This is a genomic window from Streptomyces sp. NPDC015130, assembly GCF_043080005.1.
GTDB lineage: Bacteria > Actinomycetota > Actinomycetes > Streptomycetales > Streptomycetaceae > Streptomyces.
Genome location: NZ_JBIBVC010000004.1, coordinates 226,208 through 282,020 on the forward strand (window position 1 = coordinate 226,208; position 55,813 = coordinate 282,020).

Consider the following 55,813-nt stretch of genomic DNA (forward strand, 5'->3'; position numbering starts at 1 on the left):
GACCTCGACATCCGCGCCCAGACCCGGGCCGTGCTCGACAACATCGCCCGCCTGCTGGCCGCGGCCGGCGGAGGCCCGGACGACCTCGTCTCCGTCACCACGTACCTGGTCAACATGAACGACTTCCGCGGCTACAACGAGGTCTACGCCGAGTACTTCGACGAGAACGGCCCGGCCCGCACCACCGTCGCCGTCCACCAGCTGCCCCACCCGCACCTCCTGATCGAGATCAGCGCCGTCGCCCACATCCCGCAGAACACCGCAGCCCCCCACCTCCGGAACGAGGAACCGCGCCCGTGACCATGACACCGTTCAACCTCCACGCCTGGATCGAGGAACACCGCCACCTGCTCAAGCCGCCGATCGGCAACGTCCAGATCTGGCAGGACGCCGACCTGATGGTGACGGTCGTGGGCGGCCCCAACCGCCGCACCGACTTCCACGACGACCCGATCGAGGAGTTCTTCTACCAGCTCAAGGGCGACATGGTGCTCCGCGTCATGGACGAGGAGGGCAGCCCGCCGCGCGACATCCACATCCGCGAGGGCGACGTCTTCCTCCTCCCGCCCCACGTGCGGCACTCGCCGCAGCGCCCCGAGGAGGGCAGCATCGGCCTGGTCGTCGAGTTCGCCCGCCCGCAGGGCCTGCGCGACGCCTTCGAGTGGTACTGCATGGAGTGCCACCGCCTGGTGCACCGCAGCGAGGTGCAGCTCACCTCGATCGTCGACGACCTCCCGCCGGTGTTCGACTCCTTCTACGGGGACGAGTCCGCGCGCACCTGCGGGAACTGCGGCGCGACCCACCCGGGCAGGCACTGGCCGGACGAGCTGCGCCCCCGCACCCGCCGCGACGAGGCGGACGGCGCATGACCGTCGTCGACATCCACGCCCACGTCTTCCCGGAGATCGGCCGCGCCGAGTCCCGGCGGCTCACCGGCTCCGACGACGGACCCTGGCTGCGCACCACCGACGGCCCGGACGCCGGGATGATGATGGCGGGGCCCACCGAGTACCGGCCGGTGCACCGCACCCTGTGGGACCCGGCGGAGCGCGTCGCCGACCTGGACCGCCTCGGCGTCGACATCCAGGTCCTCTCCAGCACCCCGCTCCTCTTCGGCTACGGGCTGGAGCCCGAGCGCGCCGCCGACTGGTGCCGCACGGTCAACTCCCGACTCCTCGCATACGGCTCGTACGCCCCGCACCGGCTGGCCCCCCTGTGCCAGGTGCCGCTCCAGGACACCGAAGCGGCCTGCGCCCTGCTCAGCGAAGCGATGCGGCAGGGCTTCCACGGCGTCCACATCGGCAACCACCTCGGCGACCGCGACCTCGACCACGGCGCGCTCCTGGAGTTCCTCACGCACTGCGCCGAGGCGAACGCCGCCGTCCTCGTCCACCCCTGGGACCTCCCCGCCGGCCCGCGGTACTCCCGCTACATGCTGGCCTGGCTGGCCGGCATGGCCGCCGAGACGCATCTGACCATCCTGTCGCTGATCCTGTCCGGCGCCTTCGAACGCCTCCCGGCCTCGCTGCGCCTGCTCTTCGCCCACGGCGGCGGCAGCTTCCCGTACCTCCTGGGCCGCGCCGACAACGCCTGGCACCGCCGTGACCTCGTCCGCGCCGACAGCCCCCACCCGCCCTCGCACTACACCCGGCGGTTCTCCGTCGACTCCGCCGTCTTCGACCCCGGCGCCCTGCGCCTCCTCGTGGACGTCATGGGCGCCGAGCGGGTGCTGCTCGGCTCCGACCACCCCTTCCCGCTCGGCGAGGAGGACATCGGCCGGCTCGTACGGGAGAGCGCACTCACCCCGGAGGAGACGGAGGCGGTCCTCGGCGGCAACGCCGTCCGCTTCTTCGGCCTCACCCCACTCCTCAAGGAGGCCGTCCGATGAAGGCAGCCGTGATCGGATCGGGCAACATCGGCACCGATCTCCTCATCAAGATCGTCCGCGGGACGGGGAACGTCACCGCCGCCGCGATGATCGGCATCGACCCCGACTCGGAAGGGCTCGCCCGGGCCCGCAGGCTCGGCGTGCGGACGAGCGCGGACGGCGTGGCGGGACTCCTGGCCCTCGACGAGTTCGCCGACATCGACCTCGTCTTCGACGCCACCTCGGCCGCCGCCCACCACCGCAACGCGGCCGCCCTCGCGCCGCACGGCAAGCGCATCGTCGACCTCACCCCGGCGGCCCTCGGCCCGTACGTCGTGCCGCCCGTCAACCTCGACGAGCACCTCGACGCCACCAACCTCAACATGGTCACCTGCGGCGGCCAGGCGACCGTCCCGGTCGTCGCCGCCGTCTCGGCCGTGACACCCGTGCACTACGCCGAGATCGTCGCCTCGATCGCCTCACGGTCCGCCGGACCCGGCACACGGGCCAACATCGACGAGTTCACCGAGACCACCGCCCGCGCCCTGGAGCAGGTCGGCGGCGCGGCCCGCGGCAAGGCCGTCATCGTCCTCAACCCGGCCGAACCGGCCCTGCTGATGCGCGACACCGTGCACTGCGTCGTCGACGACTGCGACCCGGGCCAGGTGACCGCCTCCGTCCACGCGATGGCCGCCTCCGTCGCCGCCTACGTGCCCGGCTACCGGCTCAAGCAGGAACCGCAGTTCCGCGCGCTGTCCGACGGCGACCCGCTCACCCGCCTCGCCGGCGGCGGCCGGCTGCTCGTCTCCGTCTACCTGGAGGTCGAGGGCGCCGCCCACTACCTCCCGGCCTACGCCGGAAACCTCGACATCATGACCGCCGCCGCGCTGCGCACCGCCGAGCGCCTGGCCGAACGGACCCCGGCCCGATGACCTCCGTCTACGTCCAGGACGTCACCCTCCGCGACGGCATGCACGCCGTCTCGCACCGCTACACCCTCGACCAGGTACGGGCCGTCGCGGCAGCCCTGGAGGCCGCCGGCGTCGACGCCGTGGAGGTCGCCCACGGCGACGGCCTCGCCGGCTCCTCCGTCACCTACGGACCCGGCGCGCACACCGACTGGGAATGGCTGGAGGCGGCGGCCCAGGTCCTCGACCGGGCCCGGCTCACCACCCTGCTGCTCCCCGGCGTCGGCACCGCCGAGGACCTGCGCCGCGCCCACGCCCTCGGGGTCACCTCCGTGCGCGTGGCCACCCACTGCACGGAGGCGGACGTCTCCGCCCAGCACATCGGCCTGGCCCGGGAGCTGGGCATGGACGTGGCGGGCTTCCTCATGATGTCCCACATGGCGCCGCCCGCCGAACTTGCCGCCCAGGCCCGCCTCATGGAGTCGTACGGCGCCCACTGCGTCTACGTCACGGACTCCGGCGGCCGGCTCACCATGGACGGCGTACGGGAACGGGTCCGCGCGTACCGCGACGTCCTCGACCCCGCCACCGAGATCGGCATCCACGCCCACCACAACCTCGGCCTGGGCGTCGCCAACAGCGTCACGGCGGTGGAGGCCGGCGCCCACCGCGTGGACGCCTCGCTCGCGGGCCAGGGCGCCGGAGCCGGGAACGCGCCGCTGGAACCCACGGTCGCGGTCTTCGACCTGCTGGGCTGGGAGCACGGCTGCGACCTGTTCCCGCTGATGGACGCGGCCGAGGAACTCGTACGACCGACACAGGACCGGCCCGTACGGGTCGACCGGGAGACGCTCACCCTGGGCTACGCCGGGGTGTACTCCAGCTTCCTGCGGCACGCGGAGATCACCGCCCTGCGGCACGGCCTCGACACCCGCGACCTGCTGGTCGCGGCCGGCCGGCGGCGGCTCGTCGGCGGACAGGAGGACCTCCTGGCCGACATCGCGCTGGACCTCGTCCGCGAGCGGGACACCCCCGCCGCCCCGCCCTTCCCCACCGCCCCTCTCGCACCGACGGAGTGACCCTGTGCAGATCGGAACACCGACCGGAACCACGACCGGAGCACCGAACAGAACACCGTCCGAAACCGGAACCACGACCGGAGCACCGAACAGAACACCGTCCGAAACCGGAACCACGACCGGAGCACCGACCGGACCTGGAACACCGACCGACAAGCCCACCGCGGCGCCGGGCCAGCACGCCGCCGCTCTCGACGGACGAGCCGCCGCACTCGACGCCGACGACCCGCTCGCCCACGTCCGCGACCGCTTCCTCCTCCCCGAGGGGATCGTCTACCTCGACGGCAACTCCCTCGGAGCCCTGCCCGCCGCCGTACACCCGGCCGTCGAGGACGCCGTGCACCGGCAGTGGGGCACCGACCTCATCCGCTCCTGGAACGCCAACGGCTGGTGGGAGGCCCCGGTACGGACCGGCGACGCCATCGGCCGGCTGATCGGCGCGGCACCCGGCCAGGTGGTGGCGGGGGACTCCACCAGCGTCCAGCTGTTCAACACCCTGCTCGCCGCCGCCCGGCTGCGCCCCGGCCGACGGCTGCTGCTGACCGACCCCGACCACTTCCCCACCGACCAGTACATCGCCGACTCGGTGGGGCGGCTGCTCGGCCTGGACGTCCGCCGGGTGCCCGCACGCGAGGCCGCCGCGGTGCTCGCCGCCGAAGGGGCGGACGTCGCGGTCGCCGCGTACGCCCCCGTGGACTACCGCACCGGCGAGCTCCACGACATGGCCGGGCTCACCGCCGCCGCACATGATGCAGGTGCCCTGGCGCACTGGGACCTGTGCCACGCCGCGGGCGCGCTCCCGGTCGAACTCGACTCCTCCCAAGCGGACTTCGCGGTCGGCTGCGGCTACAAGTACCTCTCCGGCGGCCCCGGCGCCCCGGCCTTCGCCTACGTCGCCGCCCGCCACCAGCGGGCCTTCGACCACCCCGTCACCGGCTGGCACGGCCACGCGGAACCGTTCGCCATGTCCGGTACGTACGCCCCCGCCGACGGCATCACCCGGGCCCGCATCGGCACCCCCGCCCTGCTGTCGCTGGTCGCCCTGGAGGCCGCGCTGACGGCGTACGACGGCGTCGACATGGAGTCCGTACGGGCCAAGAGCCTCTCCCTCACCGGCTTCTTCCAGGAGTGCGCCGACTCCCTCCTCGACGGCCTCGGCTTCACCATGGCCACCCCGCGCGAGCCCGCGCGCCGCGCCAGCCAGGTCGCCCTACGGCACCCGGAGGCGTACCCGCTGGTCGCCGCGCTCACCGCGCGCGGTGTCATCGGCGACATGCGCGCCCCGGACCTGCTGCGCTTCGGATTCAACGCCCTCCACCTCACGCACGCGGACGTCCTCCACGCCGTGCGCGAGCTCCGGGACATCGCGACCACCGGCGCCCACCGCGCCGCCGCCTACCAGCAGCGCCCGACGGTCACCTGACCGCTCCGCAGGACCCCCGGCCCGCGCGATCCCCGAGGTCACGGCACCCGCCTGACCACCGCGCCGCCCGCGACCCCCCTCATGCCGACCCGCCGCGCCGTGCTCCCGCGCGACCGGCACGCACGCGCACGTCCGTTCTCCGCCGCCGAGACCCAAGGACAGTCCATGCGATCCCTCCGCACCAGAGCGACCCTGGCCACGGCAGTCGCCGCAGCCACCGCCGCGACCCTCCTCGTGCCGGGCAGTTCCGGCGCCACCCCCGCGGCCACCGCCGCCGGTACCGCGACATCCACCGGCGCGGCCGCCGCCCGCGCCGCCGATCCGCACATCCCCGAGGTCTGCGCCGACCGACGCCCCGGGCCGGCGGACCCCGGCGCGTACGGCATGCAGCTGGACGGCTCCTTCCGCCACCCCGTCCTCACACCGGTCGACGAGGGCCACGAGCACTCCTTCCCGGGCCGCAACAAGGAGTACGACACCCGCTCGTACATCAAGAACATGAAGGTCGAAGCCGCCTACGAGGGGCCGGACTTCACCCCGGACCCCTTCCACACCTGGCAGAACGTCGTCGACTTCGACGGCCGCCGCTACATGTTCCAGTACGACCGCTCCGAAGGCCGCGTCTACGACATCACCGACGTGCGGAAGGTGAAGGTCGTCGAGCGGATGAGCCGTGAGGACGTGGACGGCGACGAGACGAGGTCCAACAGCACCTGGGCGGCCCACGACTACTGGGGTGCCTCCACCGTCCAGTGGAACAAGAAGCTCGACGCCTACGTCATGGTGCAGAGCTTCGAGAGCAGGCGGCAGATCCAGGAGCTCACCGACGACCCGGCGCGGGACAAGTACAGCAACCCCGAGGGCGTCAGGAAGCTGCGGGAGAAGCCCGGACTCAAGGGCTTCAAGGTCTTCCGCCTGGACGGCCCCCGCAAGAAGGACTGGAAGCTCCTCGCGACCGTCTCCACCGACGCCACGCAGAAGGACCCCCTCCGGAGCGACCCCGGCACGGCGCAGCAGGGATCCGGATCGCTCGACACGCCGTACTGGACCGGCGAGCGGTACATGTTCATCGCGACCGCGCCCGACGACACGTACTCCCGCACGGAGTACCCCACCAACCTGCACTCGGCCGGCTACCAGTCCTGGGACATGGCCGACCCGGCCCACCCGAAGCTCCTCGACACCTGGCACCTGCCGGGCCAGCGGACCGGTGAGGACGCGGCCTACCGGAAGAACCCGCGCTGCGGCAACCGCACCAGCTGGATGGGCGCGCGCATGCCGCTGTTCATCCCCAGGCCCGTCGAGCAGGGCGGCCGCTACGCCTTCGCGGCCATGGGCGGCTACGGCCTGACCGTCCTCGACATCTCGGACCCGGCCGACATGAGGACCGTGAGCCACCTGGACCTGCCGCCGTCCGTCTCGGGGACCGAGGGCGACAACATCGACGTCTCGCAGTACGAGAGGACCGGGATCGTCTACTACTCCGGCTACCCCCTCACCGAGGACTGTTACGAGCCCTACAAGGACGTCTACCAGATCGACGCGAAGGACCCGAAGAACCCCCGCGTCGTCGGTGTCCTGCCCCGTCCGACCCCGCCGCCGGCGGCCGGCATCACCGACTACTGCCAGCGTCGCGGCAGCTTCGGCCCCAAGCGCACCGGCTCGTACACCAACCCGGGCCGGCACACCCCCGGCGTCCTCGGCTACGGCTTCTACAACGCGGGCGTCCAGTTCTTCGACGTCTCCGACCCGGCCGCGCCGAAGATCGACGCCTATTTCGTCCCGAAGGCGTACGGCACGGGGACCCCGGACTACGCGTACGGCAACCAGACCCACGGCGTGTACGTGGAGTGGGACCGCAACATCGCCTGGGTGCTGACCAACCACGGCATCTACGCGCTGTCCTCGCCGAAGGTGCTGGGCAGGCCGGACCTGAACCGGCCCGAGAAGCCCTTCCGCAACAGCCAGTTCTGACGCACGGCGCCTCGGCTTCCACCCCGCTCCCCACCCCGCGATCCCCGCCCGCACCCGCACCCGTAGCCGTATCCGTACCGAAGGACACCTGCCATGGCCGCTCCGAAAAGACCCGCCCAGCCCCCCGCGTCCACCTCCGCCTCGCCCGCCTCGCCCGCCTCCGCCTCCTCAGCCTCCTCCGCCTCCTCCGCCTCCTCCGCCTCCTCCGCCTCCTCCGCCTCCTCCGCCTCCTCCGCCTCCTCCGCCTCCTCCGCCTCCTCCGCCTCCTCCGTCTCACCCGGTGAGAACGGGACGCCCGCGAAGGGCAGCGGCCTCGTCCGCTCCCTGACACACCGGCAGACGACGATGATCGGCCTGGGCTCCGCGCTCGGTACCGGCCTGTTCCTCGGCTCGGGGTCGGCGATATCCGCCGCGGGACCGGCGGTGATCCTCTCGTACGCGATCGGCGCCGTCCTGGTCGCGATCATCGCGGTCCTGCTGGGGGAGATGTCCGCCGCGCACCCGGTCCAGGGCTCGTTCGGCGCCGTCGCGCACACCTACCTCGGCCCGTGGGCCGGCTTCGTCACCCGCTGGATGTACTGGTTCAGCGCGGTCGTGGTCATCGGTACGGAGGTCGTCGCCTCCGCGCTGTACATCCGCTGGTGGTGGCCCGGCGTGCCGATGACGGCCGCCGTCCTCGCGGTCGCTGCGGTGGTGCTCGCGGTCAACGCGATCAACGTGAAGTCCTTCGGCACCACCGAGTTCTGGCTGTCCATGATCAAGGTGACGGCACTCTGCGCGTTCATCCTGTGTGCGGCCTTCCTCGTCTTCTTCGGCCTGCCGGACACCGAGGCCACCGGCCTCGCGCACCTCACCGACGACGGCGGGTTCGTGCCGGAGGGCGCCAAGTCCGTCTGGATCGCCATGTCCGTGGTGATGTTCGCGTACGCCGGATTCGAGGTCGTGGCCATCGCCTCGGCCGAGGCCACCGATCCGCAGCGATCCATCCGCACCGCGATGCGCCAGCTCGCCTGGCGGCTGAGCGTCTTCTACGTCCTGGCGATCACCCTGGTCGTGGCCCTGATCCCGTGGCGGCGCCTGGCCGCCGGCGACGGCAGCGTCGAGGCGAGCCCCTTCGTGCGGGTCTTCTCCGACGTCGGCGTGCCCGCCGCCGCGACCCTCACCAACCTCGTCGTGCTCGTCGCGGCCGTCTCCGCCGCGAACGCCCATCTGTACGGGGCCTCCCGCCTCCTGCACTCCCTCGGCGACGACGGCCTGGCCCCGGCACCGCTCGCCCGCCTCACCTCGCGCGGCGTCCCGGCCAACGCCCTGGCCGCCTCCACGCTCGGGATCGCGGCCGCCGCACTGCTCGCCTTCTACGACGTCGGCGGCATCTTCGGCATCCTGATGTCGATCGCCCTCTTCGCCGTCCTGCTCGTCTGGCTGCTGATCCTCGCCTCGTACGTCGCCTTCCGGCGCCACCGGGACGCGCATCCCGAGGACTTCACGGGGTTCACCGTCCCGGGAGGCAGCAAGCTCGCCCTCGTGGCCGGGGCCGGGGTGCTGGCCGTCGCCGCCACCGCCGTCGAGGTCCCGGACATGCGCCAGGCGGCCGGCATCGGCCTCGCCTTCACGGTCGCCCTGCTCGGCTGCTACGCCCTGACGGCAGCCCGCCGGGCCTGACGGCCCTGACGCCCGAGGGTCCTCGTGAACGACGGCCCTCGTGAACGACGGCCCTCGTGAACGACGGCCCTCGTGAACGACGGGCGTCATGCACCGTGGACGTCATGCACGGTGGACCTCATGAGCGGCGGGCCGGAGTTCCGGCCCGCCGCTCACGTCGTCCGGACGGCCCAACCACCGACCGGGGTGGGCCGACTTCCGTCGCGTCGACGGGGCGGCGGCCTCCCGCCGGTCTATCTCTGGACGGAACGGAGACGACCGACGCAGCGGGAGCAGGCCATGGGACTCATCACCATCGAGATGTTCGCGACCCTCGACCTCGTCGGGCAGGCGCCCGGCGGCCCCGACGAGGATCCGGTGGGTTTCCCCTTCGGCGGCTGGCAGGCGCCGCTGCTGGACGAGGTCGCCGGAACGCAGATCGATGCCGCGTACGAGGGCACGGACGCCCTCCTCCTGGGCCGCCGGACGTACGACATCTTCGCGGGCTACTGGCCTCATCAGGATGCCGAGGGCGAGGACGGCGCGTTCGCCGCGCTGTTCAACAGCATCCCCAAGTACGTGGCCTCCCGCGGCACGCCCGACCTGTCGTGGGCCGGCTCGACGCAGCTGGGCCCGGACCTGGCGGACGCGGTGCGGGAGATCCGTGAGCGGCACGAGCACGTGAAGGTCGTCGGAAGCCTGAACCTCGTGCAGACACTCCTGCGAGAGAGGCTCTTCGACCGTCTCGACCTCTGGCTGCACCCGATCGTGCTCGGCGTCGGGAAGAGGGTGTTCGAGGACGGCGCGGTCCCCACCAGCCTCACCCTCCTCGACCCCCCGGCGGCGGGCCCGAAGGGGGCTGTGTTCCTGCGGTACGGCGTCGCCGAAGGCACGCCGGCGACGGGGGACATGAGCCTGCCCGACCGCGGTCTCGGGAGCGAGGACTGAAGCCGGAGCGGGCGGTTCCGGAAGTCCGGTCAGAAACCCCTTGCCTAATGGTCAAGAAACGTTGACCATTAGTCCCATGCCTACCGACGATCTTCCGGAGACGTTCCACGTCACCACCGACGAGCAGCTTCGCGCCGTCTCCAATCTCACGCGCCACCGGATCATGGCCGTGCTCCGCTTCGAGCCCGCGACGATCACACAGATCGCCGACCGCGTGGGCCTCGCGAAGGGGAGTTCCAGCTACCACGTACGACTGCTCGAACGGGCCGGCCTGGTGAAGGTGGTGCGGACGAGAAAGGTGAGGGGAGTCACCGAGCGGTACTACGCGATGGCCGCGCGGTCGATCGTGCTGCCGGACCCGGGGGAGGGCGGGCCGGACGTGCTGATGCGGCACGCGGTGGCCGACCTGGAGGCGGCGCCGGCCGACAGCGAGCGGCACGTCGGAATGGTCCATCTGCGGCTCACCGACGATCAGTTCGCGGAGCTGGGGGCACGCCTGGAGGCGCTCGCGCACGAGTACCGCGAGCTGTCCGATCCGTCGCTGCCGGACGCGTCGTACGTCTTCGCGCTGTTCCACCCGGCCCCGCGCAACCAGGCAGAGGGGGACGCCAAGTGACGTCAGTCGTGGCGAAGTTGCCGACCGGTTTCGGGCGGCTGTGGACCGCGCAGACGGTGTCCTCACTCGGTGACGGCGTGACCCACGCCGCGCTGCCGCTGCTCGCGCTGACCCTGACGCGGGACCCGATGGCGCTCGCCGTCGTCACGGCCGCCGGAACGCTGCCGTGGCTGCTCTTCGGGGTGCTCGGCGGTGCGCTGGTGGACCGCTGGGACCGCCGTCGCACGATGTGGGTCACGGACGCGGCACGTGCCGCGCTGCTCGCGATACCGGTGGCGGCGGTCGCGCTCGACGCGCTGAGCATTCCGCTGCTCGCGGCCGTCGCCTTCCTGCTCGGCCTCGGCGGACTCTTCTTCGACACGGCGGCCACGGCCTATCTGCCGGATCTGCTGGGCCGCGACCCCGCGCTCCTCGAGCGCGCCAACTCCCGCCTGCGCGGCACCCAGACCGCCGCGTCCGGCTTCGCGGGGCCACCTGCGGGCAGCGCCCTGCTCGCGCTCGGGCGGGCACTGCCGCTGCTCGCCGACGCGGTGTCGTTCGCGGTCTCCGCACTGCTCGTACGCTCGCTGCCCGCCGTACCCCGGCCCGTACCCGAGGCCCGTGAGTCGCTGCTGCGGCAGGCCCGGGCAGGCGCCTCGTACGTGTTCCGGGACCAGCTGCTGCTCGGGCTCGCGCTGCGCCCGGCGGTCGGGAACGTCGCCTTCGTCGCCGTGGAGACCGTACTCGCCCTCTTCGCGCACGAACGTCTCGGCATCGACACCTTCGGCTTCGGCCTGCTCCTCACGGCCGAGGCCACCGGCGGTCTCCTCGGCGCGGCCTTCGCCTCCTTCCTCGGCCGGCGCCTCGGCACCGGCACCGCCCTGACCTGCACCGCAGCAGTCGAAGGACTCGCCGTCCTGGGCCTCGCCGCCGCCCCCAACCCCTACGTCGCCGGCCTCGCGCTCGCCGTCTGCGGTGCGGGCATCGGCGCCACGATGGTGCTCGCCCCCTCCCTCCGGCAGACGATCGTCCCCGCCCACCTGATGGGCCGGGTCGCCTCCACCTCCCGCATGCTCGCGATGTGCGCGGCCCCGTTCGGCGCCTTCGTCGGCGGCTGGCTGGCCACCGCCTACGACGTACGCACCCCGCTCTACACCGCAGCCGGCCTGCTCCTCGCGATGACCGCGGTCACATCGACCATGACGAGCAACCGCCGGGTGGAGGCGGCGCTACGGGCAGCCGCCCAGGCCGCCGAGCCGGAGCGCCCGGCATCCGAGGATCGCGTCGAGGGGAAGGTCGAGGGGAAAGTCGAGGGGAAGGTCGAGGGGAAAGCCGAGGAGAAGGCCGTGTAAGGCCGTCGATCCCCGCCCCGCGAAAAGCCGTCCTGCCGATCACGTCCGGGTCTTGCGGATCTCGAACCCGTACCACTTGTCGATGTCGGTGGAGAAGTAGAGCACCGGGTCCTGCCCGCCCTCCGCCACTCCCAGCGACCCGACCTGCGTATCCGTGAAGGACCCGCCGGCCGCGATGTACAGAGTGATGTCGTCCACCTTGTCGCCGTCGTGTGCGGGCTCCCACGTCCCACTTCCGGACAGTCTTCCGTCGCCGGATGGGGGATCGCTGAAGGCGAAGTGGACGGCACTGCGAGGGATGCCGGACATCTCGAACCGGCCGTCCGCGCGCAGCACCACCCGGGCACCCCCGTCACCTGTCCACGTACCGGCAATCCGGGTGCGCTCGATCTTTTCGGGCCGCTCGGTGAGCGCGGCGAAGCAGCCTCCCATGCCGAGCAGGAACACCGCCGTCACGGAGACGACTGCCCTACGCCGGAAACTCCAGGCCCTCATACTGCGTCCCCTCCCGCTTGCGTCTCTCCGGACCGCAGCCTGTGGCCGAACATCGATGGCCGGATCCAGACGCAACGTACCCGCAGCCTCGTTCGCGCCCACAACCACCCCTCGTAGAAATGACCTACGGCCCGGTGTGCATGGCGCATGATGAGCGGCATGGATCACATAACCAAGGCCACCGGCCACTGGGTACCGTCAGTTGCCCTGCGTGTCGGCACAGGCGACGCAGAGACGGCCGCGTTGCTGCTGGACTCCTCCGGCCAGGTCCGCGGTGATGCGGATCTGGTCTTCCACGGTCAGCCCGCGCATCCGTCGGGCGCGGTCCGTCTCGGCCCGTCCGGCCTGGTTCTGGATCTGAACACGGTCGAGCCGGCAGTGGAACGGATCGTGGTGGCCGGCTGGACCCGGCGCAGTGCCTTCGAGGCCATCCCGACGCTCAGGGCCGTGGCGCCGGACGGGGCGGACGTCGTCACGTACTCGGTGGCGGAGGACGCGGGTGTCTCCGCGGTCGCCCTCGGCGTCTTCTTCAGGGAGGACGAAGGCTGGAAGTTCGACGGTCTCGGGCAGGGCTACGGCTCCGGGCTCGCGGGGCTGATCGCGTCGTACGGCATCGAGCCGGCCGACGCGGACGGCGCGGCGATCCTGGCAGGGCCGGTACCACTGACGGGGGTGGTGAAGATGCCCGGACAGGCGCCGCCCGCGGAAGGTGAGTACGTACCGGGGCTCTACCCGCCGCCGGAGCGGCCGTACGAGCTGGTGGAGGGCTGGGGGTTCGGCCCGGTCTTCGAGCCGTTCACCGTCGAGGGGCAGGGCAACCAGGTGGTCACGGTCGACCCCGGACTGCCGCCCGGGCCGGTCCTCGTCGAGGTCACGCACGAGGGTGAAGGGCACTTCGCCCTCTATCCGCTCGACGAGCAGAACAAGGACGAGGAGTACGTCTACGCCGTATCGCTGCCCGACCTGCGGGGCAGCCGGGCCTTTCACGTGCCAGAGGGCCGCCCGCTGCGGTTCCGGGTCGTCGCCAGGAACCGGTGGACCCTGCGGCTGAAGCCGATGGCCGCTGCCCGCCGGCCGGAGGGGGTCGTCCGCGGATACGGACCCGAGGTCCTCGTCCATCCCGGCAAGGGCGTCGACCTGAGGGTGGACTTCGCCGGCGGTCCGGGCCACGGCGGTGGCATGGTCATCGTCAGGGCGCACGAGGTCGCCGGCCACTACCGGATGCGGCTCGACCCGTCTCTGCTGCTCCACGAGTCCGGGGCGCTCCGGCGGACCGTCCCGATCATGGACGGCCCGGTGGTCGTGGACCTCTACGCGCTGGGACCCTGGACGCTCACCACGAGGGAGCTGGACTCCTAGGGCGTGTTGCGAAAGTAGCGCCGGCCGCCGTCGGGCAGGCGGGACTTTCGCAACACGCCCTGGAACGCCGCGTCGTCGCGGAAGTCACCATGTGCGGTGCACTGTCGCCTTGCCCCCGGTCACCAGGCTGGCCGGGGGCACGTCATCGGCCACGACGGCGCCGGCGGCGACCACGGCGTCGCGGCCGATGCTGACGCCGGGCAGGATCGTGGCGCCGGCCCCGATCCACACGTTCTCCGCCACGTCGATGGGAGCGCCGGTGAGGTACAGCCGACGCTCCTCGGGATCGACCGGGTGGCCGCTGGTGATGAACGTGACCTTCGGCCCGATCATCACGCACTCGCCGAGCCGGATCCCGGCGTAGTCCAGGAAGGTGCAGTTCTGGTTGATGAAGACGCGCTCGCCGAGGTCGAGGTTGAGGCCGTGGTCCGTGTAGAAGGGCGGATAGACGGTGACCCTCGGCGGCAGCGGCTTGCCGAGGATCTGCTCGAACAGTGCCGCCTTGCCCGCTTCGTCGTCGAAAGGCAGGACGTTCAGGCGGGAAGTGAGCTCGGTGACGCGCAGGACCCGCTCGGCCATGGCCTGGAACTCGGCGCTGTGGATGCGCATGAGACGGTCGCCGGACATGGCACGGTCCTTTCTGCGTACGGGTGACGGGGCAACCCACCGGACGGTCGAGGTCACGTCGTCCTGACGGAAACGAACGCGAGAGCACCCGAGATCGTTCTGCGAAGAACAACCCGGACACCCTCGCGACGGCACTCTAGGGGAAGGGGCACGACAGCGAGGTGCCACCGCCCGCCTGCTACGAAGCGAGCTTCTGGAACAGCGTGCCGATCTCGTTCTGATCCGCGATCAGCGGCAGCGTGTCGAAGGTCAGCTCCCACTCGCGGTCCGCGCCGAAGCGCTCCACGATCCCGAAGGGGACGGTGCGCGTCTGCTCGCCGTCGCGTACGGACGCCGTCCCGTGCCACTCGACATAGGTGGTCGTCTCGCCGACGGCGGACTGCCCGGCCTTGAGCTGGAGATCGGCGGTCGAGAACAGCCGCTCCAGGTACGCCCGCTTGCCCGCCTCGGTGACGAGCGGGCGGTCGAGGCCTGGGCCGCTGAGTCGGGCGCCCGTGAACCGGGCCAGGAGAGTGGCCGTGTCCTGGGCGTTCCAGGCGGCGAGGCGGCCGGGGATCTCGCCGACGCGGAAGCGAGCGGGGTTCCCGCGCGCGGGGGACCGGTCGCTGTCGGCGACGCCGGCGAACAGAGGCGCGGGCGCGTCCTGGGGGAGGGTGTCCTGGAAGAGGACGGCGCGGTCGTAGTAGCGACGGGCCTGGATCGTCCGGCCGTCGTCGCCGAGGACGTTCCGGGCGATCTGCGGGTACGCCACCCTGTGGCCCTTGAGGGTGACCTCGTTCCACTGGCCGAACATGACGGTGCTCCCGTCGGCGACCACGTCGGTGCCGCGGTAGGCGAGGCTGGGCACGAGACGCAGGGAGTTGGTGATGGAGGCGCCGATGGCGGTGTGGCCGCGCTGCGGGAGGGAGCCGGCTTCCCAGAGGGTGGCGTCGGGGTCGAAGATGTCGAGATAGGCGCGGACCCGGGGGTGCCCGACCTCGCCGGGAGCGGGCGGGGCGCCGGTGGGCAGCTCACCGAAGGCGATCTGCCGCTCCATGAAGGCGCAGGCGTTCGGAGTGATCCGCCCTTCGAGCCGGTCGACCTTCGCCCGCGCCGCCGGGCAGCTCCCCTGCGCCGCGGCGACCGCTCCGCCGGGCTGCGCCTCCGCCGCGGGCACGGTGACCATCGCTCCCGTGACGACCGCCGCCACCGCGATGCCCACCGTCGCTGCCGCGCGTCGATCCGTACGCATGCCGTACCCCCTGTGTCTCATGGCGCCTCTGACCTCGGGCGACGGCGTGCCGCCCGGTGTGATCACCCTGCCGGGGCGCGGGGCCGGAGGTCGATTACTCCTGAGGTAATGGAGCGTGCCCATCCATGCTTCTAGGATGGTGAGTTGTCACTTCAAAATCAGGAAGTGCGGGCTAGGCTCGACGAGTTGGTCGGAGGCTTCGACGACCACGACCACGACCACGACCATGCCCCCCGACCACCCCTGCGTGAGGAGCACCCATGACCACGTACGTACTCGTTCACGGCGCCTGGCACGGACCCTGGGCCTGGGACCGGTTAGTGCCCCTGCTGCGCGCCGCCGGGGCCCGTACCCTCACCCCCGACCTCCGCGGCGCGTCCGGCGACCACGGGCTCCGCCACGACGCCCGGACGGTCGCCGCAGCCCTCGACACCGTCCCGGAAGAGGAGCAGCTCGTCCTCGTCGGCCACAGTTACGCCGGCCTCGTCGTCCGAGAAGCGGCTGACCTGCGGCCCGGCGCTGTCGACCACCTCGTCCTCGTCGATGGCTGGGCCGGACCCGACGGCGCGAGCCTCTTCGGGCTGGCGCCCGACTCCTTCGCCGTCGCCATGCGTGCGGCGGCGGCCGCCTCGGCGGACGGGCAGGGAATCCCGGCCCCGCCGCCGGCCGTCTTCGGCGTCGTGGACGCCGAAGACGCGGCCTGGCTCGCCGAACGACTCGTCCCGCAGGCCTTGCGCACGTTCGCCGAGGCCACACGGCTGAGCGGCGCCGTCGACCGGATCCCCGGCACGGCCGTCCACTGTCAGCCCGCGGCCTACCCGTTCGACCGCTTCGGCGCCGCCCTCGGTTATCGGACGCTCGCGCTCGACGGCCCGCACGACGTGATGGTGACCGACCCGGAGCCGCTCGCGCGGCTGCTCCTGGAAGCACCGGGACGGCCGGCGGCGCTTCAAGAACAGGAAGGGCGAAGTCTAGGGTGAGGGGGTGGAGCAGCGAACGTACAACCAGTACTGCGCGACCGCGCGCACCCTCGACCTCGTCGGCGAGCGCTGGACCTTGCTGCTCATCCGCGAACTGCTCACCGGTCCCAAGCGGTACGGCGATCTCCTGGCGAGCCTGCGCGGACTCGGCACCGGCCTGCTCGCCGCCCGGCTGAAGCACCTGGAACGCGAGGGCCTCACCCGCAAGGTCACCCTGCCGCCGCCCGCCCGTACCCCTGCGTACGCGCTGACCGAGGCGGGCGAGGAACTGGGCCCGGCCGTACTGGCGTTGGCCCGCTGGGGTCTGAAGTGGGCCATGGGCGAGCGCGGTGAGGACGAGAGTTTCCATGCCGGCTGGGCCGTGCTCGGTCTGCGGGCCTGCTTCGATCCGCAGGCGGCCGACGGGCTGCGCGCGGTGTACGAGTTCCACGTCGACGACGAGGTTCTCCACGCGCGTGTCGACGACGGCACCGTCGAGACGGTCCACGGGCCGGCGCAGTACCCGGACGTGAGGATCACCATGACGGAGGAGGCGTTCGTCGGAGTCACCTCACGCCGGTTCACCCTCTCCGACGCGATCCAGGCGGGCACCGCGACAACGACCGGAGACGCCGAGGCCCTGCGCAGACTGACGGGCCTCTTCCGGCTGCCGGCCCGTGCTGCCCGCCCGACGGCCCGCGAGGCGGGAAGCTGAGAAGCCGGGCGTCGGCGTCACCCCGGTGCTTCTTGCCGGAACGGCAAGGACAATTGCCCGTCCTGACGGGGGAGTTGCAGCCTGATCCCAAGCGATCGAACGAGAGAGGCTGCACACATGACCAACCGAAATGGCGCCGGATCCGCATCGGGATCCCGCGAGCACCTGCCGATCAACCATCGCGTCCACCACGTCGGTTCCGGTGAGCTGGACGGATTCGCCGCCATCAGCGGAGGCACGGTCGGATCGAAGAAACTCTGGATGGGTCTGGTGGAGAACCCGCCGCTGAGCTCCACGGACAACCACCATCACGGTGACTCGGAGGCGGGGATCTACGTGGTCAGCGGTCACCCCGTCTTCGTCTACCACGACGGCACTCAGGAGGTACGGCTCGCCGCGAACCCGGGTGACTTCTTCCTCGTCCCCCCGTTCGTCCCGCACCGGGAGGAGAACCCCGACCCGAACGAGCCCGCGGTCGTCGTGATCGCCCGGACCACCCAGGAACCGATCAAGGTCTCCGTACCTGAGCTGTACCGGCTCGAAGGGACAGACGCGCAGGCGAGCGGGTCGATTCCGTAGCTCCGACAGGGCCGCCTGGTGCCTGCGGCGGGGGAGGACGGCTGTGTCTTCGCTCGCGGCGGCCGGGCGGCCGGGCGGCCGGGCGGCCGGGCGGCCGGGCGGCGGGGCGGCGGGTCGGCGGGGCGGCCGGGGTCGGGCGGGGTCGGGCGGCCGGGGGTCGGGCGGCGGGGCGGCCGTAGCGGACGGCGCCCGGGCCGCCGGCGGTGCCGGTGCTCACCCGCCACCGTCGCCGGCTGATTCACCCACTCGTCCATGGGTCCAGGCTCCGCTTTGGAGCGGTTTTGGACATCGCGGAGGGTTCTACGCGCATCACCTTCGGAATCGATCTAGCGGAAAACACCATAGGGAATGGCTTTACTTGGAGCTAAGGCCACAACTGTTCGCCAGAGCGCGAAATAGGCATCTGGCCGGGAGAGAATTCCGGACGCACTGTCCAAAAAGATCCAGAGGAAACATCCGTGCGACGAAGACTCTCCGGAATAACCGCCTCGGTGGCCGCAGTCGGGCTGCTGAGCTCCCTCGTCACGGCCTGCAGCGAGTCCGGCAGCGACGGGACGACGCTGCGACTGGTGGTCCCCGAGTACGGCGACAGCCCGGCGACCAGTTCCAAGGGGTACTGGGACAAGCTGTCCGTCGCCTTCAGCGCCGCCAACCCCGGCAAGAAGGTCGAGGTGACGCTCTACCCGTGGGCGGACGTCGACCGCGAGGTCACGCGCATGGTCGCGGAGGACAACGCCCCCGACGTGGCTCTCATGGGCGCGTATTCCGACTTCGCCGCGCAGGGCCGCCTTTACTCCGCCAGCGAGGTCATGTCGATCAGAAGGGAGTCGAACTTCCTGCCGCCGCTCGCGGAGGCCGGCTCGATCCGGCACAGCCTCTACGGTCTGCCCTTCGTGGCCAGCAGCCGACTGCTCTTCTACAACGAGGAGCTGTTCGACAAGGCCGGAGCGGAGCCGCCGAAGACCTGGTCGGACCTGAAGGACGCGGCCGAGGCACTGAAGAGCGAGGGTGTGCGCTACCCGTACGCACTGCCGCTCGGCCCCGAGGAAGCGCACGCGGAGGCCCTGATCTGGGAGCTGAGCAACGGCGGCGGCTACACTGACAGCAACGGCCGGTACAACATCGCGTCCGAGCAGAACACGCAGACGTTCCGCTGGATCAAGGACAACCTGGTCGCGCCGGCCCTCACCGGCCCGGTCCCGCCGGCCCAGCTCAACCGGCAGGACGCGTTCGACGCCTTCCTGCGCGGCGACGTCGGCATGGTCAACGGCTATCCCTCCCTCCTGCACAAGGCGCGAGCGAAGGGCATGAAGGTCGGCACACTGCGCATGCCGGTGTCGGACACGCTCGGCGAGGGGAAGATCCCGCCGGTGGCGGGCGTCGCCGACTGGATGATGGCCTTCAAGCGCGACGGCAATCGTGAACTGGTCCACTCGTTCCTGAACTTCGTCTACGAGGACAAGAACCTCATCGAGTTCGCCGACCGCTACAAGCTGCTGCCGTCGACGGTGACCGCCAACCAGGCATCCCAGAAGGCCGGGGCCGACCCCAGCTCCGAGCAGTTCCTGAGCGCGCTGCGCACCGCCGAGCTCTACCCGGTCAACGACCCTTCCTGGCTCCAGGTCAGCAACACGATCAAGCGGAACATCGGCAAGGCCGTCGCCCCGTCCGCCGAGCCGAGGGTCGTACTGGAGGACATCGCCCGACAGGCCAAGGAAGCGTCGCAGCAGTAGCGACCCCCCGGAACCCGCGGGGACGGCCGTATCCCTCTCCGCGGGTCCTCCCTTCCTCGGGATCACCCCCGGACCCGGTCCGTGCCCGCCACGGTTCCGGCACAGCGGGGTCAGGCGGGAACACCGGCCCGGTCCAGGACGGCGGCCATCTCGTCCTCGGGGAGCGCCGGGTTGGTGCCCGCGCTGGAGGCCAGTTCGCGGACATGAAGGGCCTCGCGGAGCCGGTGGAGCGGCAGGCGCGGATCGCGGGCCGCCGCCTGGCGCGTCCAGACCTCGGGGTCATGGCTGAGCCGCTCGATCAGTGCGGGTGTGGCGGCCGGATCGCGGACCGCCAGCCGTCGGTAGTTCCCGTCCGGGTGGTCCGCGTAACGGGCGGCGAGCCCCTCGCGGGGAAAGCGGGGGTGCGTCTCCGCCATCCAGGCTGAGAACGTTCCGCCGAGTCTCGCGAACACACGCATCAGGACCTCCTCCGGGGTGTCGGGGTGGTGAATGCACAGGTGGTTCTCCACCACCGGGTCCTCCACGCCCGCGAGGAGGCGCAGCAGGTCGTGCGGCAGGTGGGGGCTCCGGGCGGCGGTGCGCCGGAGCAGCGGGTGGGCGGAGGTCGCAGCGCGGCGCAGCACCTCGGGGTCGGCGAGCCCGTCCCGTACCCAGGCCACCCCGTCGCCCCTGTCGTGGTCACCGACCGTGAAGTCGATCGCCATGCGTCGCGTCTCGTCCAGCTCGGGCCTGACGGAGACCGCGAGCCGTACGGCCTCGTCGGGGTCGACGGCGAGCCGTTCCACGAGGTCGGCGGGCAGCGACGGGTTCTCGGCGAGGGCCGTCAGGTGTGCCCGCTCGGCGACGTACGGCTCCGCGTCGGCGCGAGCGAGGAGCCCCCGGCGCAGCGCCTCGACGGCGGACCTCGGATCGCGGAGGAGTGCGGCGGTGACGCGCGTGTCCCGCCGGCACTCCCACAGTGCGGCGGCCCGCCGCACCTCGGAGTCAGGGTCGGCCAGCAGCGCCGACCGCACGCCCGGCGGCAGGACCTCCCATGCGCGGACCGCCTCCCGGCGCGCCTCCGCACGGTGATGAGCAGCCATCGAGGCCACGAACGAGGGCGCCACATGGGGCGATTCCAGCAGCGCCGCCCGAACGGACGGGGCGTGGTCGTCGAGCAGGCGGACGCACACGGCGTCCGGGAGCGGCGCGACGCCGGTGCGTGCGTCGTACACCTCGGGGCCGTACGCGAGAGCGGCCCGCACCTTGGGAGAAGGATCGTCCGCGAGCCGGGCCCGCTGCGAGGGCTCCGCCCAGGCGCTCATGGCGAAGTCGATCCGGGCGCCCGGGTCCGGGTGGGCAAGGATCGCCACGACGGCCGACTCGGGGAGTCCGGCCCGTTGGAGGGCGCCACGGGGCGGACGGTCACCGCCCCTGCCGAAAGCGAGCAGGCGCAGGAGCAGCGCTGTCGGCAGCGCGGGATTTCGGGCGACTCCGTCCAGCGCGGACGCGTGGAACGCCACCATGATTCCTACCCCCCTTGTCCACCCCGCCGACGGTCGGTCAGTTGTGGCTGAGGCAGCGATCTTCGAATATATGTCCATGTCTGAAGCACCTGATGTCGCGACCGCTTGGCTCTGGCTCCTGGAACGCAGGCCGGGCACGCGAGGCGCCATGCACGATGAGCTGGCTGTCGTCGTCGAGGCCGCCCACGCCGAGCCGTGCCTGCGTGAGCTCTATCCCTTCCCGACACACGGCACGCTGCGCTTCCTGCGCAGCGCCCCGCCCTGGTCCGGATCGGATCACGACGTTCCGTCCATCGGCTACGGCGGACCGCCGTACAAGGTCTACTCGGCCGACTACGACCTCCTGGGCGAGGCCGCGACGCCCGCGGAGGCCGCCGCGCTCGTGGTGAGCAACGTGCCCCCGAGGTAGGAGCGCTGTCACGGCCAGGGTCCCGTCGGTGATCACGCCACCGTCCGTCCCGCCCGGACCTCGGGCTCGCCGCAGAGCCGCGGGTTCGCCGACCGCACGGGCGGCGGACCGGCCACTACGGGACGGACAGCTCGCGCTCAGGCTTCCCGGTGCTCGGATCGAGGCGTACGGTCGTCACCTCGCCCTCCCCGGTCGTGAGGACCAGGGTGTCAGGCCCCGACCAGGCCACCTTCGCGAGTACGCCGTCGGCGGCGTCACCGTTGAAGGTGCCGACGGTCCAGTGGCGCGCGGTGAGCCCCGACCCGTCCACGACCGACACCCGCCACAGCGGGTCGATCATGGCCCAGCCCTCCTCCACCACGACGTACCGATCCGCTCCGTCAGGGGCGGCCGTCCGGGCCGTCTCCTCCCACTCGGCGCTCACCAACGGGAAGAGGACCAACAGGAACCAGACGGCACCCACGGCGGCGACCGCGCACACCGCAAGCACGCGTCTCCGGACCGCGCCCCGGGCCAGCAGCAGCGCGGCCGCGCCGAACAGCGCGACGGCCACCAGGAAGCTCGGCCACCGGTACTCGAAGGCGCCGGTCAGGACGAGCAGCCCCGTCGACTCGGCGAGCCGGGGCCCCACCAGGCAACCGACTCCCGTCGCCACCCCGCCGGCCAGCAGCACCCGCCCGAGGGTCCGGTGCCGCGAGTGGTCCGTACGTATATCCACAGTGATCGTCACGGGCCCATCCTGACAGGTCCGTTCGACCGCCCGGGCCCAGATGTCACGTCGCCCGGCGGACGCCGCGGCGCGAGGTCGGGATGCTCCTTCGCAGGTCGTCGGTCGCCGCACCTCGTTTGTCGGAGAACGACCTTGGGCACCCTCGCTCTCGTCGCCGCAGGCACCCGTTGGCCCACACCACCAGGAGGAACCAGTGTCACACCCGCACCTGCTCACCCCCGAGGAGAAGCTCGCTGACGCGAAGAGGCTGCTGAACCTCCCGCCTATCGTCGTGATCTGCGGCTCCACCCGCTTCCTGAGCGAGATGAACGAGGCCGATCTGCGGGAGACCGCAGACGGAAGGATCGTCGTCAAACCGGGCTGTGACATGAAGTCGCCGCACGAGCTCTGGTCCGATCCGGTCGACGCGAAGGCGCTGAAGGTTCGACTCGACGCGCTGCACCGGGCGAAGATCCGGCTCGCTGATGAGGTGCTCGTCGTCGGCGACTACATCGGAGACAGCACCCGAGCCGAAATCGCCTACGCCCGGTCGCTGGGCAAGCCCGTGCGGTTCACGCACCCCGTAGTCGACCCTGACGCCTGACCGCCCGGTGCCACCGCGACCGAAGCAGCCGTAGAGGCGACCCGAGCGGCGCGGGTACGAGCGCCGCGGCTCGTGCCCGTGGCCGCGTACGCGCATCGCTTCCCGCCCGCAGGCCGCGACACTCCGGGACTGGCGGCCTCGCTCCCGTGAGCACAGGCCAAGGGCCGTCCCGGAGCACCTCCGAAACGGCCCTGCGGGACCGGTCGACCCGTCAGCAGCGGATGTAGCTCATGGCGATGCTGGTGATGCTCTGCCCGGAAGGTGCGGAGACGTTGACCGGGGAGGAGTCGCCCCTCGGGCCGGCCCAGTCGCTGTCGCGGAATCCGCCGCCGGACATGTACGCGCGGACGAACGGACAGCGCCCGTCGGACTTGGTGTCGTGCACGGTTCCGGAGATCCGGGTGTTGTAGTCGCACCACTTTCCGTTGGCGTAGCCCTCGCCGGAGGAGATGGAGAAGTTGACGGTGCAGTCGAGTGCACCGGTCTCGCCGGCCTGGGCGGTCGGTACGGTCGCCGTGAGGGCGGCGGCAACCAGCGCACCGGCGGCGAACACGCGCGATATGTGCTTCATCTCGACACCTCTCTGGATTCCAGGCGCCACTGATTAGCACCTGATGAAGCGTCAACTTAATGGCGAGGGCTGACGGAGCGACTCGCTCCACGGTGAACTCCGGGTCTGCTCACAGCGGTTTGACGCGGAAGCACCCCTCCCTCCCGACACCCGCTGCTCCGCAGGCGTCCAGCTCGGCGCCACCCCTCCCGCATGGAAGGAATCCGTCCGTCGCCGAGGACGGACGGACCTTCGCTGGCTTGTTCGGCACGGCAGGGGCCGCCGTGGGCTGTTGTGTTCGTGTGCCGGCGTGGTGAGGATGCCTGTATGCGGAATACGGTGATCATCGACGCCCCTTCCAACCTCGGCCTGCGTCCGCCGGCTCCGGGCACCGTGCCCGGTTGCTGCAAACTCGCCGGCGCGCTGCGCGAGAACGGCATCATGAGGCGGCTGGGGGCGTTCGAGGGCGGGGTGGTCGTGCCGCCGAGGTACGACCGAGGTGACTGGCAGGAGGGCGACGGCGTGTTCAACGCGGCCGCTCTCGCCGCGTACACCGTCCGGCTCGCCGACCGGATCGAACACCACGTGTCCGCAGGGGACTTCACGCTCGTCCTCGGCGGCGACTGTTCCATCCAGCTGGGTGCCGCGCTCGCCCTGCGGCGGCTCGGCCGCTACGGCCTTGCCTCCGTAGACGCCTCCCCGGACTTCCGCAACGTGGAGAACTCGGACCGGATCGGTGCGGCCGGCGGTGAGGAGCTGGCGCTGGCGACCGGTCGCGGCCAGAGCGACCTCACCGACCTGGAGGGCCTGCGGCCCTATCTGCGGGACGAGGACGTCCGTGTCCTCGGGACCCGGGACGTGTACGCGGACGACCCCGAGATCATCCAGCTGCGGGAGCTGAAGATCCCCGTCGTGACCGTCTCCGAACTGCGGGCATGGGGTCCGGCCGACCTCGGCTCCGCGACCGCGGTGAGCCTGGAGACCACGGCCCTGGACGGCTTCTGGGTGCACCTGGACGCCGATGTGCTCGACCCCGGCGTGATGCCGGCCGTCGACAGCCCCGACCAGGACGGACTCCTTCCGGACGAGCTCATCTCACTGCTTCGGCCGCTCGTCCGCTCGCCGCGCTGCGTCGGTCTCAACGTCACCATCTACGACCCCGACCTCGACCCCGACGGCACGGCCGGCGCCCTGCTCACCGACCTCGTCGTGGCGGCCCTGACCGACGGCTGAAGTCCCACCGCGCCGCTCGTGGGACGCGCGATGCCCAGGGGCCGGGCCCCGGGCACCGTTCACGCGTCCCCGGCTCGGGGGCCGGCGGCTCGTCCGCTCTGTCACGGGCGGTCCTCCCAGGGCGGCGGTCCGACCTGAAGGCGAATCTGCTGCTCCCGGCTGCTCGGTGGAGTGGCACCCCGGCTTCCGGCTCGGGGTCGGGGAACTCCGGCGGCACCCCGACTACCGCGGCGAGGAGTACGTCGGCCTGGGCGCGCGGATCGCGGTCGACGGCATTCTCGATCCCGGGATCGTCGGAGACGCCGAGCGCGCCGGCCTCCATGACCCCCAGGCGCTCACGAAGGTGTGGCACTACTTGGCACGATTCGGGTCGTCCCGGAAGGCCGCGGACAGCTCCGGGCCTCCAGGACCGAGGGAGGAGTTGGAGAAGCGATAAGGGAACGAACCAGCCCTGGCACACCGGCGGCTGAACCTCCGTCGGCGCTCCCGAGCGTTCTGTGCGGAAGCTGTTCTTCCTGTTCTGGTCACGTCGTGGCCGCTGGTTCGTACGGGGGCTGTAACAGTCGCGGGATGCGGGTTCACGGGTTCTCCCGCGTGGTGACACTAGCGGTGTCGCTTGCATGCGGACCGGCTCGGGGCCGGTCACGGGGGAAGAGAGAACGGCATGAACTCGAAGACGTTCAGGGGTGGTTCGACGCGTCCGGGACTGCGCGGCGCTGTCCTGGGGGCCGCGGTGGCCGCGGCTCTGCTGACGACGACCGCTTGCCAGAGCGACGACCGGGCCGCCGCGCCGCCGACCACGGCCCCCACGGGGGGCGCATCGTCGGCCGTCCCCTCGGGCTCCGCGTCGGCGGGCGGGAGCACGCCTGAGACGACCGCGCCCACCAACGACTCGGGCACCGGCAGCACGCCGACGCCGACGGCCACGGCGACCGGGGACAGCGGCGAGACCGGTGGCGGGAACGGTACGAAGTTCGCGGACTGCGAGGCGGCCGGCCTGACCACCGCGGTGGAGCTCCAGGACGAGCGGGGGGAGACCCCTCGCCACTTCCTCCTGACGGTCACGAACAACGCGAAGACGCCGTGTGTCCTCAACGAGGCCCCGCTGGTGCGGCTCAAGGCAGGCAACGACGCCCCGATCGTCCAGACGCTGGGGGAGCCGGACAGCGAGCCGGTCGTGGTCGAAGGGGGCGGCAAGGCCTACGTGGGCCTGTACGTCTTCGGGAACGACGAGGGGGGTGAGGCGGAGTACGACCAGTCCGACCGCTTCACCGCGACCCTGGTCGCCGGGGAGGGCACCGAGCTGCGCGGCACCCTCGTCTTCGACCTGCCCGACGGCCTTGACGCCGTCTCCGTCGACGACGCGGCGCGACTGAACGGCTGGGCCGGCACCGAGGGGCTCGCGATGCGCCCGATCACCCAGCTCTGAGGAGCCGGGTGACCGCCCGCCCCTGAGTGAGAAGCGGCCCGGGGGCCGCCGCCCCACGCCCGGAGCTGGGGGCGGGACGGCGGCCGTCAGGGGAATCGCGCGGTGATCGCCGCGGCGATCTGATCGGGTTCGTCCTCCTGGATGAAGTGTTTCGCCCGGGGGAGTTCCACGATGTCGAGTCGGGTGAACGCGGAGCGGATCCGCGGGATGCACGCTCCGGGGCGGAACACCATGTCGCGCATGCCCCAGATCGCGACGGTGGGCTTGGAGCCGAGACGGGCGGGCACGTCGTGGGCGAGCGCTTCCAGCAAGGGGCGAGCGGCGCGGATCTCTCTGGGCATGACCGTGAGTCCCTGCCGGGCTTCCGGCGTGGGTTGCACCCTCCGGTAGTGCTCGGCCTCGGCCGTCGTCAGGGCGGGGCCGGTTGCCCCGAGCAGGAACTGCTCGACGAGAAGGTTCTGTTCGAGGATGCGCCGTTGCATGGGTCGGCTGCTCATGATCACGCTGAACGCACGGTTCGCCAGTTGCTCGACGGGCCAGAACGCGGTGTTGCCCAGCACGATTCCCCTGACGCGGTCCGCCCGCGTGGTTGCCGCGCCGAGCCCGATGGGGCCGCCCCAGTCCTGGCCCATCAGGACGAAGTCGTCGAGCCGCAGATGGTCGATCAGCTCGCCCAGGACCGCTGTGTGCTCCGCAACCGTGTAGCCGAAACCGTGGGGGCGCTCCGACAGGCCGAAGCCGAGGTGGTCGACGGCGATGCAGCGGTAGCGGCCGCGCAGCCGCTTCACGACGTGGCGGTAGAGGAAACTCCAGGTGGGAGAGCCATGGCAGAAGACGATCGGCGGCCCGGTCCCCTCGTCGATGTAGTGGACCCGCCCGGCGGACGAGTCGAACCATCGTGATGCGAAGGGGTACAGGGTCGGGTCGGGAACGAAGTCGATCATTGCGCTCTCCTTCTGTTCTGTCGCCGTGCTCTTCGGCTCGAAACCCGTTACCCACTACAGGTGTAGAGCCTCTGCGGTCGAGACTCTACACCTGTAGCATCGAAGGGTGTCTTCGCATGTGACGAGTGGCAGTGAACGGCGGGACGCGATCGCCGACAGCGGGATCCGGATCATCGCCCGTGACGGTGTCCGAGCCCTGACGCACCGAGCCGTCGACCGTGAGGCGGGAATCCCGCAAGGCTCGACCTCCTACCACGCCAAGACGCGGCAGGCGCTCGTGGAACTCATCGTCGACGCGCTCGCAGCCCGTTCGAAGGCCGACGCCGAAGAACTCGCCGCGGTCTTGAACGGGAGGTTCGAGTCCGGGGGAGGCATGGATGTCGAAGAGCTTGCCGCGTTGATCGCGGGACTCGTCGAGGCTCTCGCGGCGCGCCGCGACGACATGAGAGCCCGCTACGCTCTCATCCTCGAACTCCACGACGATCCGCGAGCCCGCGCGAAGCTGACGGCGGACTCCGAGGTGCACGCCGTCACCCGGCAGATGACGGCGGCAGCCCTCACCCGAGCCGGACTCCCCGGCTCGGACGCGCACGTCGAGGAACTGATCGCGCTCGCGGACTCGCTGGTGTTCCACCGGACGGCGATCGACGCGACCGCCTCGCCCCGAGCCATTCTCGCCGCGTACCTCCGCGGCACAGCCTCGACCTGAAGCCTGCGTCGGACGCCCGGACGCCCGGACGCCCGGACGCCCGGCTCCCCGCGGTACGCGGCTTGCTGTCAGCCGGCCGCAGCCTCGGCCTCGATCAGGGAGTACGGGGCGGCTCCCGCGAGCGGGACGACCGATCGGAGAGACAGGCCCGCACGGTGGCACACCTCCTCGAAGTCCTTCCGGGTCCGCTCCCTGCCGCCCACGTTGACCAGCATGTTGAGGTCGCTGAGGTAGGTGACACCGCCGTCGGTGACGTCGGCGTTCGCGCTCGGGTCGACGACCTCGGGAAGTACGGGCTCCACGATCAGGACACGGCCGCCGGGCGGCAGCACCTCACGGCAATGGCCGAGGATCGTCACGACCTGGTCGTCCGTCCAGTCGTGCAGGACGCTCTTGACGAGATAGAGGTCCGAGCCCCCGGGGACCGAACGGAAGAAGTCCCCGGCGATCAGCGAGCAGCGCCGCTCCAGTCCGTGCCGAGCCATGGTCTTCGGTGCCTCGGCCAGACCCTCCGCCGTGTCGAGGACCGCACCCGTGAGGCCAGGATGGGCGGCGAGCACGCCGGCCAGGAGCGTCCCGTCGCCCCCACCGACGTCCGTGACCGCGGTGAACCGGCCGAAGTCGAAGGCGTACGGCAGCGCGGCGGCGGTGTCCGAGACGGCCTGACTCATCGCCGCGTTGAACTTCGCGGACAGCTCGGGCCGCTGTGCCAGGTGACTGAAGAAGTCCGTGCCGAAGACGCTGTCGAACGCGACCTCGCCGGTGCGGACACTGTCGTCCAGGTGCTCCCAGGCACGTACGATCGCCGGCTCGGTGAACATCCCCACGAACGAGGTGAGCGAGTCGGGGTGGCCGGGATCGAGGAGTGCGCCCGCGGCGGTCACCGAGAAGTGGTCGGGGGCGTGCTCCCGCAACAGACCGAGCCCGGCCAGAGCACGTAACAGCCGTGTCATGGGCTGGGGTTCGGCGCCGGCTTCGGAGGCCACGTCGGCTGCCCGGCGCGGCACGTCGCCCACCAGCTCCACCACCTTCAACCGGACGGCAGCGCGCAGGGTCTGCGCGGCCATGCTCCCGAACGCGAGCCGGACGATCAGATCGCGGTCGGCCATGTCTGCTGCTTGAGCTTGGGCATCGGTGTTCGCCACAGGTGAGTTCCCGTCTTCTTGTGGTGGTGAGTGCATGAACCGGCGTGGGGCATTGATGCGTGCGTGTGTACCGCCGGTCGATTCCGGGCCGGTACGGGTACGGGTACGGGTCAGACGGCGGACGCGGCTTGGCCGGCCAGCGCGCCCGGTGTGCACCCGGCAAGGGCCAGTACGTCGCGATGGAGGTGAGACTGGTCGGCGTACCCGCAGGCCAGGGCGACGTCGCCGGCGCTCTCGCCCGCGCGGAGGGCACGGGCCGCGTGGTCGAAGCGGACCAGCATGGCCGCCCGCTTGGGGGTGAGGCCGATCTGGGCGGTGAACCTGGACCGGAGCCGCTTGCGGCTCCATCCGAAGGACGCCGCGAGGTCGTCGACCCGTACCCGGCCGCGACGGGCCACGATGGTGTCCCAGGCGGCGGCGACCTCGGGCGACATCGAAGGCGCCCCCGCTGCCCGTTTCACCAGGAACTCGTCCGTCAGCGCGAGGCGCCGCTGCCATGTCCCGGCCTCGGACAGCTGCTCGCGGAGGCGCCGCTCGTCCCGGCCCCACACGTCCTCGAGTCCGGTGATCGACCCGTCCAGTTCGTGCGGGGGGACACCCAGCAGCGCGTAGGAGGCCCGAGGCGACAACAGCACTTCGACGCACTCGACCTGCTCGCCACGGATGCGGGCCCGGCCCGGCGACAACGAGGCGACGAGACTCCTCATGGGGCGGCGCCCTTCGGCACTCTCCACTGTGACCGGGCTGCTCCCGAGCCCGAGGACGACGACCACAGCGGGCTGGGGGACCACCCGCATGTCCAGCCCGGCGTCGACACGGTCACGGAATCCGGCCATCCGGACGCCGTCGAGGGACGTGCCGCCGAAGGGTCGGGCGACCTCCCAGCCGTGCTCGGTCCGGCGATCTGCGGGATGGCGATCTGCGGGGGTGACTCCTGCTTCGTGTCCGTGCATGCCTCTACCGTCGCCGACTTCAACGGCCCTGTCTTGTACGAAAGTTCCGCGTGGGCCCCTCCATCGGCCCAGACCGTCTTCGCGCCCCCGCGCCCGGCGCCGCTGCACCCGCGACACGGCCGGGACGCATCCCGTCCACGCAACCCATGACGACGGATCGACGTCAAGCTTCATGACGGACGGATGCCGATCACCCCGGGAGGGCACGTGGCGACGAGGGACCAGACGGCGGAAGCGGCGCAGGAGAAGGACCGAGAGCGGTGGATGGCGCGTTTCCAGGTGCGACTGGCCATGCGGCCAGGCGTGGACCGGGCGGTCGTGCTCCAGGCGGTCGAGTACGTCACGACGCACTGCGCGGAGACGGGAGAGCACCCGCGTACTGCCTTCGGCGACCCGGACGCCTACGCCGCGCAGGTCGCCGAACTGTTGGTGCCGCAGGACCGGGCGGCGCGCGCGAGGCGCCGCGACGGACGGCTGGACGCGCTCGACTCCGTACTCAAGAAGGCCAGGGAGGCCATGGGACTCTGAACGGCGTGAGCGAGTGGGCCTGCCCACGTGCCCCCCGAACTCACGGCATGAGCGGCTCCGGTTCGCACCATCGGACCCAGTAGTCCACGCCGTCGGCCCGGTAGCGGGCCCCGCCGCCGTAGCGCCACTCGGCAACCAGCAACTTCGCGTGCGCCGGTGCTTTCCGGTGCGGCGCGAGCAGTGCCGTGAGCTCGTCGTATCGGGGGTCGACCCCTCCATGACCAGGATGGCGATCGCTCGCGACCAGCTGTTGTTCGTTCCAGATCTCCGCCACGCGCGCAGGCTACCGGTGGCCGGCACCTCCGAGCTGCGGGGCATGGCCGTGAGTACCCAGGACGTCTCCATGTATGGGCGCTTCAGGCGATGAGCCGCGTCCCACGGTCCAGTGATCTTCCACGGCACCGACCATGCGGCCTGACGTCACGTGAGGGTCGAGATCCTCACTCGCAGAGCAAGGGCCGACCGCGTTGATCAACTGCTGGGGCGATCCAACTCCCATCTCGTCATCACCGCACGGGACGGTTCAGGAGCGCTCCTCGGACTGGCCCGGACCGTCTCCGACGAAGAGCACATCTGCTACGTCCAGGACGTCGTGGTCAACCCGGCGCACCACCGGCAGGGCGTCGGCCGGGCCCTGGTCGAACACCTCGTGCGACGCTACTCGCACTGCCGCTTCCTCCTCCTCTCCACGGACCACGAGTCGTCACCGGAGGGCAAGCGGAACCACGCGTTCTACCGCAGCCTGGGCTTCCTCTCCTACGAGGACAAGCAGATGGCGGGCTTCGGACTGCCCAGGAACCGCCCTGACCTACGTGACATGACGCCGCCGCAGTAGGAGCCGGCCCGCTGACGAAGCCGCACCCGGTCACGACCTCGCCCGGGTGCGGGCGAAGGCCGCCGAACGCCAGGCCGGTCTGAGTCCCGACGTGCCGGCTCCTGACAGCCTCGGGTGGTGGAGTTCCTCCGCCCGGTCGCCGTAGAGCATGGTCACGTTGATGCGGAGGTTCTCGTAGCCGGGGCGGAAGCGGACCGCGTCCGAGGCGTGGAAGAGGTCGGAGTTGAAGATCACCGCCCGGTTCCGCCGGTAGGGGATGGTGATGCTGCGGGCCCCGCGGCTGCGGAGGAAGGGGCGGATCAGGTCCTGGCGGCCGTTGTAGCTGTCGAAGCCCCAGGACAGCGGGGCGTCCACGTCGTGCACCACCAGACCGCCCGAGTGCTCGTCGGTGTTCGCGGCGTCCGGAGTGATCCAGAAGTTGACGTTGACGGCGGCGAAGTCCGCGTGCGTGGTGACGTCCGCCGGTACGTCGGGACCGCACTTGAAGCCCCAGATCTGGCGCAACGGGTACCGGTCGCCGATGAGCCGTGGCAGGGCCGCCCGCAGCTCCTCGGCGATCTGGGTCAGCAGGGGGCACACGAATCCGTCCTGCATGAGCGAGCCCAGGCGGCCGTGGTCGTAGCGGTTGCCGAACCAGACCGTCGACTCCAGGCAGAACCGGTACAGCTCCTCCAGCGCCTCCTCGCCGAGGAAGTCGTCCACGGTCACCACTCCGGGTGCGTTCGTCACGTACTCCTCCTCGACCGTGGCGGGATCCCAGCGGCCGGACAGGGCACGTGCGACGCGCGGGGTGTCCCGGACGTGCAGCAGACGGTTGTACGTGGGCGCGATGCCCCGGTTGGCGTCGGTGTCGAGGGGCTCACGTGTCCCGGGGCCGGCGTCGGCCAGCCGGTCGTGCACCGACCGGTAGTCCTCGACGACTCGGTCGTACTCCTCACCCAGTACGCCCAGCTCCCGCAGGTGCCGCATCTGGTCGATGTCGTGGCGGAGTTTGGGCACGCTCAGCGGTACGGCCGATCGTACGGCCGGATCGGAGGAACCCCAGCGCAGGCGGGCGAAGAGCAGCGCGCAGCCCTCGGCGAGGAGGAAGTCGCGGCGTTCCAGGGCCACCGTGATCGCTTCGGGCAGCCACTCCTCTTCGTCGGCACCCGCGCCTTCGCCCGTGCGCACGCCGGTGCCGGGGGCCTCGCCCGCACCCGGTTCGGCGCACCACGGCAGTGCCTCCTCCCACCGGCCCGAGGCCGCCAGGAGGAGCACCAACTCGCGGCGGCCATCCCGGTCCTGAGGGTCGGCCCGCAGGGCGGCGCGAAGAGCGCGCGCCGCCTTCTCCGTACCGCCGGACGCGGTGGTCGCCCTGACCCGGGCGACCACCGGACCGGCGTCCCACGACGAGCCTGACCCTGACGCGTCCGCCCGTGACGCGTCCGCCCGCGTCGCCTGATCCCGTGTGGTCCAGGTCATCCGTGCCGGCCGAGTCATCCGAGCCCGAGCGCGCCCCGCGCCCGGAGCTCCACCGCGTACCGGGCGAGCGCGTCGAGGGTCACCGTGGCGTACGGCGGCGCGAAGTCCGTGCCGATGGCGTGGGCTTCCTCGACCTGTGTGGTCCGGATCCACGTGGTCCAGGTGATGGAGGTCAGCGGCGTGATGCCCCGCGGCTCGATCCCGACGCCCTCCCGGGACTCCCCGGGAGCGCCCGCCGGCTGTCCGCTCCCGGGGCCGCAGAGCGTGTGTGCGGCATGGAGGTTGACGAAGTAGTGCAGCAGGTCCTCGGTGAGACCGTGGATGCCGGTCTCCGCAGCGGATGCCTCCAGCAGGGCGGCGACGACGTCGTGACCGTCGTGGCTCACCGTCGCCCGGCAGAAGTCGGTGAGGAACTCGGCGGCGGTGGGCACCCGGTCGGTGTAGCCGTGCACGTAGTCCTGGAACCACTGCAGCAGCTTGGGGTTGGCGAAGACGGCGTACACGAGCCGGTCGCTGAAGACGGCTTGCTGCGACGACACGGGCGGGACGTCGAGGTATTCCGTCAGGATCCGGGTCGGCCCGGTGACGAACTGCTCACGCAGCAGGAAGTCCGTCTCCATGGCCTGGAACAGGGCGTCGATGCGCCGTACGTTCGCGGCGCGGGACATCATCGCGGACCGCTGCCCGTTCCACGCCCTCACCGGCCCCGGCCCCGCTCCCGGACCTGACGCCGACGTCGGTGCCGGCGCCGGGGACGGCTCCTTCGTCGGCGTGCCGTCCAAGGCGTTCTCCAGAGTGTTCTCCACGGTGTTCTCCTGATGTCTTGTCGATCGGTCGGAAGTCTTCGGAGGGCGGGTCGGGTACGGCAGAGGTGTCCGGTTCGCCGTCGTCCGGACCGTGGAGGCTGCCCCATGCCATCCACTGCTCCGGGGCGGCGCTCACGCACCGGTCCAGCCACGTGCCGTAGCTGTCGAGGGCAGCGTCGACGTCGGCGGGCAGCCGGTCGCCGACGCGAGGGGTGATGCGGCCCTGGATCTCCGGGGCCGCGACGGCCCGCGTCTCCAGGTTCCGCCGGGCCGCCAGGGCGAGCAGTCCGGTCGGTACGTCGAGCCGGCCGCCGAGCACCGACAGGGTGCGTACGTGGCGGGTGCCCGGGTAGCAGGTGTCCAGGTTCGCGACCATGACGGCATCCGATCCGAGCCAGCGGCGGATGTCGGCGGACCCCAGGCGGGTGAGCAGCAGGGGCTCTCCCCGGTGCAGCCGTTGCGCGTACATCTGTCGTACGAGGGGGTTGCGGTCGTGGACGATCGGCAGGGCGGGCCGTCCCGTGGCCTCCTCCACGAGCAGCGGCACCATCAGCGCGTGCCCGAGCTGGGTGGTCACGACAAGGCGGGTCGTGCGCGCGTGCGCGCCCACCTCCGCGACGGCTTCGTCCCATCCGGCGAGGACCTCGCGCGGTCCGTGCCGCAGGATGTCGTGCAGATGCAGGTAGTACCCGGCCAGCCGGTCCACCATGGCGATGAACGGATCGGAGGGGTGGTGCCACCGCGCCGCGTACCGCGCGCCGTGGCACCGGAGGAAGAGCTTGACGTCGTCCCCGATCGTCTCGGCGAGCAGCCGTACGGCGTACCGGTGCCGGGCCCCTTCGCCGTACCGGGGCGGTGGATGCGCGGCCAGTGCCCGCAGCATGGCGACGTCCCAGTCGGAGCCGGCGATGCGGATGCTCATCGCGGGGGCGCGGCGGACAGGCCGGCTGCCCCGGCCGCCGCCCGGGACTTCGCCCGCTCGTAGTAGGCGCGCAGGACCGAACCGGGACGGGACACGTCCTCAAGTACACGTGGGAAGAGAGCGAGGCGGGTGGTGCATTCGAGCTCGTCGACCGAGTACAGGGAGCCGTTGTTGATGAGGGCGCGTGCCGGGCAGGTGCCCGCGCACTGGTGCAGCCAGGGACAGGAGGCGCAGGGTGCGTCGTCGAGGAGCCACCGTTCCCGGTCGCGCAGGGCGGCCGCCGACGGGGTGCTGCGGCTGCGTACGGTCAGCGACGTTCCGGCGATGGGCAGGGCGGTACGTCCGGGAGGGGGCGACACCGCGGCCCTGGGCAGCAGCTGGAACGCCGGGTGGTAGCTGCAGTCGCAGGCGCGGACGGAGCCCACGGCGTCGAGGACCAGCAGGTCGTCCGAGGCGCCGCAGGGCATCTTCATGCACATGTTGGGGCGTTCGACGGTGAGGAACGGTTCGATCAGCTGGACCAGGTTGGTGAGGTAGGGGGGTTCGAGGTCGCCGTCGAGGATCCGGCCGAGTCGGGTGCCGAGGAAGTCGGCGAACGTCTGCCGGAACTGACGGGTCTCGGGCTTGTCGCCGGAGCGCCCTTCCGCGTCGGCGGGCAGCATCTTCCAGCTGTGCACCCCCATGCTCCGGAAGAACTGCCAGACGCGGTCGAGTTCGTCCGGTGTGGTGTCGGTGCCCACGACGCTGATGTAGCCGACCTCGTGGCGCATGAACTCGGGGAAGCGGTCGAAGTTCTCGGCGATCCGCGCGAACGTCCCGCGACCGCGGTGGTCGACGCGGTGCCGGTCGTTGATGTCCTGCGGCCCGTCGAGGGAGACGCCGACCGCGAACGCGTGCCGCCGCAGGAACGCGACGACGTCGTCGGTGAAGTGCCGGCCGTTGGTCTGGACGGTGAAGTGCACGGTCGCCCCCACCTCGGCGGCGCGCAGTTCGGCGAACTCCACGAGCTCGCGGATCTGGCCGAACCGCAGCAGGGGTTCACCGCCGTGGAACATCAGCGTCAGCGCGCGCCCGGGTACCAGGCACTCGGTGATGAGCCGACGGGCCACCTCGGCCGGCATGCGGCCGGGCCAGCGTTCGCTGTCGTAGTCGTAGCAGTAGTCGCAAGCGATGTCGCAGGCACCGGTGAGCTTCAGCAGCAGGGCGGTGGGCGGTTCGGTGCCGACGGCCTCGGCGTGTGCGCCGCCCGGGGCGACGGCGCCGTCGGGAGCGGTGGCGGGAGCCGTGGCGGTGGCGGGAGTGGTGGCGCGCGGTGCCGGTACGGCCCGGACCCCGGTGCGTCCGCCGACGAAGACCAGGCCCGCTTCGTAGAGGGCCCGCAGGGTGCCGACGGCGTCGGGGAACCCCGGCCAGGCGGTGAACGCGGCGACGCTGGTGCCGTCCAGGGAGTCCAGCAGGGGATACAGGGCGGCCGGCAGCCGGAGCCAGCCCGGTCGGCCGTGCGGCAGCAGGAGGAGCTCGTCGTCCCCCACCGGGATGCGGTAGTGCCGGGCGACCCGGATCGGCTCGCCGCCGTCCAGGTCCTCCCAGCGGGGGAGGGGAGCGATGCTGTACTTCATCGCGGCGTCAGCAGCAGGTGGTCTTGGACCAGGAGGACGGCAGCAGCGCGTCCTCGTCCGCACCGTCCACCTGACGGACGTCGAAGCGGCCGAAGCGGTCGACGTCGAACCCGCTGTTCCTCAGGTAGTCGTGGATCTCCGGGCTGACCCGTGACGTGAAAGGAACGTCGTCGCCGCCGAACAGGGCGCGGTTGTCCGCCGCGATCGCCTCCAGGTCCACGCCGTGGGTACGCAGATAGGCGCGGGCCCGTTCCGAGAGCCGGCAGTCCCCGAACAGGGCGGTCGCCACGTCCTCGGTCAGCTCGGCGGCCCCGGCGATGTCCTGAGCGCTGCTTCCCGGGAGCTTGATGTTGATCTCCAGCGCGTCGGAGGGCCGTTCCTTGCCGTCCTCGCCGTCGTAGGCGCCGTACGTGAACGTCATGAGGGCGCAGCCGCCGGAGGTGAGGTCGATGTCGTGCCGCCGGCAGACCTCGGCGAGCTTCTCGCTCGGGACGAACTCCACGGCGCCCGGGGACGGGCAGATGCCGAGGGGCTCGCGTGCGGCGAGCGTGGCGAGGTGGTTGAAGTCGACGCCGTGCTCCGCCAGTACGCCGCTCAGTTCGGGCCTGACGCGTTCGTTGCCGAAGAGGAACCGGGCGAGGGACTGCTCGAAGCGGGCGCGCTGCCCGTCGGGCACGTCCACGGGGACGAGGACCTCGATCTGGACGACAGGGACGTTCGTGATCTTCTGCGTGGACATCTGCTGTGCTCCGTTCTCTGGGGACTCATGAGGGAGGAGTCTGCGTGGGTACGGCGGTCAGCGCCGCGAGGGCCGCGGCGACCTCGGCCACGGGCGGCGCCGCGCCGTCCCGGGGAGGCAGCACCTGGGCTCCGGCGGCCCGAAGGCGCCCGACGTTGTGCCGGACGAGGTCGCCGTTCCACATGCGGGGGTGCATCGACGGCACGACGAGAGTGGGCAGCCCCGTCGCGCACAGGTAGGTGGTGGAGGCCAGGTCGGTGGCGAGCCCTCCGGCGACCCGCCCGAGGAATCCGGCCGAGGCCGGATAGACCAGCAGCCGCCGGGCGACGTCCGTGAGCCAGACGTGCATGGGCCGGAGCCCGGGCCCGACCGTCTCGTCCGTCAGCACCGGGCAGCGGCCGAGATGGCGTACCGCCGCCGGAGTCACGAACCGCCGTGCCGCCTCGGTGAGGACCACGATCGTGGGCCCCGGAAGCGCCGCCTGCAGTTCGTACAGGAGGCCGCCGACGTTGACCGCGGCGACCGATCCCGTACCGATGACGAGGGTCAGCCCCTCACGACGGGCCGTCTCGCCGAACGCCTCGGTGAGTCCGTACGCGGAAGGCGATCCGGTGTCGTCGAACATCCTGGTCTCCGGATGAGGAGGGTTCCTTCGGCGCCCCGCGGGACAGGTGTGGGAGCGCCGTCGGCTTCATCGATACCAGGAGCGGACCGGCCCGCCGGGGAACAGGCGCACGACTCCCGGCACTCCATCCCAACAGCGGTCCGACATGTGGGCGACGGCAGCCGGAACACCCGGGACCGGACACGGCAGCCCAGCTCAGGAGGGCGGCGACCTCGGCCGACGCCCACCGCTTCACCGGAAGCCGGCATCGCCCTTCGGGATCACGCGCAACACGCCCTAGTCGTCCGTGCCCCCGTTCGGGCACGATGATCCGGTCGTGACCGACGGGCCGTGGAGACGGCCGGGGGGCCGCTGTTCGACAACCGGGGGGTAGTCATGGGCAGGTTCAGAAGGGGCAGGTCGACCATCGAGGTGGACGCCCAACGGCGGGTACGGCGTAGTGCGTTGCTCTTCACGGTGCCGATCGTGCTGCTCGTCCTGCTGACGGCGGTGCTCGGCTGGGAGGTCGCCCGGGCCAACCAGACGGAGGCGGCGCGGGCCGCGTGGCCGTGGCGGCTGGAGCTGCTCGACATGGAGCCCCTCGGTAGCCTCCTCGCGGTCGCGGTCGGCGCGGTCCTCGCCAGGGCCCAGTACGCCCGCACGGTACGGCCCGCGCTGGGCTGGCGCGGCGACTGGACCACCGGGCACCTGCGGGGCGGCGTACCCGAGTGGCAGGTCGGGCTGCTCAACGGAGGCTCCCACACCGTGGTGATCGAGGCCTACGAGTGCCGGGTCGTCCTGCGCGGCGAGGACCCGCGGCACTCCGCACGGTGGACCGGTGTCGAGGGCGTCGCGGAGGTGCTGACCGGGGCCGGGCTCACCGTCGGAGAAGACTTCCAGCTGGTCACCATGGGGAACTTTCCCCTGGTGGGCACCGGGTCCTACGAGACGACGATGCTCGGTGCCTTCTCCCGGCGTTTCGTCGACGAGGTCGAGGCACTCCACATAAGAGTCCGCGTCGGCGATGTCGTCGGGGACAGCCACGAGCGGATCCTCGACGCCCTGAAGGGCGCCCGCTCGACCTCGTATCAGCGCCCGGCACCCTGACGCTCCAGCCAGCGCAGCACGTCCGGCAGTGCCAGCTGGGCGGCGAAGTGACCGGCGTCCGGTACGAGGACGGGCTCGGCGCCGGGGATCCGGCAGGCGAGCCAACGGGTGTGGTCCACGGGCGAGAAGGCGTCGTCGAGGCCGTGCCACAGCAGCACGGGCGGAACGACGGAGGAGACGTCGAAGCCCCACGGCCGGACGAAGGCCAGACAGTCGTCGAGCCAGCCGTGGTGCGAGACCCGCAGAGCCTCCCGGTAGGTGCGCAGCAGCACGGTACGCACCCGGGGATCCTCGACGACCGGCAGGTCATGAGGGGAGAGACCGGCACGCAGGTCGTCGAGGAGGCGCACCGGGTCGCGCCGGACGACGACGGCCCGGTCGGTCAGATCCCGCTCGAGTCCACCGGGGTCCCGGCCGTCCAGATGGGCGCGGGCCAGACCGTACTCGCGCACGTTGAACGGCGTCATGCCCGCGTACCAGTCCAGGCCGCCCGCGTCCGGCGGGGCGAGTCCGACGAGTACGGCCGCCGCCCGGACCCGCTCCGGCAGCAGCGCCGCGCACGCGAGCGCGTGCGGCCCCCCGCCTGACCGGCCGACCACCGCGAACCGCTCGACGCCGAAGGCATCGGCGACGGCCGCCGCGTCCCGGGCCGCATCCGCGACCGTGCGCCCCGCGGAGCGCCCCGACTCCCCGTAACCAGGACGGTCGTACGCGAGAAACCGGAAGCCCGGGTACTCCGCCACGGTCCCCGGCAGCAAGGTACCGAGTCGGCTGCCGGGCGTCCCATGGAAGAGAAGCACCGGAATCCCCGAAAGGCTGCCCCACTCCTCAGCCACCAGCACCCGACCGTCATCGGTACGCACGAGGTGTCCCATGAGAAAGAGCCTAGGCCGGGGGAGTCCCCGGCCGGAGAGCGCCGTTCGGCATCCACCGAACCGCGTCCGGGCCGTGGTTTCCTTCACGCTACGAGCACCGCACGCACGGCGCGATCGTGCGACGCCACCAGAACGGAAGATGTCTGTGCCCCAGGGAAGACACCTGCCGCGACCCGCGCGGCGTCCAGGGCCACGCGCGGGAACCCCACGACACCCCCGCGACCGTCAGAGGCCGGCCGGATGACGACCGAGCCCCCCGCCACCCGTCGGCGGCGGGCCGGACCGGGCACCCACGCCCTGGGCCTGGTGGCCGTGGTGACGGTGGCCGGGGCGCTGCTGGCCGGCCCGCCCGGGCCGGAGGGTGCCACCCGTCGCGATGCCGCGGTACGACCTCCCCACGACGCCCGCATGCCGGCCGGCGCACGGGCGCAGCCGGCCACTCCCACCCCCGGGCCCCGGCTGTTGCGGGCAGAGACCCGAAAGGCGCTCCCTCACGATCCGCGGGCCTTCACCCAGGGCCTGGAGTTCCGCGGCGCCACCCTCTACGAGAGCACCGGCCGGGTCGGCCACTCCTCCGTGCGGGCCGGACCGCCGGGCAGGCCCCCCGCTCGGTACGTCGCACTGCCGGCGCCCTTGTTCGGTGAGGGCATCACGCTGACCGGCTCCAAGCTGTGGCAGCTGACCTGGCGCAACGGCGTCGCCGTCGAGCGCGACCCCACGACCCTCGAGGAACGCCGTCGGGTCGGGTACGAGGGCGAAGGCTGGGGCCTGTGCCACCAGCACCACGCCGGACAGGAACGGCTGGTGATGAGTGACGGCACCGACCGCCTCACCTTCCGCGACCCCGACACCTTCGAGGCGACGGGCGGCATCGACGTACGCCAGGACGGCTCGCCCGCGACACGGCTCAACGAACTGGAGTGCACACCCGACGGCTCCGTCTACGCCAACGTCTACCCGACGAACACGATCCTGCGCATCGACCCGGACACCGGCGCCGTCACCGCGAACATCGACGCCGCCGGGCTCCTGACCGCTTCCGAACGCCGCGGAGCCAAACAACTCAACGGCATCGCCGCCGTCCCCGGAACCGACCGGTTCCTGCTGACCGGCAAACTCTGGCCCCGCATGTTCGAAGTCGTCTTCGTCACGCGATGAGCGCGCCGCGGACACGCGGACACGCGGAAACGCGGACGGGGCCGGCGGCAGACCGCCGGCCCGTCCGTGAGCGCTGCGAGGCAGGCAACGCGGTGGAACGCTTTCGTCTCCTGAAGCGGCTCAGGGCCGGGGCAGCGCGATGTGCGCCTCGGTGGGCGTCTCGGTCGGCGTGTAGCGGGTCGCGGTGGGCGCGGTCGGGGTCAGGTCCCGGTGGATCACCTTGGACACGGCCTGGATGGTGTTCACGCCGTAGGTCATGCTGCTGTTGTTGTCGGTGAGCACGGTGATGGTGTAGTCGTGGCCGGCGCCCTTGAAGGCGCCGATGCTGTGCACGCGCCAGCCGCGGGTGGAGCGCTGCAGCCAGCCGTTCTTGACGTGCTTGGACACGGAGGCGGGCGCGCCGGCCGGGGTTCCCCACCGCTGCGAGGTGATGACGCGGCCCATGAGCTTGAGGATGTACGAGCGGGCGTTGTCGGTCAGGACGTTGTTCCTGGCGGTGATCAGCGAGAGCAGCTTCTGCTCGTCCGTGACGTTGATCCGGGTGAGCCCCCAGTAGCCGCCGGACCCCGGCACCGTCCGCGTCATGCCGGCGGCCGCGAGGAAGCCCTTCACCTTGGCGACGCCGAGCTGGTTCCACAGGGAGCTGGTGGCAGCGTTGTCGGACTTGGTGATCATGGCGGTGGCGAGGTCGGTCTCGCGGGTGGTCAGGTACCGGTTCGACTTCTTGGCGTCCCACAGGAGCGTGGCGAGGACGGTCACCTTCACGATGCTGGCCGAGTCGTACGAGACCGTGGGGCGCAGGGTGCAGGTGGTGTTCGTGGTGCGGTCGCGCACGCCGACTGCGACGGTGCCGGCGCGCGTGGAGAGGGCGGCGGTGATGTCCCTCTGCAGCTTGGCGGCGAGGCCCGCCTTGCCCGACGTGCAGCTGACCCGCGGCGGTGCGGTGGCGGCGGAGGCGGGCGTCGCGCTCGCGACGACGGGCACGAGCACCCCGGCCGCGACCACGGCGGGAAGCACGCGGGCACGCCGGAGTATGTGGTGAGTCATGTGGATCCCCCCTGGAGAAACGAACACGCATACGGCGTGCTCGTCCTATGGGACTGCTGGAGCAAGCGGATGGTTGCACGAATCGGCGGAACCGTGAGATCGGGCGTCCCGGAAAAAACGATTTGAGTGCGGGCGGCGGCGCCGACAGGATCGGTCGGTACCGATGAGTTCCTCCCGGCGCCACGGTCTACCGGTGTGACCGGCCACACGCGGAGGAGACTCACATGACGGAAGGCGCCATGCTCGCACCACACGCAACACCCACCCTCTCGCCCGGCCGCGTCACCGCCGTGCTCAGGATCCTCGTGCTGTCCACGTTCGTCGTGCTGCTCAACGAGACGATCATGGTCAACGCGATCCCGCGCCTCATGCGCGAGTTCGAGGTCACCGCGGCGGCAGCGGGCTGGCTGTCCACGGCCTTCATGCTCACCATGGCCGTCGTCATCCCGGTGACCGGATGGTTCCTCCAGCGCGTCACGACCCGGACCGCCTTCGGCCTGGCCATGGCGCTGTTCATCGCCGGTACGGCCCTGGCCGCGGCGGCGCCCGCCTTCTCCGTCCTCCTGGTCGCCCGCGTCGTCCAGGCCGTCGGCACCGCCGTCATGATGCCGCTGCTCATGACGACGCTGATGACGCTCGTCCCCCCGCAGGACCGGGGCCGTGTGATGGGCAACATCACCCTCGTCATCTCGGTCGCACCCGCCCTCGGCCCCGCCGTGTCCGGTGTGCTGCTCCAGCTGGGCACATGGCGCCTGCTGTTCCTGGCGGTCCTGCCCATCGCCGCGGCCATGGCGGTCTTCGGCCGGCGCAAGCTGGTCAACGTCGGCGAGCCGCAGGCCGGCCCGATCGACTGGCTGTCCGTCCCCCTGGCGGCCGCGGGCTTCGGCGCCCTGGTCTACGGCCTGAGCGGCCTCGGCGCCGGGGACGAAGCCCCGGCGGTCGTACCTCCGGAGGTCACGACCCTGGCCGGTGCCGTGTTCGTGGGCCTGTTCACCTGGCGGCAGCTGGCACTGCAGCGCTCCTCCACACCGCTGCTGGACCTGCGAGCACTGGCCTTTCGCCACTTCTCCGTGGCGCTCGGCCTGATGTGCCTGTCGTTCATGGCGCTCATGGGCGCGTTCATCCTGCTGCCGATCTACCTGCAGGAGGTGTGCGGCCTGTCCTCGCTGCAGACCGGGCTCCTGCTCATCCCCGGCGGCCTGACCATGGGCCTGCTCGGTCCCCAGGTCGGAAAGCTCTACGACCGGCTCGGCGCACCACGGCTGGTCGTGCCCGGAGCCGCGCTCACGGCGCTCTGCCTCGCACTGTTCGCCTTCATGGACGCACAGACCTCGCCGTGGCTGGTGCTCGTCGTCCATGTGGCACTGAGCGCGGGCATGGCGTTCGTCTTCACCCCCGTCTTCACCTCCGGCCTGTCCGTGCTCCCGCCGCCCCTCTACCCCCACGGCTCCGCGATTCTGGGCTCGCTGCAGCAGGTCGCGGCCGCCGCAGGCACCGCGCTGGTCATCAGCGTGATGTCGGGGCGCACCGCCACGGCGGCGGCCGACGGCGCCGACCCCACGGACGCCCTGGCCACCGGCATCCAGTGGGGATTCGGTGTCGGCGCCGTGCTCGGCGGACTGACGGTGCTGGTCGCACTGCTGGTCCGCACCCCGCCCGTGCCGCAGGAGCCCGTCGCGCCGGAGATCCAGGACGAGGACGGCACCCCGACGGACAAGACCGCCCGCACGCTCTAGGGCGGGTTGCGAAAGTAGCGCCTGCCCGACGGCGCCTGGCACGCACGCTCTAGTCGCCCCGGAGCGTCCGCTGCCTCCGCGGACGCTCCGGGGGAGGCCCCCTTTAGGATGCGTCCCGGTAGAACACCTGACGGGGGAGTTTTTCGATGTTCGGAATCATCAGGCCGTGCCGCCATCGGTTGGGCGAGGGCCTGCGTACGGAGTGGATGGCGCACCTGTGCGGGCTGTGCCTGGCGTTGCGCGGCGAGTACGGGCAGTTCGCGAGGGTGGCCACCAACTACGACGGCCTGATCGTCTCGGTGCTGACCGAAGCGCAGTCGGAGCGTACGGGCGACTGGCGGCGAGGGGCCGGTCCGTGCCCGCTGCGCGGGATGCGGTCGGCGGACGTGGCACAGGGCGAGGGCGCGCGGTTGGCGGCGACGGTGTCGCTGGTGCTCGCCGCCGCGAAGATACGTGACCACGTCGCCGACGGCGACGGCCTGCTGGCGCGCCGCCCGGTGGCGATGGCCGCACGCCGGGTCGCCCGTGGCTGGGATCGCGCGGGTGCGGCGGGCGGCGACCGGCTCGGCTTCGACACCTCGGTGCTGATCGAGGCTGTCGAGCGTCAGCCGGAGATCGAGCGGTCGACCGGCCTGGGCGGCTCGCTGCTGACGGTCACGGAGCCCACGGAAACGGCGACCGCCGCCGCCTTCGCGTACACCGCCGTACTCACGAACCGCCCCGACAACGCGGAACCGCTGGCGGAAGCCGGCCGTCTCTTCGGCCGGCTGGCCCATCTGCTGGACGCCGTGGAGGACCTGGACGCGGACGAGGCGTCGGGTGCGTGGAACCCGATCGCCGTGACCGGCGCGGACCGCGCCGAGGTGCGCAGGCTCTGCGACGACGCCGTCCACGGAATCCGGCTGTCCCTGTCCGACGCCGTGTTCGTCGACGGGCGACTGGTCCAGGTCCTTCTCGGCGGCGAGTTGGAGCGCGCCGTCGATCGGGTCTTCGACCCCCGGCACCGCCACCATCAGCACAGCAACCAGGCGAAGGGGCTGCGCATCCTGCCGTGGCTGGGGCGCCGTACGGCCACGGGGGATCCCCTGCCGCAGACGGGGACGGGCGAGACGTGCGGAGTCGGAGCGCTCGCGGCCCCGGAGGGCGCGCCGACGGCATCGGGCCGACGGCCGGAGGGTGAGTGCCCGCGGTGTCACGAGTGGCGCCGAATCTGTCCCGATTGCAGGCTCTGCTACAACTGCTGCCGCTGCGACGACGACGTGGATTCGGGTGACGGGGAGTCCTGGCAGTTCGGCGACGGCAACCGCCAGGGCGGCGGCTCGAACCGGGAGGGGTCGGGAAGCGGCGGTTCCGGCAGGGACGGCTCCGGTGGCGACGGCTGGTCCGGCGGGCCCGGCGGCGGAAACTCGGGAGGCTCCTCCGGCGGTTCAGGCGGAGGCCACGGCTCCGGCGGCTCCGGCGGCGGCTCGGGTGACGGCTGCGGCGGGGGCTGCTGCAACCCCTGCAAGTGCTGCTGTGACTGCTGCGACTGATCGACTGATCGGCGGACGAACCACGCGGGCCCCGGAGGGAGAGCCGGGTAGGGGTGCCAGGGGCTCGCGTGGTCCCGGGTTGACGGTGAGGATCCTCGGCGGGTCGGTTCCGAGGCGGCCGTTCGCGTCAACATCAGGCTGATTCCATTCGAAAACCTTCGTACGGCAAGGGTTTTGTCGAGGCCCGTTCACGTGGGCGCATTACTCTTCATTGACTCGCCCTTGGGCTTGCTTTGGCGAATTCCGATGATGAGGTGACGGAGGGAGGTGGCCTCGTGATGCCGTCCGTCCGAACGGGATCGACCCTGCGTGTGCCCCTCCTGCTCGTCCTCACCCTCGCCTGGACCGCCTGGTTGCTGCCGATGCCGGCCGGGGCCGTCTCCCTGTTCCAGGAGTCCGGTGCCCGGGACGTGGTGGCGGTCGCCGCGTACGAATCCGTCCACGCCGAGGGCGATCGGGCGGACGTCCGCCGGGGCTCCGCCCTCCAGTACGACCGGCGGCGGGCCGTCAGCACGTCCGCGAGGCCGCTCGGCCCGCCGTCCTTCGTCATGCGCACCGACCCCTGCGGCGGCCCGTCGGCAGGCCGCTCCGCCGGCGGGCCGGACACCCGGGCGAGACCCCTCGCCGCTCACCACGCCCCCTTGCTCCAGGTCTTCCTCTGCTGACGGTTCGGTACCGACCACATCGACCTGTCAGCCCGACGCGCCCCCACGACGCGCCAGGAGGAAACCTTCATGCTGTCCTTCGTCACCAGCGACCACGGCTTCGGACACGGCCCTGAGGAGCCGGCCCCCCACGTCTCTGCCCCGGTCCTGCCCGCCCGCTCCGCCCATGCCCGGCCCGGCCGTCCCCATGACGGGGGCTCGGGTGCCCGTTCCTTCGAGGCGCTGTGAGGAGCGACGTCCGCATGCCCCGGTCCTTCCCTCACCTGCGGCAGGACGCCGCCGCCTCGCTCGTCGTCTTCCTCGTCGCCCTCCCGCTCTGCCTCGGCGTCGCCGTCGCCTCGGGAGTCCCCGCCGAACTCGGCCTCATCACCGGCATCGTCGGAGGCATCGTCACCGGCCTGATGCGCGGCAGCAGTCTCCAGGTCTCCGGTCCCGCCGCCGGCCTGACCGTGCTCGTCCTCGAAGCGGTCCGGGCCTTCGGGCTCCCCGCGCTCGGCGTCATCGTGCTCGCGGCAGGCGTGCTGCAGATCGGCATGGGCCTCCTGCGCTGGGGCCGCTGGTTCCGCGCGATCTCCCTCTCCGTCGTCGAAGGGATGCTGGCGGGCATCGGCCTGGTCATCGTCGCGGGCCAGATCTACGCCGCGACGGGCCTCACCGCCCCGCACTCGGGCATCGACAAGCTCACCACCCTGCCGGGCGCGCTGATCGAGGCCCTGGGCAGCCGTACGGCCCTCGCCGCGCTCGCCGTGGGAGCCGGTACCGTCCTCGTCGTCGTCGGCTGGAAGCGGATGCCGGGCCGAGCCCGGGCCGTGCCCGGTGCCCTGGTGGCCGTCCTGCTGGCCGCTCTCGCGACTGCCCTCCTCGACCTTCCGGTGGAGACCGTGCGGGTCAGCGGCGTGCTGGAGGCCGTCCAGCTGCCGGGGGCCGATGCCCTCGCGTCCCTCGCCGACCCGGCCCTCCTCGGGACGGTTCTCGCGTTCGCCCTCATCGCCTCCGCCGAGTCGCTGTTCAGCGCGGCGGCGGTCGACCGCCTCCATCCGGGACCACGTACCGACTACGACAAGGAACTCATGGCCCAGGGCGCGGGCAACACCCTCTGCGGCCTGCTCGGTGCCCTGCCGCTCACCGCGGTCATCGTGCGCAGCTCGGCCAACGTCGAGGCGGGCGCCCGGACGAAGGCGTCCCGGGTCCTGCACGGCGTCTGGCTGCTGCTCTTCGTGGCTCTGCTGCCCGCGGTCCTCGCGTACATCCCGCTGGCAGCCCTGGCGGGCATCCTCGTCCACGCCGGCTGGAAACTCATCCCGTTCGCCGGCGTCCGCAGGCTCTGGAACCACGACCGGGGCGAAGCCCTCGTCCTCGTCGCCACGGCGACGGCCATCGTCGCCGTCGGTATGTTCGAGGGCGTCCTGATCGGCGTCGTACTGTCGGTGGCGAAGGCCGCCTGGGACGCCTCGCACCTGCGGATCGAGCAGAGCGAGGACGGGCACGACACGATCCGTGTACGCGTGCAGGGCACGGTCACCTTCCTCAGGCTGCCCCAGATACTCGACAGCCTGGAGGCCCTGCCCGGCGACCGCCGGGTGGTTCTGGACCTCTCCGGGATCCACCATCTCGACCACGCCTGCCGGGCCGCGCTGGAGTCGTGGGCCGAACGGCACAGTGGCTCCGAGAGCGTGGTCGTCCGCTCCGACACCCCTCCCCACCGCCGATCGGTCCTGGCCGCCGAGAGGGGGCGGAAAGCGCTGTGAAGTGTCCGGGTCTCAGGCCGTCTGCGGCCCCATGATCCGGACCAGGAGGTCGTCCAGACTGACCAGACCGGTGAGTTCGCCTGCCTCGTCGCGTACGAGGGCGAGGGAGGCGCGGCGCCTGCGCAGCTGCTCGATCGCGCCGGAGACCGTCTCCGTGGCGGCCAGTTCGGGCACGGGGCGGGCGAGTTCGCGTGCGGTCAGGGCCCGGCCTCGGGTACGGGCGACGAGGGCGTCGCGGGCGTGGACCGAGCCGAGGACGACGTCGCCGTCACGGACGAGGAGGCGGGAGCGGTCGGCTTCGGACACCTGGGCGAGGAGTGCGTCGAGGCCGGCATCGGCGGGGACGGCGACGAAGTCGGCCACGGGGGTCTGGAGTTCGGCGACGGGGGTCTGAGGCTCGGTGAGCGAGCGGGTGATCAGCTGGGAGTCGGTCCTGTTGATGAGGCCGAGGCGCGCGGACTCCTCGACGAGATGGGTGAGCTGCTCGCGGTTGTGGACGGCGGCGAGTTCGTCGCGCGGCTGGACGCGGCACATGCGGACGAGCGCGTTGCTGACCTTGTTGAGGAGCTGGATCAGCGGGCGTACGGCCTTGACCACGGCCCGGAAGGGCGGGGTGAGGAGCATGGCGGAGCGCTCGGGGTGGGCGATCGCCCAGGACTTGGGAGCCATCTCGCCGAGGACCATGTGGAGGAAGACCACGACCGTCATGGCGACGGCGAACGCGATGCCGTAGCCGAGTGCTTCCGGCAGCCCGAGCCTGACGAGCAGCGGGTCGAGTTCGTGGGAGATGGCCGGCTTGGAGATGGCGCCGAGACCGAGGGTGCACAGGGTGATGCCGAGCTGCGCGCCGGCGAGCATCAGCGACAGCTCGCGCATGCCGGCGAGTGCGGCCTTCGCGCCGCGCTGTCCGTCGGCGACCGCCTTCTCGATGCGGTGACGCTTGGCGGCGACGAGCGCGAACTCGGCGGCGACGAAGAAGCCGCTGCCGATGAGCAGCAGGACGGTGACGAAGACGGCCATGGGGAAGCTCATGCCTGGGCCTCCTCGGCCGTGGCGGTGGACGGGAGGCGTTCGAGGCGGACGCGTCCGGGGACGTGGCGGTCGAGGCTGAGGACGTCGATGCGTACGTCGTCGACGGTGAGTCCGTCGCCGATGGTCGGGAAGCGGCCGAGCCGGTCGATGACCAGGCCGGCGACGGTGTCGTAGTCGTCGTCCCCGGGGAGGGCGATGCCGGTGGCGTCCTCGATCTCGTCGAGGCGGCGGCCCGCGTCGACGCGCCAGCCGTCGCCGTCCGGGACGGCGAGCGCGACGACCGTGTCGCTCTCGTCGGCGATGTCGCCGACCAGTTCCTCCGCGATGTCCTCGTACGTGATGACGCCGGCGACGCCGCCGTGCTCGTCCAGGACGACGGCGAACTCGTCGTCCGCCTCCCGCATCCGCGCCACCGCCTGCGGGAGCGGCAGCGTGTCGGGCAGCAGCAGCGGCGCCCGGTCGGCCTCCCCCGCGGTGAGGGTGTCGAAGCGGTCGGCGGGTAGCCGGGCGAGGTCACGTACGCCGAGGACGCCGGCGACGTCGTCGGGGTGGTCGCCGAGGACGGGGTAGTTGGAGTGGCCGTGCCGGGCGATCAGCTCGACGGCCTCGGTGAGGGTCGCGTCCCTGCGGACGAAGACGGCGTCTGCGCGCGGCACCATGACCTCGTCCAGGGTCCGCTCGGAGAACTCCAGCGCGTGGTCGAGGAGCTCGGCGGTGTCGGCGGGGAGCTGCCCCTGTTCGTGGGACTCGCCGATGAGGTGGCTGAGCTCCTCCAGGGTGGCGCCGTGGTGCAGTTCCTCGACGGGCTCGATGCCGGCCTTCCGCAGCAGCCTGTTCGCGGCGCCGTCGAAGACGCGGACGACCGGTCCGACGATCTTCAGATAGGCGAGGGTGGAGGTGGCGAGGGACTTGGCGAGCCGCTCGGGGACGGCCAGCGCGAGGTTCTTGGGCGCCAGTTCGCCCAGGACCATCTGGAGGACGGTGGCGATCACGAAGGCGAGGACGACGGAGACCGCGGACACCGCCCCGTCCGAGAGGCCCGTCCCGTCCAGGGCGGGCTTGAGGAGCGCGGAGACGGACGGCTCGGCGAGGAAGCCGACGACGAGGCCGGTGACGGTGATGCCGAGCTGGGCGCCGGACAGCATGAAGGAGAGGCGTTCGAGGACCTTCAGTGCGCGGGCCGCCCGCTTGTCACCGGCCTCGGCCTCGCGGGCCAGGGCGAGGCGGTCGGCCGCGACGTAGGAGAACTCCTGGGCCACGAAGTAGCCGGTGCCGGCGGTCAGTACGAGGACGGCCAGCAGGCCGAGTACGGCGTTCATCGGCTACCGCACCCCGTCGGTTCGGAGGGGTGCGTCGGTCTGGCGGACAAGCGGGTGCTCCTTGTGGTGCGGTGATCAAGGCCGGAGCGGGCAGGCCCACCCGTCGCGGGCCGCTCGCTCCTTCTCGTCGTCGGCGGAATCGGTACTCACCGAGACCGCAGGCTGCTTCTACATCACTGTAAAGGAAACGCAAAGTGACATCGAGAGCCGAGGGGCAACCGTAGGACCCGCGGCAGCGACGGAGAGGGCTCAGACGCGCCCTCGGGCCGCACGTTCGCCCGAGGCGTCGTGCCCCGAGGGCAGGTGTCACCCCCTCCGGGGCCGAGGCGGGGCCGTGCGGGAGGGGTGCCACGCGCGCAGGCGCAGACTGTTGCCGACCGCCAGCAGCGAGCTCGCCGACATGGCGACGGCGGCCACCATCGGGTTGAGCAGACCGGCCATCGCCGGGGGCACGGTGACCAGGTTGATGCCGAAGGCCCGGGCGAGGTCGGCGCGGATCGTGGCCACGCGGAAGTGGAGCGCGGGCACCAGGGACAGGACCGGGACCGGAACCGCCAACAGGGCGGTGATCAGGAACCGGTTGACGCACGCGACGCACGTCATGCCTCCGACGGCCCGGTCCGTGGTGCCGAGGTCCGTGGTGCCGAGGCCCGTCAGGACCTGGCCCGCGGGGACCCGGCCCGACTCGACACGGACATCGCGGGTTCGGCCGTCACCGGTGCCCTCCCTCGTGCCCGTGCCCGTGCCCGTGCTCCGTGACGCGGGGGCCGTCCGTGGGCGACGGGCGGGTGTCCGGACCCATGGGTCCGACCGCGGCCCCGAGTGCGTACGACCCCACGAAGACCAGCACCAGCAGGGCCAGGTACCCCCACAGGAGGGCGGCCGGCCGGTACCTGGCGGGAGCCGCTTCCTTACGTGGTCGCCGCGAACGCGACGAGGATTCTCGGGTGGTGTCCACCGGCCGCTCCTCCAGAGCACGACTGCCGCGCCGCTCGGACCCGGCACGCCTCTGGAGGAGTCGGACGCCCGGGCGTCCGGGTTCCGGCGGGGAGGGGCGGGATCACCCGCGCACAGGAATCCCACCCCCCGCATCCGCCCGGGTACGGCGGGTCAGGCGAGGGCGAGCGCCCTGGTGATCCGCCTCCCCGTGGGTGCCGCGCTGCCGGGCGGGACGCGGTCGGTCGTGGGGGCGGGTTCCTCGTCGCCGCGCAACAGGGAGACCAAGGACATCCGCGCACGGGCGACGCGCGAGCGGACCGTGCCGACCGGACAGCCTATGGCGTCGGCGGCCTCGGCGTAGGGAAGGCCCAGGAGTTGGGTCAGGACGAACGCGTCGCGCCGCTCGGCGGGGATGGAGTCCATCAACTCGGCGAGCGCGACCCCGTCCTCGAAGCCGGGCAGGCCCAGCGGCTGGGTGTGCTCGGCCTCCGCCTGCCAGTCGTCGCGGTCGGACAGCCGGGGTCGCGCGGCGGCGTGCCGCAGGCTGTCGACCACGGTCCGCCGGGCGATCGAGAGGAGCCAGGTGCGGGCCGAGGAGCGCCCCTGGAAGCGGGGCAGCGCGGCGATCGCCCGGAGGAAGACCTCCTGGGTGAGGTCGTCGGCCGCCTGGCGGTCGGCGCTCAGGTACGCCACGTACCGCCACACGTCACGGTGCAGGGCGCGGACGAACAGATCGGCCTTTGCGGGGTCGCCGTCCCGGGCGGCCAGGGCGAGCCGGGTGGTCGCCGCGTCGGTGTCGGCGTCCGGCGCGTGCGCCGAGCGGGACCGTCCGGCGGGTTCCTGGGAAAAGGTGTCATGGGCAGCGGTCATCGCCACACGTCCTTACGAGGCAAGGGGAATCCGGCGGCGCGCGGGAACGCGGCAGCGCCGGTGAGGGGTCAGGCCTGCCGTTGCGGCATGGCCGATGCCCGGGCGACGGCGTCGCGGCGTGCGTGCCGTCGGACTCGGGGATCCGGCTGTCAGGCGACAGCGACCACCCTCGGTGGACCTCGGGAGACGACGGAGTGGGCGAGCAGGAGCCGCTGGGGAGCGCGCTCGTCACCGGCGCGGAGCGGCCGGAGCCGGGGAGGCCGCGACGGTACGGGGACGACGGCGGCGAGCAGGAGGCGCAGGGGCCGGAAGAGTCCCAGGGGCCGCGTGCGTACGAGACGGAAGACGGCGCGCTCGCCGTACGCCATCCACAGACCGCTCAGGAGGGCGGCGAGAAGGTGCGCGGAGAGCATGCCGAAGGACGAGGACATGTCTGTCATGTCGTGCGCGACGACTGAGTGGTCGACAGCGGCCTGCCCCATGGACGTGTGGCCCATGGACATGTGCCCCATGGCCCCGTGTGCCATGGACGCGTGATCCAGGGGGCCGTGTGCCGTGGACGCGTGAGCCATGGGCCCGTGTCCCATGGCTGTGTGAGCCATGTCGGTGTGGGCGATGTCGGTGTGGGCCATGTCGGGACGGCCCGTCTCCACCGGCCTGCCGGGCATCGGCCCGGCGACGTCCTGCTGGTACGCGGAGAACACGGCGTGCAGCACGCTCTGGACGGCCACGCTCGCCGTCGTCACCGCCAAGAGGCCGCGCTCGCGGCCCGCCTGGATCCAGGCGACGGTGACCGTGCCGGCGAAGGCGAGACCGAGCGCGGGCGCGGGCAGGTCCTGACCCGACATCAGGACGTGGCCGGTGGACGCGAGCAGCACGCAGACGGCCGCGAACATCGCGGCCCGCACTCCTCGCGAACATCGGCCTGGTGTCATGGCGCGCCCATCCTTGCACCCCTTCCCGCAGGCATGAGGGTGGGTACGGCCGTCACAGCCGCCCCCTCGGCCTGTCGTCCCATGAGTACGCGACTGTGGCGCGCCCCACAAGTGCGCCCCGGGAACTTCCGGCCCGCTCGCGACGACTTCTCGACGTCGACGACGGAAGGACCGACCGTCGCGGGGGAGGGAGACCACGTGAAGTCCGTGCGTCCGGAGGAGACGTCGGCCACGAGAGCCGAGGACGTCACACCACGCGGGCTGACCGCGCTCCTGACGACGGCCATGGCCTTCTCGATGATGCAGCTCTTCCTGCTCGGGGCGCTCGGACCGCGCCTCGTCGACGGTCTCGGCCTCTCGGAGACGCTGCTCGGCCTGACGACCACGGTCGGGTTCGGCACCGCCGCCCTGCTCTCGCCCCTCGGCGGCCGGGCCGTGGACCGGATCGGACCCCGGCGCGCTCTCGTCGTCCTGCTCGTCGTCTCGGCGGCGGCGCTCGGGCTGATCGGCGCGGCCCCGGGGCCGGCTCTCCTCCTCGTGGCGGTCGCGTTGGGCGGTCTCCCGCAGGCGCTCGCGAACCCGGCGACGAACAAGACGATCATGGCGGCCGTCCCGGTCGCGCGGCGGGGCGCTGTCACGGGTGCCAAGCAGTCCGGCGTCCAACTCGGCGCCTTCGCGGCCGGGTTGCCGCTCGCGGCGGTGGCCGGCCTCGTCGGTTGGCGGGGCGCGGTGTGGGTGGCCGCGGGGGCCTCCCTCGCCGCCGCCCTGTGGGCCTGGCGGGCACTGCCGGCCGACAAGCCGCCGCAGCCCGGCATTCCGCAACCGAGGACCGGTATCCCGCCGCCGAAGACCGGCAACCCGCAGGCGAGGACCGGTAACCCGCCGCCGAAGACCGGCGTCGCGCCCCCTACGTCGGCCGCGTCCGTCAGCCCTGTGCCGTGGCTGGCCGGCTTCTCGCTCTTCCTCGGCGCGGGCATCGCCTGCGTCAACACGTATCTCGCGCTGTTCGGGGCCCAGCGGCTCGGCATGGGGTCGACGGCGGCGGGGGCGCTCGTCGCGGTCCTCGGCGTCGCCGGGATCGCCGGCCGGGTCGGCTGGTCCCGCGCGGCAACGCCCGGGCGGGCCCCCTGGCTCCCCGGCCTGCTCGCTGTCGCCGCCGTCGGCGCGGCCGTACTGCTCGCGGCCGCCGTCCAGGTCGAGCCGCTCGTGTGGGTGGCGGCCGTGGCGGTGGGCGTGTTCGCCGTCTCCGGCAACGCCGTGTCGATCGTCCTCGTCATGCAACGCTCGGCTCCGGGGAGGGCCGGGCAGGACTCGGCGCTGGTCGCGGCCGGCTTCTTCGCCGGTTTCGCCCTGGGGCCACCGCTCTTCGGACTGCTCGCGGAGCGCGGTCGGTACGGTGCCGGATGGGCCCTGGTGGCAGGGGAGTTCGCCGTGGCAGGGGCGGTCGCCCTCCTCTGGGCGGTCAGGGACCGACGCACGGCACGGGGTGCGGCGTGACTGCGGTGAAGGGCTGGGCCGGGGAGGCGCTGGAGCTCCTGCTCAGACGGGTCGAGGAGAGCGCCGGGCAGGTGGGGTCCCGCTTCCCGCTGTACGCGGAACCGGCCGGAGGGCGCTGGACGACCACCGGGCGGGGGTCGTGGGCCGGAGGCTTCTGGGCCGGGTTGCTCTGGCTGCGCGCCCGGCACACGAAGAGGGCCGAGGACCTGGCGGCGGCGTCCGCCGCCACCGCCCGGCTCGCCGCCTGGGCCGAGGCCGACACCGCCACCCGTGGCCTCATCCTCTGGTACGGGACGGTCCTGGCGGTCGAGGACGATGCGGCGGCGGCCCTTCGCGAGCGCGCGGCGAGGACCGCACTGGCCGCGTGGGACCCGGTCCTCGGCCTGGTCCCGTGGGGCGCGGCGCTCGGCGGCCCACGGCTGCGGGCCCGCGCCGACGGCGTCCCCGGCCTTGTCTCTCTTCTGGCGCACGCCGGGCCGGAGGGGCGGACGGCCGCCGCCGCACACCTGCACCGTCACCTCGACCTCTGCCTGTCGGGAGAGGGCGGCGGGCGGCCCCGGCCGGCGTGGCGGCGGGACGAGACGCGCGGCGGCTGGGCGGCCGATCCCGATCCCGCGCCGGGCTGGACCCGGGGTGAGGCGTGGCTGCTCCTGGCGGTCGCGGACGGTCTGCTCCTGGCGGACAGCCCGTCCTGGCGTACGGACCGGCTGGCCGGGGCGGCCGAACACCTGCTTGAGCAGGCGGATTTCCTCGACGGTCCGCTCGTCCCGCCCGCCGAAGCCCATGAACCCGCAGCCCCTCCGGACACCTCCGCCGCAGCCGTCGCCGCGGTCGCGCTGCTGAAGCTCGCCCGCCTCCCCGGAGTCGCGTGGGCGACGCCGTGCGCGGAACGGGCCGAGGCCGTCCTGCGCCAGCTCGTGGACGTCCACCTCAGCCGGCCGGGCGGCTCCCGCCCGGCCGGCATGCTCCTGGACGGCTGCTACGAGGCGAAGGGCGGGACCGCCGTCCGTCACGAACTCGTCTGGGGGGACTTCTTCCTGGCCCTCGGCCTGGCCGCGTCCGTCGGCCGGGCCGACCTCACACGGGTGTGACCGCCGGTCCCGCCCGCCTGCTCCTCAGCACGCGCCCGGGCGGACCTCACAGGGGTGTGACCGCCGGTCCCGCCCGCCTGCTCCTCAGCACGCGCCGGGCCACCGCCGAGACGTGCTGCTCGTCGGGCCCGTCGAGGATCCGGGCCGTCCGCCCCGTGCGGAACAGGGCGGGGAGAGGCGTGTCCGGGCCGAGGCCGGCGGCCCCGAAGACCTGCACGGCCCGGTCGGCGACCTCCTGGAGCGCGCGCGCCGCCGCGGTCTTCGCCAGGCCCACCTCCACCTGGGCGTCGCGCCCCTCCGCGACCAGGGCCATCGCCTCGTACACCAGGGGCCGGGTCGTCCGGAGCGTCAACAGCGCCTCGAAGACGTGCTGTTGGATGAGCTGCCGGTCCGCGAGCGGACCGCGTGCGCCCTGCCGCTCCACCGCGCGCTCGCACAGCAGGTCGAAGGCACGCTGTGCCTGGCCGACCCAGCGCATCGCCCGCAGGGTCCGGCCGAGCTGGAGGCGTTCGCCCGCGATCGTGAGTGCCTGGCCTGGTTCGCCGACGAGCCGGTCCTCGTCGACGTCCACGTGGTCGAGGTCGATCTCGTACTGGCCCGTGGTCCCGAGGACGGGCAGCTCGCGGACGATCCGGAAGCCGGGCGAGTCGGTGGGAACGAGGAGCAGGGACAGTCCGCCACGGTCTCCGGCCGTCCCGCCGGTCCGGGCGAGTACGGTCACCAGGTCCGCGTCCGCCGCGTTCGACACGAACCACTTGCGTCCCGTGACCGTCCAGCCGCCACCGGTCCGCCGCTCCGCCCGGGTGGCGGTGAGCAGCGGTTCGGTGCCGGGGGTGTCCGGCTCCGTCATCGCGTAACACGTGCGCAGCTCGCCGGAGACCAGCCGGCGCAGGTACTCGGAGCGAGCCCGCGGCGAGGCGTGCCGCGACAGCATGGTCACGTCCAGCAGAGAGGCCGACCCCAGAGCGGCCGGTCCGTGGTCGCTGGCGCCCTCGGCCTCGGCGATCGACGCGTACGCGCGCAACGTCAGTCCGCCACCGCCCAGTTCGGACGGGAGCGGCAGAGCCCACAGT

Annotated in this window: 55 protein-coding genes and 2 pseudogenes (2 of these 57 cut by a window edge); 33 read left to right on the forward strand and 24 right to left on the reverse strand. The window is 72.0% G+C overall.

Going from position 1 to position 55,813, the window contains the following annotated elements:
* From ACF08F_RS09625 to ACF08F_RS09675, 11 genes are all read left to right on the forward strand, one after another.
* Positions 1–300 carry the 3' portion of a RidA family protein gene (locus ACF08F_RS09625; RefSeq protein ID WP_392297959.1) on the forward strand. The gene continues 144 nt to the left of window position 1, outside the view, so the window shows 300 of its 444 coding nt (coding positions 145–444); its start codon lies beyond the left edge, outside the window; it ends in the stop codon at positions 298–300.
* Positions 297–869 (forward strand): 3-hydroxyanthranilate 3,4-dioxygenase, encoded by a 573-nt coding sequence (locus tag ACF08F_RS09630; protein ID WP_392297960.1) that lies wholly within the window; start codon positions 297–299, stop codon positions 867–869. Before ACF08F_RS09625 ends, ACF08F_RS09630 begins: the two co-directional genes overlap by 4 nt.
* A complete protein-coding gene (locus tag ACF08F_RS09635; RefSeq protein WP_392297961.1) occupies positions 866–1,888 on the forward strand; it encodes an amidohydrolase family protein in 1,023 nt (340 codons plus the stop codon). Before ACF08F_RS09630 ends, ACF08F_RS09635 begins: the two co-directional genes overlap by 4 nt.
* Positions 1,885–2,799, forward strand: coding sequence for an acetaldehyde dehydrogenase (acetylating) (locus ACF08F_RS09640; RefSeq protein ID WP_392297962.1), 915 nt, complete (start codon positions 1,885–1,887; stop codon positions 2,797–2,799). The genes ACF08F_RS09635 and ACF08F_RS09640 overlap by 4 nt, the downstream gene beginning before the upstream one ends.
* Positions 2,796–3,854, forward strand: a complete 1,059-nt coding sequence (dmpG, locus tag ACF08F_RS09645) for a 4-hydroxy-2-oxovalerate aldolase (protein WP_392297963.1) — start codon at positions 2,796–2,798, stop codon at positions 3,852–3,854. Before ACF08F_RS09640 ends, dmpG begins: the two co-directional genes overlap by 4 nt.
* 4 nt (positions 3,855–3,858) lie before the next feature.
* On the forward strand, positions 3,859–5,277 hold the full coding sequence (gene kynU, locus ACF08F_RS09650; protein WP_392297964.1) for a kynureninase: 1,419 nt from the start codon (positions 3,859–3,861) through the stop codon (positions 5,275–5,277).
* A gap of 165 nt (positions 5,278–5,442) precedes the next feature.
* Entirely contained in the window at positions 5,443–7,251 is a 1,809-nt protein-coding gene (locus tag ACF08F_RS09655; protein WP_392297965.1) for an LVIVD repeat-containing protein, read from the forward strand.
* 93 nt (positions 7,252–7,344) lie between these two features.
* Complete coding sequence (locus ACF08F_RS09660; RefSeq protein WP_392297966.1) at positions 7,345–8,913, forward strand: amino acid permease; 1,569 nt, start codon at positions 7,345–7,347, stop codon at positions 8,911–8,913.
* A 279-nt stretch (positions 8,914–9,192) separates the two neighbouring features.
* The gene (locus ACF08F_RS09665; protein ID WP_392297967.1) at positions 9,193–9,840 is read left to right on the forward strand and encodes a dihydrofolate reductase family protein; all 648 of its coding nucleotides are present in this window, start codon (positions 9,193–9,195) and stop codon (positions 9,838–9,840) included.
* A gap of 76 nt (positions 9,841–9,916) precedes the next feature.
* Positions 9,917–10,456 carry an ArsR/SmtB family transcription factor gene (locus ACF08F_RS09670; protein ID WP_392297968.1) on the forward strand — a complete coding sequence of 180 codons (540 nt, stop codon included), beginning with the start codon at positions 9,917–9,919 and terminating at the stop codon, positions 10,454–10,456.
* Complete coding sequence (locus ACF08F_RS09675) at positions 10,453–11,787, forward strand: MFS transporter (protein ID WP_392297969.1); 1,335 nt, start codon at positions 10,453–10,455, stop codon at positions 11,785–11,787. Before ACF08F_RS09670 ends, ACF08F_RS09675 begins: the two co-directional genes overlap by 4 nt.
* A gap of 39 nt (positions 11,788–11,826) precedes the next feature.
* Here the strand turns inward: ACF08F_RS09675 and ACF08F_RS09680 are convergent, their stop codons facing one another.
* Complete coding sequence (locus tag ACF08F_RS09680) at positions 11,827–12,243, reverse strand: hypothetical protein (RefSeq protein WP_392297970.1); 417 nt, start codon at positions 12,241–12,243, stop codon at positions 11,827–11,829.
* A 198-nt stretch (positions 12,244–12,441) separates the two neighbouring features.
* On the opposite strand from ACF08F_RS09680, the gene ACF08F_RS09685 reads away from it, so the two are divergent.
* Positions 12,442–13,641, forward strand: coding sequence for a TerD family protein (locus ACF08F_RS09685; protein WP_392297971.1), 1,200 nt, complete (start codon positions 12,442–12,444; stop codon positions 13,639–13,641).
* An 84-nt stretch (positions 13,642–13,725) separates the two neighbouring features.
* Here the strand turns inward: ACF08F_RS09685 and ACF08F_RS09690 are convergent, their stop codons facing one another.
* Positions 13,726–14,268: a DapH/DapD/GlmU-related protein gene (locus tag ACF08F_RS09690; RefSeq protein WP_392297972.1), complete on the reverse strand. Its 543-nt coding sequence runs from the start codon at positions 14,266–14,268 to the stop codon at positions 13,726–13,728.
* 178 nt (positions 14,269–14,446) lie between these two features.
* Complete coding sequence (locus tag ACF08F_RS09695; protein ID WP_392297973.1) at positions 14,447–15,499, reverse strand: hypothetical protein; 1,053 nt, start codon at positions 15,497–15,499, stop codon at positions 14,447–14,449.
* Positions 15,500–15,759: 260 nt separating this feature from the next.
* Here ACF08F_RS09695 and ACF08F_RS09700 point away from each other — a divergent pair, with 260 nt between their 5' ends.
* From ACF08F_RS09700 to ACF08F_RS09715, 4 genes are all read left to right on the forward strand, one after another.
* A complete protein-coding gene (locus tag ACF08F_RS09700; RefSeq protein WP_392297974.1) occupies positions 15,760–16,479 on the forward strand; it encodes an alpha/beta fold hydrolase in 720 nt (239 codons plus the stop codon).
* 4 nt (positions 16,480–16,483) lie between these two features.
* Positions 16,484–17,173 carry a winged helix-turn-helix transcriptional regulator gene (locus tag ACF08F_RS09705; RefSeq protein ID WP_392297975.1) on the forward strand — a complete coding sequence of 230 codons (690 nt, stop codon included), beginning with the start codon at positions 16,484–16,486 and terminating at the stop codon, positions 17,171–17,173.
* Positions 17,174–17,290: 117 nt separating this feature from the next.
* On the forward strand, positions 17,291–17,752 hold the full coding sequence (locus tag ACF08F_RS09710; RefSeq protein ID WP_392297976.1) for a cupin domain-containing protein: 462 nt from the start codon (positions 17,291–17,293) through the stop codon (positions 17,750–17,752).
* A gap of 458 nt (positions 17,753–18,210) precedes the next feature.
* Positions 18,211–19,485, forward strand: coding sequence for an extracellular solute-binding protein (locus ACF08F_RS09715; RefSeq protein WP_392297977.1), 1,275 nt, complete (start codon positions 18,211–18,213; stop codon positions 19,483–19,485).
* A gap of 110 nt (positions 19,486–19,595) precedes the next feature.
* On the opposite strand, the gene ACF08F_RS09720 is transcribed toward ACF08F_RS09715, so the two are convergent.
* A complete protein-coding gene (locus ACF08F_RS09720; protein WP_392297978.1) occupies positions 19,596–20,990 on the reverse strand; it encodes a Mucin-2 in 1,395 nt (464 codons plus the stop codon).
* A gap of 76 nt (positions 20,991–21,066) precedes the next feature.
* Here ACF08F_RS09720 and ACF08F_RS09725 point away from each other — a divergent pair, with 76 nt between their 5' ends.
* Positions 21,067–21,399, forward strand: a complete 333-nt coding sequence (locus ACF08F_RS09725; RefSeq protein ID WP_392297979.1) for a DUF6193 family natural product biosynthesis protein — start codon at positions 21,067–21,069, stop codon at positions 21,397–21,399.
* Positions 21,400–21,514: 115 nt separating this feature from the next.
* Here ACF08F_RS09725 and ACF08F_RS09730 read toward each other — a convergent pair whose 3' ends face one another.
* Positions 21,515–22,117: a hypothetical protein gene (locus ACF08F_RS09730; protein WP_392297980.1), complete on the reverse strand. Its 603-nt coding sequence runs from the start codon at positions 22,115–22,117 to the stop codon at positions 21,515–21,517.
* A 205-nt stretch (positions 22,118–22,322) separates the two neighbouring features.
* Here ACF08F_RS09730 and ACF08F_RS09735 point away from each other — a divergent pair, with 205 nt between their 5' ends.
* Positions 22,323–22,712 (forward strand): hypothetical protein, encoded by a 390-nt coding sequence (locus ACF08F_RS09735; RefSeq protein ID WP_392297981.1) that lies wholly within the window; start codon positions 22,323–22,325, stop codon positions 22,710–22,712.
* Between the two features lie 211 nt (positions 22,713–22,923).
* Here ACF08F_RS09735 and ACF08F_RS09740 read toward each other — a convergent pair whose 3' ends face one another.
* Entirely contained in the window at positions 22,924–23,283 is a 360-nt protein-coding gene (locus tag ACF08F_RS09740) for a hypothetical protein (RefSeq protein ID WP_392297982.1), read from the reverse strand.
* A 306-nt stretch (positions 23,284–23,589) separates the two neighbouring features.
* Here ACF08F_RS09740 and ACF08F_RS09745 point away from each other — a divergent pair, with 306 nt between their 5' ends.
* The 3 genes and pseudogenes from ACF08F_RS09745 (at position 23,590) to ACF08F_RS09755 (ending at position 25,924) form a co-directional block, all read left to right on the forward strand.
* Positions 23,590–24,495: an arginase family protein gene (locus ACF08F_RS09745; protein ID WP_392297983.1), complete on the forward strand. Its 906-nt coding sequence runs from the start codon at positions 23,590–23,592 to the stop codon at positions 24,493–24,495.
* 160 nt (positions 24,496–24,655) lie between these two features.
* Positions 24,656–24,931, forward strand: a pseudogene (locus ACF08F_RS09750) (DUF3626 domain-containing protein); the annotation flags it as partial.
* A gap of 228 nt (positions 24,932–25,159) precedes the next feature.
* Positions 25,160–25,924, forward strand: a complete 765-nt coding sequence (locus tag ACF08F_RS09755) for a DUF4232 domain-containing protein (protein WP_392297984.1) — start codon at positions 25,160–25,162, stop codon at positions 25,922–25,924.
* An 86-nt stretch (positions 25,925–26,010) separates the two neighbouring features.
* On the opposite strand, the gene ACF08F_RS09760 is transcribed toward ACF08F_RS09755, so the two are convergent.
* A complete protein-coding gene (locus tag ACF08F_RS09760; protein ID WP_392297985.1) occupies positions 26,011–26,868 on the reverse strand; it encodes a haloalkane dehalogenase in 858 nt (285 codons plus the stop codon).
* A gap of 277 nt (positions 26,869–27,145) precedes the next feature.
* On the opposite strand from ACF08F_RS09760, the gene ACF08F_RS09765 reads away from it, so the two are divergent.
* Positions 27,146–27,577 (forward strand): TetR family transcriptional regulator, encoded by a 432-nt coding sequence (locus ACF08F_RS09765; RefSeq protein ID WP_392297986.1) that lies wholly within the window; start codon positions 27,146–27,148, stop codon positions 27,575–27,577.
* A gap of 68 nt (positions 27,578–27,645) precedes the next feature.
* On the opposite strand, the gene ACF08F_RS09770 is transcribed toward ACF08F_RS09765, so the two are convergent.
* Positions 27,646–28,686: a methyltransferase gene (locus ACF08F_RS09770; protein ID WP_392297987.1), complete on the reverse strand. Its 1,041-nt coding sequence runs from the start codon at positions 28,684–28,686 to the stop codon at positions 27,646–27,648.
* Positions 28,687–28,832: 146 nt separating this feature from the next.
* Positions 28,833–29,675 (reverse strand): helix-turn-helix transcriptional regulator, encoded by an 843-nt coding sequence (locus ACF08F_RS09775; RefSeq protein ID WP_392297988.1) that lies wholly within the window; start codon positions 29,673–29,675, stop codon positions 28,833–28,835.
* 207 nt (positions 29,676–29,882) lie between these two features.
* Between ACF08F_RS09775 and ACF08F_RS09780 the strand changes: the two genes are divergently transcribed.
* Positions 29,883–30,203, forward strand: coding sequence for a hypothetical protein (locus tag ACF08F_RS09780; protein WP_392297989.1), 321 nt, complete (start codon positions 29,883–29,885; stop codon positions 30,201–30,203).
* Positions 30,204–30,243: 40 nt separating this feature from the next.
* Here the strand turns inward: ACF08F_RS09780 and ACF08F_RS09785 are convergent, their stop codons facing one another.
* The gene (locus ACF08F_RS09785) at positions 30,244–30,477 is read right to left on the reverse strand and encodes a hypothetical protein (protein WP_392297990.1); all 234 of its coding nucleotides are present in this window, start codon (positions 30,475–30,477) and stop codon (positions 30,244–30,246) included.
* A gap of 150 nt (positions 30,478–30,627) precedes the next feature.
* Here ACF08F_RS09785 and ACF08F_RS09790 point away from each other — a divergent pair, with 150 nt between their 5' ends.
* Positions 30,628–31,038 (forward strand): GNAT family N-acetyltransferase, encoded by a 411-nt coding sequence (locus ACF08F_RS09790; RefSeq protein ID WP_392297991.1) that lies wholly within the window; start codon positions 30,628–30,630, stop codon positions 31,036–31,038.
* A 30-nt stretch (positions 31,039–31,068) separates the two neighbouring features.
* On the opposite strand, the gene ACF08F_RS09795 is transcribed toward ACF08F_RS09790, so the two are convergent.
* The 6 genes from ACF08F_RS09795 to ACF08F_RS09820 form a co-directional block, all read right to left on the reverse strand.
* Entirely contained in the window at positions 31,069–32,409 is a 1,341-nt protein-coding gene (locus ACF08F_RS09795; protein WP_392297992.1) for a hypothetical protein, read from the reverse strand.
* Positions 32,410–32,513: 104 nt separating this feature from the next.
* Entirely contained in the window at positions 32,514–33,119 is a 606-nt protein-coding gene (locus ACF08F_RS09800) for a hypothetical protein (RefSeq protein ID WP_392297993.1), read from the reverse strand.
* The gene (locus ACF08F_RS09805) at positions 33,094–34,227 is read right to left on the reverse strand and encodes a hypothetical protein (RefSeq protein WP_392297994.1); all 1,134 of its coding nucleotides are present in this window, start codon (positions 34,225–34,227) and stop codon (positions 33,094–33,096) included. Before ACF08F_RS09805 ends, ACF08F_RS09800 begins: the two co-directional genes overlap by 26 nt.
* Positions 34,224–35,846, reverse strand: a complete 1,623-nt coding sequence (locus tag ACF08F_RS09810) for a radical SAM protein (protein ID WP_392297995.1) — start codon at positions 35,844–35,846, stop codon at positions 34,224–34,226. The genes ACF08F_RS09805 and ACF08F_RS09810 overlap by 4 nt, the downstream gene beginning before the upstream one ends.
* A 7-nt stretch (positions 35,847–35,853) precedes the next feature.
* Positions 35,854–36,585, reverse strand: a complete 732-nt coding sequence (locus tag ACF08F_RS09815) for a hypothetical protein (RefSeq protein ID WP_392297996.1) — start codon at positions 36,583–36,585, stop codon at positions 35,854–35,856.
* 25 nt (positions 36,586–36,610) lie between these two features.
* Complete coding sequence (locus ACF08F_RS09820; protein ID WP_392297997.1) at positions 36,611–37,210, reverse strand: flavoprotein; 600 nt, start codon at positions 37,208–37,210, stop codon at positions 36,611–36,613.
* Positions 37,211–37,675: 465 nt separating this feature from the next.
* On the opposite strand from ACF08F_RS09820, the gene ACF08F_RS09825 reads away from it, so the two are divergent.
* Entirely contained in the window at positions 37,676–38,296 is a 621-nt protein-coding gene (locus tag ACF08F_RS09825; RefSeq protein ID WP_392297998.1) for a hypothetical protein, read from the forward strand.
* Here the strand turns inward: ACF08F_RS09825 and ACF08F_RS09830 are convergent.
* Entirely contained in the window at positions 38,278–39,171 is an 894-nt protein-coding gene (locus ACF08F_RS09830) for an alpha/beta fold hydrolase (RefSeq protein WP_392297999.1), read from the reverse strand. The genes ACF08F_RS09825 and ACF08F_RS09830 overlap by 19 nt on opposite strands.
* A 240-nt stretch (positions 39,172–39,411) precedes the next feature.
* Between ACF08F_RS09830 and ACF08F_RS09835 the strand changes: the two genes are divergently transcribed.
* A complete protein-coding gene (locus tag ACF08F_RS09835) occupies positions 39,412–40,329 on the forward strand; it encodes a glutaminyl-peptide cyclotransferase (protein WP_392298000.1) in 918 nt (305 codons plus the stop codon).
* Between the two features lie 120 nt (positions 40,330–40,449).
* Here ACF08F_RS09835 and ACF08F_RS09840 read toward each other — a convergent pair whose 3' ends face one another.
* Positions 40,450–41,376, reverse strand: a complete 927-nt coding sequence (locus ACF08F_RS09840; protein WP_392298001.1) for a serine hydrolase — start codon at positions 41,374–41,376, stop codon at positions 40,450–40,452.
* Between the two features lie 224 nt (positions 41,377–41,600).
* On the opposite strand from ACF08F_RS09840, the gene ACF08F_RS09845 reads away from it, so the two are divergent.
* From ACF08F_RS09845 to ACF08F_RS09865, 5 genes are all read left to right on the forward strand, one after another.
* Positions 41,601–43,112: a DHA2 family efflux MFS transporter permease subunit gene (locus ACF08F_RS09845; RefSeq protein WP_392298002.1), complete on the forward strand. Its 1,512-nt coding sequence runs from the start codon at positions 41,601–41,603 to the stop codon at positions 43,110–43,112.
* Between the two features lie 146 nt (positions 43,113–43,258).
* Entirely contained in the window at positions 43,259–44,644 is a 1,386-nt protein-coding gene (locus tag ACF08F_RS09850) for a DUF5685 family protein (protein ID WP_392298003.1), read from the forward strand.
* Positions 44,645–44,922: 278 nt separating this feature from the next.
* The gene (locus ACF08F_RS09855; RefSeq protein WP_392298004.1) at positions 44,923–45,309 is read left to right on the forward strand and encodes a hypothetical protein; all 387 of its coding nucleotides are present in this window, start codon (positions 44,923–44,925) and stop codon (positions 45,307–45,309) included.
* Between the two features lie 69 nt (positions 45,310–45,378).
* Complete coding sequence (locus tag ACF08F_RS09860) at positions 45,379–45,537, forward strand: hypothetical protein (RefSeq protein ID WP_392298005.1); 159 nt, start codon at positions 45,379–45,381, stop codon at positions 45,535–45,537.
* Positions 45,538–45,551: 14 nt separating this feature from the next.
* Positions 45,552–47,057: a SulP family inorganic anion transporter gene (locus ACF08F_RS09865; protein ID WP_392298006.1), complete on the forward strand. Its 1,506-nt coding sequence runs from the start codon at positions 45,552–45,554 to the stop codon at positions 47,055–47,057.
* Positions 47,058–47,069: 12 nt separating this feature from the next.
* Here ACF08F_RS09865 and ACF08F_RS09870 read toward each other — a convergent pair whose 3' ends face one another.
* The 5 genes and pseudogenes from ACF08F_RS09870 to ACF08F_RS09890 all read right to left on the reverse strand — a co-directional run bounded on the left by ACF08F_RS09870 (position 47,070) and on the right by ACF08F_RS09890 (position 52,113).
* Positions 47,070–48,089: a hemolysin family protein gene (locus ACF08F_RS09870; RefSeq protein WP_392298007.1), complete on the reverse strand. Its 1,020-nt coding sequence runs from the start codon at positions 48,087–48,089 to the stop codon at positions 47,070–47,072.
* Positions 48,086–49,408 carry a hemolysin family protein gene (locus ACF08F_RS09875; protein WP_392298008.1) on the reverse strand — a complete coding sequence of 441 codons (1,323 nt, stop codon included), beginning with the start codon at positions 49,406–49,408 and terminating at the stop codon, positions 48,086–48,088. Before ACF08F_RS09875 ends, ACF08F_RS09870 begins: the two co-directional genes overlap by 4 nt.
* Before the next feature lie 306 nt (positions 49,409–49,714).
* Positions 49,715–49,915, reverse strand: a pseudogene (locus tag ACF08F_RS09880) (hypothetical protein); the annotation flags it as partial.
* 603 nt (positions 49,916–50,518) lie between these two features.
* Positions 50,519–51,217, reverse strand: a complete 699-nt coding sequence (locus ACF08F_RS09885) for a sigma-70 family RNA polymerase sigma factor (RefSeq protein ID WP_392298009.1) — start codon at positions 51,215–51,217, stop codon at positions 50,519–50,521.
* Between the two features lie 149 nt (positions 51,218–51,366).
* Positions 51,367–52,113: a hypothetical protein gene (locus tag ACF08F_RS09890; RefSeq protein ID WP_392298010.1), complete on the reverse strand. Its 747-nt coding sequence runs from the start codon at positions 52,111–52,113 to the stop codon at positions 51,367–51,369.
* Positions 52,114–52,437: 324 nt separating this feature from the next.
* On the opposite strand from ACF08F_RS09890, the gene ACF08F_RS09895 reads away from it, so the two are divergent.
* Positions 52,438–53,649, forward strand: a complete 1,212-nt coding sequence (locus ACF08F_RS09895) for an MFS transporter (RefSeq protein WP_392298258.1) — start codon at positions 52,438–52,440, stop codon at positions 53,647–53,649.
* Positions 53,646–54,740, forward strand: a complete 1,095-nt coding sequence (locus ACF08F_RS09900; protein ID WP_392298011.1) for a sugar ABC transporter permease — start codon at positions 53,646–53,648, stop codon at positions 54,738–54,740. The genes ACF08F_RS09895 and ACF08F_RS09900 overlap by 4 nt, the downstream gene beginning before the upstream one ends.
* A 46-nt stretch (positions 54,741–54,786) precedes the next feature.
* Here ACF08F_RS09900 and ACF08F_RS09905 read toward each other — a convergent pair whose 3' ends face one another.
* Positions 54,787–55,813, reverse strand: partial view of an acyl-CoA dehydrogenase family protein gene (locus ACF08F_RS09905; protein ID WP_392298012.1) — the 3' portion only. 146 nt of this gene lie beyond the right edge of the window; the window shows 1,027 of its 1,173 coding nt (coding positions 147–1,173); the start codon falls outside the window, past its right edge; it ends in the stop codon at positions 54,787–54,789.

Bases quoted from the DNA above. Each gene is read 5' to 3' on its own strand.
- ACF08F_RS09815 (WP_392297996.1), bottom strand. From the start codon at position 36,585: ATGTCCACGCAGAAGATCACGAACGTCCCTGTCGTCCAGATCGAGGTC.
- ACF08F_RS09725 (WP_392297979.1), top strand. From the start codon at position 21,067: ATGTCTGAAGCACCTGATGTCGCGACCGCTTGGCTCTGGCTCCTGGAA.
- ACF08F_RS09775 (WP_392297988.1), bottom strand. From the start codon at position 29,675: ATGCACGGACACGAAGCAGGAGTCACCCCCGCAGATCGCCATCCCGCA.
- ACF08F_RS09660 (WP_392297966.1), top strand. From the start codon at position 7,345: ATGGCCGCTCCGAAAAGACCCGCCCAGCCCCCCGCGTCCACCTCCGCC.
- ACF08F_RS09640 (WP_392297962.1), top strand. From the start codon at position 1,885: ATGAAGGCAGCCGTGATCGGATCGGGCAACATCGGCACCGATCTCCTC.
- dmpG (WP_392297963.1), top strand. From the start codon at position 2,796: ATGACCTCCGTCTACGTCCAGGACGTCACCCTCCGCGACGGCATGCAC.
- ACF08F_RS09655 (WP_392297965.1), top strand. From the start codon at position 5,443: ATGCGATCCCTCCGCACCAGAGCGACCCTGGCCACGGCAGTCGCCGCA.
- ACF08F_RS09755 (WP_392297984.1), top strand. From the start codon at position 25,160: ATGAACTCGAAGACGTTCAGGGGTGGTTCGACGCGTCCGGGACTGCGC.
- ACF08F_RS09810 (WP_392297995.1), bottom strand. From the start codon at position 35,846: ATGAAGTACAGCATCGCTCCCCTCCCCCGCTGGGAGGACCTGGACGGC.
- ACF08F_RS09695 (WP_392297973.1), bottom strand. From the start codon at position 15,499: ATGCGTACGGATCGACGCGCGGCAGCGACGGTGGGCATCGCGGTGGCG.
- ACF08F_RS09845 (WP_392298002.1), top strand. From the start codon at position 41,601: ATGACGGAAGGCGCCATGCTCGCACCACACGCAACACCCACCCTCTCG.
- ACF08F_RS09720 (WP_392297978.1), bottom strand. From the start codon at position 20,990: ATGGTGGCGTTCCACGCGTCCGCGCTGGACGGAGTCGCCCGAAATCCC.
- ACF08F_RS09895 (WP_392298258.1), top strand. From the start codon at position 52,438: ATGGCCTTCTCGATGATGCAGCTCTTCCTGCTCGGGGCGCTCGGACCG.
- ACF08F_RS09805 (WP_392297994.1), bottom strand. From the start codon at position 34,227: ATGAGCATCCGCATCGCCGGCTCCGACTGGGACGTCGCCATGCTGCGG.
- ACF08F_RS09875 (WP_392298008.1), bottom strand. From the start codon at position 49,408: ATGAACGCCGTACTCGGCCTGCTGGCCGTCCTCGTACTGACCGCCGGC.
- ACF08F_RS09745 (WP_392297983.1), top strand. From the start codon at position 23,590: ATGCGGAATACGGTGATCATCGACGCCCCTTCCAACCTCGGCCTGCGT.
- ACF08F_RS09870 (WP_392298007.1), bottom strand. From the start codon at position 48,089: ATGAGCTTCCCCATGGCCGTCTTCGTCACCGTCCTGCTGCTCATCGGC.
- ACF08F_RS09690 (WP_392297972.1), bottom strand. From the start codon at position 14,268: ATGTCCGGCGACCGTCTCATGCGCATCCACAGCGCCGAGTTCCAGGCC.
- ACF08F_RS09665 (WP_392297967.1), top strand. From the start codon at position 9,193: ATGGGACTCATCACCATCGAGATGTTCGCGACCCTCGACCTCGTCGGG.
- ACF08F_RS09685 (WP_392297971.1), top strand. From the start codon at position 12,442: ATGGATCACATAACCAAGGCCACCGGCCACTGGGTACCGTCAGTTGCC.
- ACF08F_RS09770 (WP_392297987.1), bottom strand. From the start codon at position 28,686: ATGGCCGACCGCGATCTGATCGTCCGGCTCGCGTTCGGGAGCATGGCC.
- ACF08F_RS09635 (WP_392297961.1), top strand. From the start codon at position 866: ATGACCGTCGTCGACATCCACGCCCACGTCTTCCCGGAGATCGGCCGC.
- ACF08F_RS09835 (WP_392298000.1), top strand. From the start codon at position 39,412: ATGACGACCGAGCCCCCCGCCACCCGTCGGCGGCGGGCCGGACCGGGC.
- ACF08F_RS09710 (WP_392297976.1), top strand. From the start codon at position 17,291: ATGACCAACCGAAATGGCGCCGGATCCGCATCGGGATCCCGCGAGCAC.
- ACF08F_RS09865 (WP_392298006.1), top strand. From the start codon at position 45,552: ATGCCCCGGTCCTTCCCTCACCTGCGGCAGGACGCCGCCGCCTCGCTC.
- ACF08F_RS09820 (WP_392297997.1), bottom strand. From the start codon at position 37,210: ATGTTCGACGACACCGGATCGCCTTCCGCGTACGGACTCACCGAGGCG.
- ACF08F_RS09740 (WP_392297982.1), bottom strand. From the start codon at position 23,283: ATGAAGCACATATCGCGCGTGTTCGCCGCCGGTGCGCTGGTTGCCGCC.
- ACF08F_RS09800 (WP_392297993.1), bottom strand. From the start codon at position 33,119: ATGGAGACGGACTTCCTGCTGCGTGAGCAGTTCGTCACCGGGCCGACC.
- ACF08F_RS09830 (WP_392297999.1), bottom strand. From the start codon at position 39,171: ATGGGACACCTCGTGCGTACCGATGACGGTCGGGTGCTGGTGGCTGAG.
- ACF08F_RS09840 (WP_392298001.1), bottom strand. From the start codon at position 41,376: ATGACTCACCACATACTCCGGCGTGCCCGCGTGCTTCCCGCCGTGGTC.
- ACF08F_RS09890 (WP_392298010.1), bottom strand. From the start codon at position 52,113: ATGTTCGCGGCCGTCTGCGTGCTGCTCGCGTCCACCGGCCACGTCCTG.
- ACF08F_RS09670 (WP_392297968.1), top strand. From the start codon at position 9,917: ATGCCTACCGACGATCTTCCGGAGACGTTCCACGTCACCACCGACGAG.
- ACF08F_RS09760 (WP_392297985.1), bottom strand. From the start codon at position 26,868: ATGATCGACTTCGTTCCCGACCCGACCCTGTACCCCTTCGCATCACGA.
- ACF08F_RS09850 (WP_392298003.1), top strand. From the start codon at position 43,259: ATGTTCGGAATCATCAGGCCGTGCCGCCATCGGTTGGGCGAGGGCCTG.
- ACF08F_RS09860 (WP_392298005.1), top strand. From the start codon at position 45,379: ATGCTGTCCTTCGTCACCAGCGACCACGGCTTCGGACACGGCCCTGAG.
- ACF08F_RS09885 (WP_392298009.1), bottom strand. From the start codon at position 51,217: ATGACCGCTGCCCATGACACCTTTTCCCAGGAACCCGCCGGACGGTCC.
- ACF08F_RS09700 (WP_392297974.1), top strand. From the start codon at position 15,760: ATGACCACGTACGTACTCGTTCACGGCGCCTGGCACGGACCCTGGGCC.
- ACF08F_RS09855 (WP_392298004.1), top strand. From the start codon at position 44,923: ATGCCGTCCGTCCGAACGGGATCGACCCTGCGTGTGCCCCTCCTGCTC.